This window comes from Ruegeria sp. BF7, from assembly GCF_056538605.1.
The window spans coordinates 57,315-113,905 of record NZ_JBQFTM010000001.1 but is presented as its reverse complement, the minus strand read 5'-3'; the positions used below and the strand labels follow the sequence as shown (position 1 = coordinate 113,905).

Annotated in this window: 51 protein-coding genes, 5 pseudogenes and 1 riboswitch (2 of these 57 cut by a window edge); of the genes and pseudogenes, 33 read left to right on the top strand and 23 right to left on the bottom strand. The window is 58.1% G+C overall.

All coding sequences use genetic code 11. The annotated features are described in order from the left end of the window. Positions 1-324: the 5' portion of a sarcosine oxidase subunit delta gene (locus ACR0IK_RS00545; protein ID WP_480597076.1), read on the bottom strand. 6 nt of this gene lie to the left of the window's left edge; the window shows 324 of its 330 coding nt (coding positions 1-324); the start codon lies at positions 322-324; its stop codon lies off the left edge, out of view. 77 nt (positions 325-401) lie between these two features. Continuing rightward, positions 402-1,646 (bottom strand): sarcosine oxidase subunit beta family protein, encoded by a 1,245-nt coding sequence (locus ACR0IK_RS00540; protein ID WP_480597073.1) that lies wholly within the window; start codon positions 1,644-1,646, stop codon positions 402-404. Between the two features lie 195 nt (positions 1,647-1,841). Here ACR0IK_RS00540 and ccmI point away from each other — a divergent pair, with 195 nt between their 5' ends. The 3 genes from ccmI to ACR0IK_RS00525 are packed head-to-tail and all read left to right on the top strand — an operon-like array spanning position 1,842 to position 3,779. Further along, the gene (ccmI, locus tag ACR0IK_RS00535; protein ID WP_480640042.1) at positions 1,842-3,068 is read left to right on the top strand and encodes a c-type cytochrome biogenesis protein CcmI; all 1,227 of its coding nucleotides are present in this window, start codon (positions 1,842-1,844) and stop codon (positions 3,066-3,068) included. Further along, positions 3,065-3,529, top strand: a complete 465-nt coding sequence (gene ruvX, locus ACR0IK_RS00530) for a Holliday junction resolvase RuvX (protein ID WP_480597069.1) — start codon at positions 3,065-3,067, stop codon at positions 3,527-3,529. Before ccmI ends, ruvX begins: the two co-directional genes overlap by 4 nt. 16 nt (positions 3,530-3,545) lie before the next feature. Then, positions 3,546-3,779: a DUF1289 domain-containing protein gene (locus ACR0IK_RS00525; protein ID WP_480597066.1), complete on the top strand. Its 234-nt coding sequence runs from the start codon at positions 3,546-3,548 to the stop codon at positions 3,777-3,779. Between the two features lie 239 nt (positions 3,780-4,018). Here ACR0IK_RS00525 and ACR0IK_RS00520 read toward each other — a convergent pair whose 3' ends face one another. The 7 genes and pseudogenes from ACR0IK_RS00520 to ACR0IK_RS00490 form a co-directional block, all read right to left on the bottom strand. Beyond that, entirely contained in the window at positions 4,019-4,747 is a 729-nt protein-coding gene (locus tag ACR0IK_RS00520) for a SpoIIAA family protein (protein WP_480640040.1), read from the bottom strand. A 36-nt stretch (positions 4,748-4,783) separates the two neighbouring features. Beyond that, positions 4,784-5,566, bottom strand: coding sequence for a hypothetical protein (locus ACR0IK_RS00515; RefSeq protein ID WP_480640038.1), 783 nt, complete (start codon positions 5,564-5,566; stop codon positions 4,784-4,786). Beyond that, on the bottom strand, positions 5,563-6,387 hold the full coding sequence (locus tag ACR0IK_RS00510; protein ID WP_480597059.1) for a sulfite exporter TauE/SafE family protein: 825 nt from the start codon (positions 6,385-6,387) through the stop codon (positions 5,563-5,565). The genes ACR0IK_RS00515 and ACR0IK_RS00510 overlap by 4 nt, the downstream gene beginning before the upstream one ends. A gap of 27 nt (positions 6,388-6,414) precedes the next feature. Next, positions 6,415-7,410, bottom strand: coding sequence for a tRNA dihydrouridine(20/20a) synthase DusA (dusA, locus tag ACR0IK_RS00505; RefSeq protein WP_480640036.1), 996 nt, complete (start codon positions 7,408-7,410; stop codon positions 6,415-6,417). A gap of 530 nt (positions 7,411-7,940) precedes the next feature. Then, positions 7,941-9,824 (bottom strand): SLC13 family permease, encoded by a 1,884-nt coding sequence (locus ACR0IK_RS00500; protein ID WP_480596308.1) that lies wholly within the window; start codon positions 9,822-9,824, stop codon positions 7,941-7,943. 370 nt (positions 9,825-10,194) lie between these two features. Beyond that, positions 10,195-10,696 (bottom strand): annotated as a pseudogene (locus tag ACR0IK_RS00495) (DDE-type integrase/transposase/recombinase); the annotation flags it as partial. Positions 10,697-10,873: 177 nt separating this feature from the next. Then, the gene (locus ACR0IK_RS00490; protein WP_480596374.1) at positions 10,874-11,341 is read right to left on the bottom strand and encodes an Lrp/AsnC family transcriptional regulator; all 468 of its coding nucleotides are present in this window, start codon (positions 11,339-11,341) and stop codon (positions 10,874-10,876) included. Positions 11,342-11,491: 150 nt separating this feature from the next. On the opposite strand from ACR0IK_RS00490, the gene ACR0IK_RS00485 reads away from it, so the two are divergent. Genes ACR0IK_RS00485 through lpdA form a run of 5 tightly spaced genes read left to right on the top strand, consistent with a single transcriptional unit; the run spans position 11,492 to position 17,436 of the window. After that, positions 11,492-12,565 carry a Leu/Phe/Val dehydrogenase gene (locus ACR0IK_RS00485; protein WP_480640034.1) on the top strand — a complete coding sequence of 358 codons (1,074 nt, stop codon included), beginning with the start codon at positions 11,492-11,494 and terminating at the stop codon, positions 12,563-12,565. Further along, the gene (locus ACR0IK_RS00480; RefSeq protein WP_480640033.1) at positions 12,562-13,797 is read left to right on the top strand and encodes a thiamine pyrophosphate-dependent enzyme; all 1,236 of its coding nucleotides are present in this window, start codon (positions 12,562-12,564) and stop codon (positions 13,795-13,797) included. Before ACR0IK_RS00485 ends, ACR0IK_RS00480 begins: the two co-directional genes overlap by 4 nt. A gap of 3 nt (positions 13,798-13,800) precedes the next feature. Further along, positions 13,801-14,814 (top strand): alpha-ketoacid dehydrogenase subunit beta, encoded by a 1,014-nt coding sequence (locus ACR0IK_RS00475; RefSeq protein ID WP_480640031.1) that lies wholly within the window; start codon positions 13,801-13,803, stop codon positions 14,812-14,814. Positions 14,815-14,817: 3 nt separating this feature from the next. Then, positions 14,818-16,074: a dihydrolipoamide acetyltransferase family protein gene (locus ACR0IK_RS00470; RefSeq protein WP_480640029.1), complete on the top strand. Its 1,257-nt coding sequence runs from the start codon at positions 14,818-14,820 to the stop codon at positions 16,072-16,074. Continuing rightward, the gene (gene lpdA, locus ACR0IK_RS00465) at positions 16,075-17,436 is read left to right on the top strand and encodes a dihydrolipoyl dehydrogenase (RefSeq protein ID WP_480640027.1); all 1,362 of its coding nucleotides are present in this window, start codon (positions 16,075-16,077) and stop codon (positions 17,434-17,436) included. A 112-nt stretch (positions 17,437-17,548) separates the two neighbouring features. Here lpdA and ACR0IK_RS00460 read toward each other — a convergent pair. The 7 genes and pseudogenes from ACR0IK_RS00460 to ACR0IK_RS00430 form a co-directional block, all read right to left on the bottom strand. Beyond that, positions 17,549-18,009 (bottom strand): annotated as a pseudogene (locus ACR0IK_RS00460) (DDE-type integrase/transposase/recombinase); the annotation flags it as partial. A 15-nt stretch (positions 18,010-18,024) separates the two neighbouring features. Beyond that, positions 18,025-18,936, bottom strand: coding sequence for a hypothetical protein (locus tag ACR0IK_RS00455; RefSeq protein WP_480640766.1), 912 nt, complete (start codon positions 18,934-18,936; stop codon positions 18,025-18,027). A 15-nt stretch (positions 18,937-18,951) separates the two neighbouring features. Next, a complete protein-coding gene (locus tag ACR0IK_RS00450; RefSeq protein ID WP_480596322.1) occupies positions 18,952-20,265 on the bottom strand; it encodes a TRAP transporter large permease in 1,314 nt (437 codons plus the stop codon). Positions 20,266-20,269: 4 nt separating this feature from the next. After that, entirely contained in the window at positions 20,270-20,803 is a 534-nt protein-coding gene (locus tag ACR0IK_RS00445; RefSeq protein ID WP_480596324.1) for a TRAP transporter small permease, read from the bottom strand. Positions 20,804-20,868: 65 nt separating this feature from the next. Continuing rightward, a complete protein-coding gene (locus ACR0IK_RS00440; RefSeq protein ID WP_480640024.1) occupies positions 20,869-21,846 on the bottom strand; it encodes a TRAP transporter substrate-binding protein in 978 nt (325 codons plus the stop codon). Positions 21,847-21,896: 50 nt separating this feature from the next. Then, a complete protein-coding gene (locus ACR0IK_RS00435; RefSeq protein WP_480640022.1) occupies positions 21,897-23,147 on the bottom strand; it encodes an NAD(P)/FAD-dependent oxidoreductase in 1,251 nt (416 codons plus the stop codon). After that, complete coding sequence (locus ACR0IK_RS00430) at positions 23,144-24,277, bottom strand: enolase C-terminal domain-like protein (RefSeq protein ID WP_480640020.1); 1,134 nt, start codon at positions 24,275-24,277, stop codon at positions 23,144-23,146. The genes ACR0IK_RS00435 and ACR0IK_RS00430 overlap by 4 nt, the downstream gene beginning before the upstream one ends. Before the next feature lie 96 nt (positions 24,278-24,373). Here ACR0IK_RS00430 and ACR0IK_RS00425 point away from each other — a divergent pair, with 96 nt between their 5' ends. After that, complete coding sequence (locus tag ACR0IK_RS00425) at positions 24,374-25,294, top strand: LysR family transcriptional regulator (RefSeq protein ID WP_480596333.1); 921 nt, start codon at positions 24,374-24,376, stop codon at positions 25,292-25,294. Here ACR0IK_RS00425 and ACR0IK_RS00420 read toward each other — a convergent pair. Beyond that, on the bottom strand, positions 25,255-26,949 hold the full coding sequence (locus ACR0IK_RS00420) for a thiamine pyrophosphate-binding protein (RefSeq protein WP_480640018.1): 1,695 nt from the start codon (positions 26,947-26,949) through the stop codon (positions 25,255-25,257). The genes ACR0IK_RS00425 and ACR0IK_RS00420 overlap by 40 nt on opposite strands. A gap of 112 nt (positions 26,950-27,061) precedes the next feature. Here ACR0IK_RS00420 and ACR0IK_RS00415 point away from each other — a divergent pair, with 112 nt between their 5' ends. Beyond that, positions 27,062-27,766 (top strand): GntR family transcriptional regulator, encoded by a 705-nt coding sequence (locus tag ACR0IK_RS00415; protein ID WP_480596337.1) that lies wholly within the window; start codon positions 27,062-27,064, stop codon positions 27,764-27,766. After that, positions 27,763-28,473, top strand: coding sequence for an aspartate/glutamate racemase family protein (locus tag ACR0IK_RS00410; RefSeq protein WP_480640016.1), 711 nt, complete (start codon positions 27,763-27,765; stop codon positions 28,471-28,473). The genes ACR0IK_RS00415 and ACR0IK_RS00410 overlap by 4 nt, the downstream gene beginning before the upstream one ends. A gap of 127 nt (positions 28,474-28,600) precedes the next feature. On the opposite strand, the pseudogene ACR0IK_RS00405 reads toward ACR0IK_RS00410, so the two are convergent. Then, positions 28,601-29,201: pseudogene (locus tag ACR0IK_RS00405) on the bottom strand (IS6 family transposase); the annotation flags it as partial. A gap of 173 nt (positions 29,202-29,374) precedes the next feature. Between ACR0IK_RS00405 and ACR0IK_RS00400 the strand changes: the two are divergent. The 7 genes from ACR0IK_RS00400 to ACR0IK_RS00370 all read left to right on the top strand — a co-directional run bounded on the left by ACR0IK_RS00400 (position 29,375) and on the right by ACR0IK_RS00370 (position 36,916). Next, entirely contained in the window at positions 29,375-30,400 is a 1,026-nt protein-coding gene (locus ACR0IK_RS00400; protein ID WP_480596341.1) for a LacI family DNA-binding transcriptional regulator, read from the top strand. Positions 30,401-30,495: 95 nt separating this feature from the next. Beyond that, on the top strand, positions 30,496-31,800 hold the full coding sequence (locus ACR0IK_RS00395; protein WP_480596343.1) for an ABC transporter substrate-binding protein: 1,305 nt from the start codon (positions 30,496-30,498) through the stop codon (positions 31,798-31,800). A 108-nt stretch (positions 31,801-31,908) separates the two neighbouring features. After that, positions 31,909-32,775, top strand: a complete 867-nt coding sequence (locus ACR0IK_RS00390; protein WP_480596345.1) for a carbohydrate ABC transporter permease — start codon at positions 31,909-31,911, stop codon at positions 32,773-32,775. 12 nt (positions 32,776-32,787) lie between these two features. After that, positions 32,788-33,618 carry a carbohydrate ABC transporter permease gene (locus ACR0IK_RS00385; protein ID WP_480596347.1) on the top strand — a complete coding sequence of 277 codons (831 nt, stop codon included), beginning with the start codon at positions 32,788-32,790 and terminating at the stop codon, positions 33,616-33,618. 12 nt (positions 33,619-33,630) lie between these two features. Then, on the top strand, positions 33,631-34,635 hold the full coding sequence (locus ACR0IK_RS00380) for an ABC transporter ATP-binding protein (RefSeq protein ID WP_480596349.1): 1,005 nt from the start codon (positions 33,631-33,633) through the stop codon (positions 34,633-34,635). Further along, on the top strand, positions 34,632-35,405 hold the full coding sequence (locus tag ACR0IK_RS00375) for an L-iditol 2-dehydrogenase (RefSeq protein ID WP_480640012.1): 774 nt from the start codon (positions 34,632-34,634) through the stop codon (positions 35,403-35,405). The genes ACR0IK_RS00380 and ACR0IK_RS00375 overlap by 4 nt, the downstream gene beginning before the upstream one ends. After that, the gene (locus ACR0IK_RS00370) at positions 35,405-36,916 is read left to right on the top strand and encodes a mannitol dehydrogenase family protein (protein ID WP_480640010.1); all 1,512 of its coding nucleotides are present in this window, start codon (positions 35,405-35,407) and stop codon (positions 36,914-36,916) included. Before ACR0IK_RS00375 ends, ACR0IK_RS00370 begins: the two co-directional genes overlap by 1 nt. 284 nt (positions 36,917-37,200) lie before the next feature. On the opposite strand, the pseudogene ACR0IK_RS00365 reads toward ACR0IK_RS00370, so the two are convergent. The 3 genes and pseudogenes from ACR0IK_RS00365 to ACR0IK_RS00355 form a co-directional block, all read right to left on the bottom strand. Next, positions 37,201-37,452 (bottom strand): annotated as a pseudogene (locus tag ACR0IK_RS00365) (IS3 family transposase); the annotation flags it as partial. A gap of 112 nt (positions 37,453-37,564) precedes the next feature. Further along, positions 37,565-37,786, bottom strand: a complete 222-nt coding sequence (locus tag ACR0IK_RS00360) for a hypothetical protein (protein ID WP_480640008.1) — start codon at positions 37,784-37,786, stop codon at positions 37,565-37,567. Positions 37,787-37,870: 84 nt separating this feature from the next. After that, positions 37,871-38,563 (bottom strand): glutathione S-transferase family protein, encoded by a 693-nt coding sequence (locus ACR0IK_RS00355; RefSeq protein ID WP_480640006.1) that lies wholly within the window; start codon positions 38,561-38,563, stop codon positions 37,871-37,873. Positions 38,564-38,592: 29 nt separating this feature from the next. On the opposite strand from ACR0IK_RS00355, the gene ACR0IK_RS00350 reads away from it, so the two are divergent. The 4 genes and pseudogenes from ACR0IK_RS00350 to ACR0IK_RS00335 form a co-directional block, all read left to right on the top strand. Continuing rightward, entirely contained in the window at positions 38,593-39,096 is a 504-nt protein-coding gene (locus ACR0IK_RS00350; RefSeq protein WP_480640004.1) for a hypothetical protein, read from the top strand. Positions 39,097-39,125: 29 nt separating this feature from the next. Further along, positions 39,126-40,058 (top strand): DMT family transporter, encoded by a 933-nt coding sequence (locus ACR0IK_RS00345; RefSeq protein WP_480640002.1) that lies wholly within the window; start codon positions 39,126-39,128, stop codon positions 40,056-40,058. 836 nt (positions 40,059-40,894) lie between these two features. Beyond that, on the top strand, positions 40,895-41,506 hold the full coding sequence (locus tag ACR0IK_RS00340; protein WP_480596367.1) for a hypothetical protein: 612 nt from the start codon (positions 40,895-40,897) through the stop codon (positions 41,504-41,506). Positions 41,507-42,578: 1,072 nt separating this feature from the next. Further along, positions 42,579-43,200: pseudogene (locus tag ACR0IK_RS00335) on the top strand (transposase family protein); the annotation flags it as partial. A gap of 193 nt (positions 43,201-43,393) precedes the next feature. On the opposite strand, the gene ACR0IK_RS00330 reads toward ACR0IK_RS00335, so the two are convergent. After that, positions 43,394-44,350, bottom strand: a complete 957-nt coding sequence (locus tag ACR0IK_RS00330; protein ID WP_480640000.1) for an NAD(P)-dependent oxidoreductase — start codon at positions 44,348-44,350, stop codon at positions 43,394-43,396. A 103-nt stretch (positions 44,351-44,453) separates the two neighbouring features. Here ACR0IK_RS00330 and ACR0IK_RS00325 point away from each other — a divergent pair, with 103 nt between their 5' ends. From ACR0IK_RS00325 to cobJ, 8 genes are all read left to right on the top strand, one after another. Beyond that, entirely contained in the window at positions 44,454-45,338 is an 885-nt protein-coding gene (locus tag ACR0IK_RS00325; protein WP_480639998.1) for a LysR substrate-binding domain-containing protein, read from the top strand. A 72-nt stretch (positions 45,339-45,410) separates the two neighbouring features. After that, a riboswitch (cobalamin riboswitch) is annotated at positions 45,411-45,619 on the top strand. Between the two features lie 94 nt (positions 45,620-45,713). Continuing rightward, positions 45,714-46,094 carry a DUF1636 family protein gene (locus tag ACR0IK_RS00320; protein ID WP_480639996.1) on the top strand — a complete coding sequence of 127 codons (381 nt, stop codon included), beginning with the start codon at positions 45,714-45,716 and terminating at the stop codon, positions 46,092-46,094. Beyond that, positions 46,091-47,146, top strand: a complete 1,056-nt coding sequence (gene cobW / locus ACR0IK_RS00315; RefSeq protein WP_480639994.1) for a cobalamin biosynthesis protein CobW — start codon at positions 46,091-46,093, stop codon at positions 47,144-47,146. Before ACR0IK_RS00320 ends, cobW begins: the two co-directional genes overlap by 4 nt. A 3-nt stretch (positions 47,147-47,149) precedes the next feature. Then, a complete protein-coding gene (cobN, locus tag ACR0IK_RS00310; RefSeq protein WP_480639992.1) occupies positions 47,150-50,443 on the top strand; it encodes a cobaltochelatase subunit CobN in 3,294 nt (1,097 codons plus the stop codon). Then, on the top strand, positions 50,440-51,567 hold the full coding sequence (gene cobG / locus ACR0IK_RS00305) for a precorrin-3B synthase (protein ID WP_480639991.1): 1,128 nt from the start codon (positions 50,440-50,442) through the stop codon (positions 51,565-51,567). The genes cobN and cobG overlap by 4 nt, the downstream gene beginning before the upstream one ends. Then, the gene (locus tag ACR0IK_RS00300) at positions 51,567-52,196 is read left to right on the top strand and encodes a precorrin-8X methylmutase (RefSeq protein WP_480595362.1); all 630 of its coding nucleotides are present in this window, start codon (positions 51,567-51,569) and stop codon (positions 52,194-52,196) included. Before cobG ends, ACR0IK_RS00300 begins: the two co-directional genes overlap by 1 nt. Further along, positions 52,193-52,921: a precorrin-2 C(20)-methyltransferase gene (locus ACR0IK_RS00295; protein ID WP_480639989.1), complete on the top strand. Its 729-nt coding sequence runs from the start codon at positions 52,193-52,195 to the stop codon at positions 52,919-52,921. Before ACR0IK_RS00300 ends, ACR0IK_RS00295 begins: the two co-directional genes overlap by 4 nt. Next, the gene (cobJ, locus tag ACR0IK_RS00290) at positions 52,918-53,670 is read left to right on the top strand and encodes a precorrin-3B C(17)-methyltransferase (RefSeq protein WP_480639988.1); all 753 of its coding nucleotides are present in this window, start codon (positions 52,918-52,920) and stop codon (positions 53,668-53,670) included. Before ACR0IK_RS00295 ends, cobJ begins: the two co-directional genes overlap by 4 nt. Here the strand turns inward: cobJ and ACR0IK_RS00285 are convergent. Continuing rightward, a complete protein-coding gene (locus tag ACR0IK_RS00285; RefSeq protein ID WP_480639987.1) occupies positions 53,643-54,392 on the bottom strand; it encodes a cobalt-precorrin-6A reductase in 750 nt (249 codons plus the stop codon). The two genes, cobJ and ACR0IK_RS00285, sit on opposite strands and share 28 nt — an antisense overlap. On the opposite strand from ACR0IK_RS00285, the gene cbiE reads away from it, so the two are divergent. The 3 genes in view from cbiE to cobM are tightly spaced (each overlapping or abutting the next) and all read left to right on the top strand, a layout consistent with a single transcriptional unit that may run on beyond the window. Then, complete coding sequence (gene cbiE / locus ACR0IK_RS00280) at positions 54,391-55,590, top strand: precorrin-6y C5,15-methyltransferase (decarboxylating) subunit CbiE (RefSeq protein WP_480639985.1); 1,200 nt, start codon at positions 54,391-54,393, stop codon at positions 55,588-55,590. The two genes, ACR0IK_RS00285 and cbiE, sit on opposite strands and share 2 nt — an antisense overlap. Beyond that, positions 55,587-55,955: a cobalamin biosynthesis protein gene (locus tag ACR0IK_RS00275; RefSeq protein WP_480639983.1), complete on the top strand. Its 369-nt coding sequence runs from the start codon at positions 55,587-55,589 to the stop codon at positions 55,953-55,955. Before cbiE ends, ACR0IK_RS00275 begins: the two co-directional genes overlap by 4 nt. Then, a protein-coding gene (gene cobM / locus ACR0IK_RS00270; protein WP_480595368.1) for a precorrin-4 C(11)-methyltransferase crosses the window boundary here: on the top strand, positions 55,952-56,591 show its 5' portion. Its footprint extends 155 nt past the window's final position; 640 of the gene's 795 nt are visible here — the first part of the coding sequence; the start codon lies at positions 55,952-55,954; its stop codon lies off the right edge, out of view. Before ACR0IK_RS00275 ends, cobM begins: the two co-directional genes overlap by 4 nt.

Genomic DNA, 56,591 nt, shown 5'->3' with positions numbered 1-56,591 from the left:
AAACTCTCTCCATGTCCATCCCGGACGTTTGGCGGTGATGGCGTCCTTGATCTCTTGCGGCGGCTCAGTGGTTTGGGCCGAGTACGTGCCGAACACTTCCAGAGTGTTCGTGCAGCGGGCGGCGTGGAACCACTTGCCGCAGCCATTCGCATGGCGCCAGCGTTCAAAGTGAACACCTTTGGGGTTTTCACGCATGAACAGGTAATCGTGGAAATCGTCATCCGACGAGCCTGGACCGAAGCGCTTCAGATGCGCCTCACCACCAGCGGCCAGTTCGGTTTCTTCGGCATCAACGCCGCAATACGGGCAATTCAGGATCAGCATATGGTCATCCTTTTTGGCGGTCGGTCGGCACATGGGCCGACCTGAATTTTGTTAGCTGGCCACCTTGGGCAGAGCCCTTAGTGTGCCACCCCGGCGGCAACGCTCTCGTCGATGAAGCGGCCTTCTTTGAAGCGGTCCATCGAAAAGGCCTCGGTCAGCGGTGAATGGCCGGTGGCCATCAGCTGTGCCATGCCCCAACCGGACCCCGGGATTGCCTTGAAGCCACCGGTACCCCAGCCGCCGTTGATAAAGCAGCCCTGCAGCGGTGTTTTCGACAGGATGGGCGAGCGGTCGCCGGTCATGTCCACGATCCCGCCCCACTGGCGCAGCATCTTCAGGCGCGAGATCATCGGGAAGGTCTCGACCAGTGCGCGGACGGTTTCCTCGATGTGGTGGAAGCTGCCGCGCTGGGTGAAGTTGTTGAACCCGTCGGTGCCGCCGCCGATCACCATCTCGCCCTTGTCGGACTGAGACATGTATCCGTGCACGGTGTTGGCCATCACGACCACGTCCATGCAAGGTTTGATCGGCTCGGACACCAGCGCCTGCAGCGCGATCGCCTCCAGCGGCAGACGGAAGCCCGCCATCTCGGCCAACTGACCGGAATGGCCCGCGACCACGATGCCCAGCTTGTCGCAGTCGATGGCACCTTTGGTGGTGTCAACGCCGACAACCCGGCCGTTATCCGAACGGATGCCTTTGACTTCGCACTGCTGGATGATGTCCATCCCCATGGCCGAACACGCACGTGCATATCCCCAGGCCACGGCGTCGTGACGGGCGGTGCCACCGCGTTCCTGCCACAGCGCGCCCAGAACCGGATAGCGCGGGCCGTCGATGTTGATAATCGGCACCAACTGCTTCACGCGCTCGGGGCCGATCCACTCGGTCTTGACGCCTTGCAGAGCGTTGGCGTGCGCCGTGCGCTGGTAGCCGCGGATTTCGTGCTGGGTCTGGGCCAGCATCATGACACCGCGCGGGCTGAACATGACGTTATAGTTCAGATCTTGGCTCAAATCTTCATATAGGCCGCGCGCTTTTTCGTAGATCGCCGCCGACGGATCCTGCAGGTAGTTCGACCGGATGATGGTCGTGTTCCGGCCGGTGTTACCGCCGCCCAGCCAGCCTTTTTCGATGACGGCAACGTTCTGGATGCCGTAATTCTTGCCAAGGTAATAGGCGGTCGCCAGACCATGCCCCCCAGCGCCAACGATGATGACGTCATAGCGTTTCTTGGGTTCGGGCGAGCGCCACGCGCGCTCCCACCCGGTGTGATAGCGCAGGGCCTCCCGCGCCACAGCAAAGGCTGAGTAGTGTTTCATGAGCGAATCCATCCGGTTCGGTGATTGGCGCAGGTATGCCGCGTGCGGACAGTTTAGCCCTGCCACACAACGCCACAATATCGAACTATTGCGACATCCGCCCGATTATTGCGACATGACGTCCTCGCGCGGCCATTTGCCCCTTTTTTCGCCCCGCCGAGAGGTCTAAGTCAGGGCAGCCATATCGGAGTAGCTATGTCGTTCCTGGTCGTCACAATTTTAACCGCGCTGCTGACGGCGCTGATCTTGGGCCTGTCTTTGCTGCGTGGTCGCAAAACACGCGAACCCGCAGCGGCATATGACCTGCGCGTTTATCGTGAACAGTTGGCTGGCGTTGACAAGGATTTGGCGCGCGGTGTGATCGGCGAGGCCGATGCCGAACGGGTCCGCACTGAAATCTCGCGTCGCATTCTGGCCGCAGACGCACAGATGCAGGCCGGAACCAAACAGGCCGGGGCACCGGTATGGGCCACCATTGCCGCCTTTGTTGTCATAGCTATGATCGTAGTGGGCGGCGGTGCTGAAATGTACCGCCAGATGGGTGCCGCCGGTCTTCCGGATCAGCCTCTGTCCCTGCGCAAAGAGCAGGCGGAAGCCCTGCGTGCCGACCGCCCCAGCCAGGCCGAGGCCGAAGCCGCAGCGCAACCCGCCGAGTTGCCGCAGCTGGACGATAGTTATGCCAATCTTTTGGGGCAATTGCGTGACACTGTTGCAGAACGCCCGGACGACCTGCAGGGCCATATCCTGCTGGCGCAGCACGAGGCGAATGCAGGCAATTTTCCGGCCGCTTACAAAGCTCAGAAACGTGTGATTGAACTGTCCGGCGATGAGGTTCCGGCCGATGCATATTCGCATTTGGCCGAGATGCTGATCCTGTCCGCGGGCGGCTATGTGTCGCCCGAGGCGGAAGAGGCGCTGAAGCAGGCACTGCAGCGCGACCCGCGTCATGGTCCGGCCCAGTATTATTTGGGGCAGATGATGGTTCAGATCGGGCGCCCCGACGTTGGATACCGAGTCTGGGTCGATGCCCTGCGCGATGCTCCTGCCGGCGCACCATGGGCGGAGGCCATCCGCGCGCAACTGGACGAGCTGGCCTTCCGCGCGGGTGTATTCAACGCGCCGGACATCCCCGCCCCCGCTGCCACCGGTCCCAGTCAGGATGATGTTGATGCCGCCGCCGCGCTGACTCCGGAAGAGCGGCAAGAGATGATCAGGGGCATGGTCGACCAACTGTCTGAACGCCTTGCCAGCGAAGGTGGCTCGCCCGAGGAATGGGCCCGTCTGATCGCAGCCCTTGGCGTTTTGGGCGAGGGTCAACGCGCCATCGATATCAAAAACGAGGCGATGGAAGTCTTTGCAGGTAACGCCGATGCTCTTGAACTGATCGACGCCGCCGCATTACAGGCCGGGATCGCACAATGATCCACGACGCGTTCGAGGAATTCGCAACCGCGCTGCCGCCGACGACCGCGCTTATGGGGCTGGATCTGGGGGAAAAAACCATTGGCGTGGCGGTGTCGGACCGAATGCGCGGCGTGGCCAGCCCTCTGGAAACCGTGCGGCGCAAGAAATTCACGCTGGATTCCGCCCGCCTGCTTGAAATCATCGCCGACCGCGAGATCGGTGGCGTCATCCTCGGCCTGCCGAAAAACATGGACGGAACCGAAGGCCCCCGCTGCCAATCGACCCGCGCCTTTGCCCGCAACCTGTCGCGCCTGACCGAAGTTTCGATCGGTTTCTGGGACGAGCGACTCAGCACCGTTGCGGCCGAAAAAGCGCTTTTAGAGGCGGATACGACACGAAAACGTCGCGGAGAGGTTATCGATCACGTCGCCGCAGGCTATATTCTGCAAGGAGCGCTGGATCGGCTGCGCTTTCTGTAACGGACGGAGTACGCCAATGACCGACATGGTTTGGAAAAGGAACGAGGTTGAAAGCCCGTGCGTCCAAATCTGTGTCGTACACCCGACCGAACGCATCTGCACCGGCTGCTTTCGCACGATTGATGAGATTTCGCGCTGGTCCAAAATGGACAGCACCGAACGTGCAGAAATCATGGATCAACTGCCCTCGCGCAAACCCCGTCTGGCCAAGCGCCGCGGTGGTCGTTCCGCGCGTGTGAATAACACTTAACTATTTCTGGAAATCCGTCTGGACTGAACCTGCGCCGCTGCAGGCTGGTAAGAACTTCGAGGGGGACAAGTTCGAACACTTGTGGTGAGTGAGTGGCAGTCCACAGCGGCGCGCTTCAGAATTTGCGTCCTTCCGAAGTGGTACGGCGGAAGAACACGCTCTGTGTAGTCATTTTTTGACCAACCAGTCAAGAATAAGGCGGCTTACCCTAACGTCAGTTTAAGCCTCCCTTTACCGCCTCATCCGGCGGCAAGCCAGGATTTGGCGTTTTCGATCTCTTCCGAGGGAAAGAACTGGGTGCGCGTCCCCAGAATATGGCTGGCCGCTTTCTGCGCGATATGCTGCCAGGTTTTGTCCCCCACGATGGCGGCGCGGTTCAACAACCCGGCGTGTTTGCGCACCAATTGGAAGTGTGACGCCAGCGCCGTAAGTCCCTGCCAGCCATCGAATTCGCGCAGATCAATCAGCAACCGAAAACCGTTTTTGCCGACCAGCAGATTGTCCAGATCCAGCTCGGCGCGCGCATATTCCTCGGGGTCCAGCTTTCCCAGCAGGCTGACCTGAACACAGGGGCTGCCCAGGTCGATTACATGGATGGCTCCCAATGACTCGCGCATCCAGCGGCGTGCGGCCTCCAGTTCCGACAGTTCGAAGACCTGAACCGGGCATGGCAGGATCGGAGAAGCCAGACGGATACCGGTCTGCACCCAGCCCTGATCCGCAGCTACGGCAATCCGGTCGAACCCACGCCAATGGCTGAGACCCAGCTTGGTGTCCGCCCAAGCAGCGCCCAGGTCGTAGCCTTTGAACTCGGGCTGAACCACGGCTAGCAGGCGCACCGTGTCATTGTCGGCCAGCGCGGACTCAATCGCGGGAACCAGAACTTCACTGTAATCTTTGCTGGTCACTTCGCCGGACAGCTCAACCTCGAGCAGCGCGCCGTCGGAATTTCTGTGGACCGTAATCATCTGGCAAAGCCTCCAAACCGTAATAATGGCAGGACGTTAGGCGGATTCGATCCATTCGGCTACTCCCCCAGCGCATTCTGGGCGGAAATAGGCGATCATCCGTCCATCCGGCCCGGCCGATGCATGCGCACCCCACGGTGCCACCCCATGCAAGCAATGACGATGCAGCAGATAGGCCTCGCCAGGTTTGGCGGGCAGTTCGATGCGCGCGCAGGTATCAAACACCTCGCGCCTGGCCGCCTGATAAATGTCGGTGATATCGACCTGATGCAGGCTGTCGTCGGGATGACTGTCCAATGCACGGGCAAACGCGGCGCGCAGGACTTGGTGGCTGCCCTCCCACAACACCAGCGGTGCAGCATCCACGCTGGCGTCCGTAAGGGGAATGCCCAGTATCCAGGCATGAGGCTCATCCACTCGCCGACGACGGTCCGGCCCCATCGGGCGCAACCCATCCACATGCGCCGCGTCCCGTTTCAGGCGATACCGCGCTGCGCTTTCGCTTTCACCCCGCCGAGGCTGCGGATAGCCGGGATAGATCACCGAGACCTGCCCCTTGTGCAACGGCAGCTCTCCGTACTGTTGAGTGATGTAGTCCATGGCCTGCCCGGACAGAGCGCCTGACTGCCCGACCCGACCTTGAATGTCGTTGTCCAATGCGTCCACACCGATGAACCACGTCCCTTCACAATCCATCCATTGTGCATGAGTCGGGTCAGTGACAGAGGCGCGGGCCGCCAGCAAAGCGTGCCCCACCCAATCCGCCAGCACGGGGTCGTAGGGAAACTTGATCCAGCCCTTTTCGTGAAAATCGCTCATAATCCCAGCGCCTTTCGTAACATGTTCAGGGCGACCAGCGTCAGGAACACTGCAAAGACGCGCTTGAGCGGTTTGGGGTCCATGGCGTGGGCCAGCTTCACCCCCCAGGGCGCGGTGATCATGGTCATGGCGACGACAATAGCAAAGGCAACCAGATTGACCGCACCGATGGTCAACGGTGGGCGGTGTTCCGGTGCGATATCCAGGAACAGAAAGCCCAGAACAGAAGGAACCGCGATAATCACGCCGAACCCAGCTGCCGTGGCCACAGCGCGGTGGATCGGCGTGTTGAACAGGCTCATCAGCGGCACACCGAAACTGCCACCTCCGATCCCCATCAGCACCGACAGAAAGCCCACTGATGGGGACAGCACCGCGCGGCGGATGCCCTTGGGCATTGCATCACCCAGCCGCCACTCGGATTTTCCCAACCCAAGATAGGCCCCGATGACCATCCCAAGAATACCGAACAGCGCCTGCAGCGCCTCGGTCCGCAGCGCCGTGGCCACAAGCACGCCAATAATTGCGCCCACGGCAATGCCCGGCCCCCAGCCGCGCAGAATATCCCAGTCCACCGCGCCTTTCTTGTTATGCGCCAGCACAGAACGGATCGAGGTTACAATGATCGTCGCCAAAGACGTCGCCAGACACAGCTGCATCAGCTGTGGGCCGCCATATCCAAGCGTCTGGAACGCATAGAAAAACGCGGGTACCAGCACGATTCCACCGCCAACGCCCAGCAATCCGGCCAGCACTCCGGCCAGCGCCCCGATCACAAGCAATAGGCCCAGCATCTGGGCCAGCAACATCGTCTCGGGCATCTTTCCCCCTTACCGATCTTCGTTCCTTCAAACCTCTGCCAAAGGCGCCACGTGCTCCAGCGCCCGCAGCATCACTTCGGGGCCAGCGCCCTCATGCACTGCGCCTTCGGACAAGGCTCGCCGCCACGCCCGCGCGCCGGGACGCCCGGCGAACAGGCCCAGCATATGACGGGTGATCTGATGCAACCGCCCCCCTTCGGCAAGGTGGCTTTCGACATAGGGCACCATATTTTGAACAACATCAGTCGGGTCAGTCACTTGCCCTGTTCCGAAGATCACAGTGTCAGCCTCGGCAAGAATATCGGTCGGCTGGTGATAGGCGGCTCGCCCGATCATGACGCCATCCAGCCCCGCATCGAGATGCGTTCGCGCCTCATCCAGCGAAACAACGCCACCGTTGATCGAGATATGCATATCAGGAAACGCCGCCTTCATCCGGTGCACCAGATCATAGTCCAGGGGCGGAATATCCCGGTTCTCTTTCGGGCTGAGCCCCTGCAGCCATGCCTTGCGCGCGTGGATTGTCACCCGCTGGCACCCCGCGGCACGGAGCTGTTCCAGAAACGCGGGCAAAACTTCTTCGGGGTTCTGTTCATCCACGCCGATGCGACATTTCACGGTTACGTCGACATCCACCGCTTCCCGCATTGCGGAGACACATTCCGCCACCCGCCCCGGCATTTTCATCAGTACCGCCCCAAACGTGCCGGATTGCACCCGATCCGAGGGGCAACCGCAATTCAGGTTGATCTCGTCATAGCCCGCATCCGCCCCAAACCGCGCCGCCTGTGCCAGTTCCTGCGCGTCGGAACCACCCAGTTGCAGCGCAACCGGGTGCTCTTGTGGGTTGTAGTCCAACAGGTGCATCGCGCCACCCCGCACCAGCGCCGGAGCCGTTACCATTTCGGTATAGAGTAAGGTTTGTCCACTCAGTAGCCTGTGCACGTAGCGGCAGTGGCGGTCGGTCCAATCCATCATGGGTGCCACGCTTAAACGCGCCGCTTTTTGTGCGTTATCTTTCAAAGCGTTAACTCCATGCACTTCTAAATGTCGTGTAGCACGATTTCCTCGGATTTCACGGCGTTTCCGGGGGTTTTCGATTCGAGCGTGCTACGGTGTAGCACATCCGGAGAGCACAAACAGCGGCTCGATTGCTGCTGGTTCCTGAGCCTGGCACCCCCTTTCCCTTCCTTCCGTTGCCCCCCGGAAATCGGCTATAAAACCCCGAATATTTTTGGGTATTCGAACCGGCTTCCCCATCACCGAAACCAAGATGGGACGTATTCCATGACCAAACTCAACGACAGCACGCAGCGCCTTCTCGCGGCCATTTCTGCTCAGAATGCCCGCCAACCCGCAACGGCTCAGAATGCTCTCGAAAGCCGGGAGTCCACCTTCGGAAGGCTGCCAACGAGAGGCCTTGCACCGATATAATCGCTTAAGCTCGGGGTTGGTTATTAAGTGTTTGAATGGTGATCGTTTAGTCATGCGCAGAGGCTTCGGAGGCACTCTGCCCGGCTCAAGAGGCCTTCTGACAAGACCGATCAGGATGTTCAGTAAATCACGTTGAGCATCAGCAGGGAAACCACCAGGAACAGAACGGTCATAACGCCTCCGGATCGCACAAAGTCCATTACCTTATAACCCGCCGGCCCCATAATCAGTGCGTTTACCTGATGGGTGGGTATGATGAAGCTGTTCGAGGTCGAAATCGCAACAGTTAGCGCAAAGACGGCTGGGTTACCGCCAGCGGCTACCGCAATCGAAACGGCAAGAGGCACAAGCAGGACAGTGGCTCCGACATTTGACATAACCAGTGAAAACGTCGTGGCCAGTATCGCGACGCCAGCTTGAAGCGCCCAAATGGGCCAACCGTTCAAAATGATCATGATTTGCTGGGCGATCCACGCCGCAGTACCAGTATTTTGCACCGCTTGTCCCAGCGGTATAAGGCATGCCAGCAGAAAAACCGTGTTCCATCCCACCGCTCGATACGCCTCATCGACACTGAGTACACGCGTGAGCATCATTCCGGCTGCACCTGTCAGAAGGCAAAGGGATAAACGAACGTCGGTAAACAGTATCAGTGACAGCGAAATCGCAAAAAAGGCCAAAGCCCAACCGACCTTCTGTGGTCGCAATTCATCTTGCGGAAAATCCGTTGTCACGACCACAAAGTCAGGGTCCCGTTTAATCCGCATCAGGTTGTCCCACCTTGTATGTGCAACAAGCATGTCACCAGCGTGAAATTCTTCTAGCCCGATCTGAGTGGACTCATGCGTTTCAGTCTCTACATGGCTGAGCGTTTCTTCTCCTCGGTGAATAGCGAGCAGTGACATGCCATATGTCTTGCGAAACAAAAGCTCGCGGGGGCATTTCCCGATCAGCTTGCTGTCAGGTGTCACAACGACTTCGGCTATTCCAGCATTTGTTGGTGCAAATTCTTCGACGAAGATATCCAGTTCAGGTAGAACAGTCAGATCGAATTTTTCTGCGAACTGCTCGACAACCAGGCGATTTCCTATGATGGCAAGCCTGCACGGGGCAGCGATCTCGGCCGTCAGGACCTGGACCATAGAAGTTTTGCCGCGATAAAATGTGGATATTATGTAGAGATGGTTTTCATGGTTTATGTCAGCCAGTATCTGCCCAACCAGCGGGCTCTTTTCCGGCACGATTACCTCGAAAACATCCGCCTGCAACCCGTAAACCCGTTGCAGGTATTCCTGCGTACCTTGCCCTGTGCCTGTATTTTCAGATCCGGCATCTCCGGGCAGTACCCAGCGTCCCAACAGCAGAAAATACCCGATCCCGGTCAGGATTAAGACCGCACCGATTGGCGTCACCGAGAACAGTCCGAAAGGTTGAATTTTCTGGCCTTCGGGCAGGCCCTCATTTGCAGTTTGGACCAGGTCGTTCAACAGGATCAGCGGAGATGAGCCAACCATTGTCATCGTGCCGCCAAGGATTGCGCAAAACCCCATGGGCATCAGCAGGCGGGATAGGGGTATTCCTGACCTCGAGGAAATGCGGCTGACGACTGGCAGAAACAACGCAGCCGCCCCGACATTCTGCATGAATGAAGAAATAACCCCGACCGTACCTGAAACGATCGGCAATACCCGGTTTTCAGCTGTGCCACCATATTTGAGAATGACCGCAGCGACCTTGTTCATGATACCGGTTTTGTCCAAACCAGCACCGACAATCATGACCGCGATTATAGAAATCACAGCGTTCGAAGCGAATCCATCGAACAGGTGCGTAACATCCGCAAGATTCTCAAGCCCCGGTGCGTAGCTGAGAAGACCGACGAGAACCAGAACCAGTATGGCTGAGAGGTCAATTCTGACAATTTCTGAAACGAACAGGAAGACGGTGAAGGCTAACAACACGCAAACCACACCCATTTCAAACGTAAAGGCAACTTGTTCCACGGATTTCACCGAGACTTTTGTTTTTTGGTTATTGTGAACACCTAAACTATCGCGCTTGCGCTGTCATGATGTTTCGTTTTTCGCAATAAAAACGAAACAAAGTTTCGATACTTGACCGCCGACTTTGGTGAACTGCCAACCAAATACAAGATGCGATCTGATTTAGTAGTTTCTGAAGCTGCTTCAGTCTGGATCGGTGTGGTAATCGCCACCCAGTTTAAGCAAAGCAAACGAAGGAACCGAACTCAACGCAATCTGCCTTTTGCGGACAATACCCAAGCGCCGGGATGCTGCTTCGCAACTGATCCAAAGCAGACGGTGCTGTCAGGCAAATTTGAACCAGTCTCAGCCAGGCCAGTAGAGCTGTCCTTTAGCCCGCGCCAAGTTGACGCCACTCGGCCAGAACGGCGGCGCGGTTCAGCTTGAAAGTGTCTCGGCTGGTGAAAGATCTTTCCTGGTTGAAATGGTTGAAGACGGAGGAGTGTACTGCGGCAGATTTCTGCAAACTTCGCATGTGCCTGAAATGCTGCATTGCGCATTCATTTCGTCGGAACGGCAAGTGTGAGTTCTCAACTCGATTATTGAGCCGCCTGCTCGTTTACTGTTTTTCCCTGACACCAAGCTCTCTGAGCGCGCGCGATATGACGCGAAACGATCTGAAACGATTTCACCAGCAGTATCGTGTCGCCTCATCAATTGTATGAAGAATTTCAATGCCGCCCGCTTGTTTCGATGTTTTGGGGCCACGGATTCGAGAACCTCGCCCCATGATCAACGGCGTGACACAGGTAGCGCCGTTCGCCATTGATCTTCACAAACACTTTGTCGAAGTACCACTTCCACTTTGAGTATACCCGCAATTGCTGCACTGCAGCTTCCACGAACCGGGTCTTAAAGAAGGGTTTGTGGAGCGCGAAGTTCATCAATGTCCCTATGAGTTGCTTAAGTTAAGTCGAACCTCGCGCATTCGGAAACTAACCCGTCAATTTGATCAGTGACGCAAAGGTGTCTTGTTCCTTTGAGCAGCCGCGTCTTACCGATCCCGACCTTCAATACGGGATGCGCGCCCGGCTGATGAATTGACGCAGCGCGAACCGTGAACGCACCACGCGTAAGCCCGGCAACCGCATTAGTTTTGTCTGTAGGAACGTTTCAAACTCTTCCAGGCTTTCAACTGCAACTTCCAACAGGAAATCCTGCGCGCCGGTCATCAACGTTCCGGTCACCACCTCGTCAAACAGCGCGACCTGGCGCTGAAAGTCTGCCACTTTCTCTGCGTCCTGCCTCTCGAGTTCGACCGAGACGAAAGCCGTGATCGGAAAGCCCGCTGTTTTACGGTCGATGCGGGCGCTGTAACCCGAGATAAGCCCGGATTCCTCAAGACGCGCCAACCGGCGTTTGCAAGGTGTGGCGGACAGGCCAATGCGTTCCGAAAGTTGGACCAATGACATGCGCCCGTCCTCTTGCAGTGCACGAAGAATCTCTCGATCCACTTGATCTGTAGTGTAAGGCACTATGAAACCTAATTTTTGTAGTGTAATCCACCAAGTTTGCTTCAGAATACCCTGGATAAGCGGTTTTTCAACCCAGCGCAGGATAATAGGCTGGAAGACATGATCCTGACGGATCGAAGTGATTACGCCCCGCCCTTCTAAAAAAGAGAAACCATGCCCCTGATCATCACGGAAGAAACCCCGCCACCCGGATATGAGCGCCTGATCTTTGCTGAGGATGCCGGTAGCGGGTTACAGGCCTATATCTGTTTGCACTCGACAGTTTGCGGCCCGGCGGCGGGAGGCTGCCGAATGTGGGCTTACGAGAGCCGGGAAGCTGCTCGTGAAGACGTGTTGCGGCTGGCACGCGGCATGACCGCCAAGAATGTTATGGCCGGACTCGGGCTGGGCGGTGGCAAATCGGTGATCATTGGCAATGCCCGTAAAGACAAAACCCCGGCAATGCTGCGCGCCTTTGGTCGCGCGGTCGACGCGCTGGAGGGGCAGTACTATACCGCTGAAGATGTGGGTTTCTCACCCGAAGACATTCGGATTGTGGCCGAGGAGACGGATTTCGCAGTTGGCCTCGAAGGTGGGGAGCATGGCAGCGGTGACCCGTCCCCCTTTACCGCCGAAGGGGTTTTTCAGTGCCTGAATGTCGGCGCAAAAGACGTATTCGGGAGCGACGATCTGACCGGGCGTCGCGTGCTGGTTCAGGGATTGGGCCATGTGGGGATGAGCCTGGCGGAAAAACTGCATGCCGCAGGTGCCTCGCTGATCGTGTCGGACATCAATCAATCCGCGCTTGACCAAGCCCGCGACCGGCTGCGTGCGGATATCTGCCCTGTGGATCAAGTATTTGACGCACAGATGGACATTTTTGCGCCCTGTGCTCTGGGTGGCATTCTGACCCATGACAGCGCGCAGAAACTGACGGCGCGTCTGGTCTGCGGCGCGGCCAACAACCAATTGGCTGAAGACGCCGTTGCCGAAACCCTTGGCGCGCGCGGAATTCGCTATCTGCCCGATTATGTGGTCAATGCGGGTGGCATCATCAGTGTGGCAGGTGAAATCCACAAGGCAGGTGAGGCATATCGCCAGGCCAGGCTCAAGGAGGTCGCGACGCGAATTGCCGAGATTCTCGCGACCTCGAAACGTACCGGCCAATCGACCACAAGGGTCGCCGCCCAGATTGTCGATGACATTCTGAACAGCGCCCGTGACCACCGACAGGAGGGAGCGGCATGAGCGAAAAAACCCAACCGCTGTCGCTGAACGTACCGGAACCGGGCTGCCGACCGGGCGATACGCCGGATTTCTCGGATTTTGAAATCCCCCGCGCGGGTGAGGTCCTCAGGCCGCCGGTTGACGTGGCGGCCGATGACATTCGTGACATGGCTTTTTCGATTGTTCGGGTTCTGAACAAAGAGGGACAGGCCGTCGGTGAATGGGCAGGGGCAATGACGCCTGATGAACTGCGTACCGGCTTGCGCCATATGCTGACCCTACGCGCTTTTGACAAGCGCATGCTGATGGCGCAACGCCAGGGCAAGACAAGTTTCTATATGCAGCACCTGGGCGAAGAGGCGATCAGCTGTGCCTTTGCTCGTGCGTTGCAGCCCGGTGACATGAATTTCCCGACATATCGTCAGGCCGGACTACTGGTTGCAGTAGACTATCCGATGCTGACGATGATGAACCAAATCTATTCCAATGCCGATGACCCGCTGCACGGTCGTCAGTTGCCAATCATGTACACTTCGAAAGAACACGGGTTCTTTTCGATCTCAGGCAATCTGGGCACGCAATTTGTGCAATCGGTGGGTTGGGCCATGGCCTCAGCCATTTCTGGGGATACCAAGATCGCCGCCGGTTGGATTGGCGACGGCTCAACCGCGGAAAGCGATTTTCATGCGGCGATGGTGTTTGCTTCCACATACAAAGCGCCGGTGGTTCTGAACATCGTCAACAACCAATGGGCTATCTCGACCTTCCAGGGCATCGCGCGGGGTGGTGTCGGCACATTTGCCGCGCGCGGCCACGGGTTTGGTATCCCCTCGCTTCGTGTCGATGGCAACGACTATCTGGCCGTTCACGCAGTCGCCAAATGGGCCGCCGAACGCGCGCGCCGCGGGCTTGGTCCAACTTTGATTGAGTATGTGACTTATCGCGCGGGCGGGCATTCTTCGTCAGACGATCCGTCGGCCTATCGCTCGGGTGAGGAAGCCAGCGCCTGGCCGCTGGGCGATCCGATTGAGCGGCTGAAACAGCATCTGATCACGATCGGCGAATGGTCCGACGAGCGCCATACACAGGCTGAGGCCGAAATCATGGATGAGGCCATTACGACGCAGAAACAGGCCGAGAGCGTCGGTACCCTGGGCGACGGTAAGGCTCCATCGCCGCGCGACATGTTCGAAGGTGTCTATGAAAAGATGCCGCCGCACCTGATCCGGCAGCGCCAGCAAGCGGGGTATTGAGAGATGGCCCAAATGACAATGATCGAAGCCATTCGCAACGCTCATGACGTAGCTATGGCAGCCGACGACCGGGTGGTGGTGTTTGGTGAGGATGTGGGGTTTTTCGGCGGCGTCTTCCGCTGCACCGCCGGCCTACAGGAAAAATACGGCAAGAGCCGCTGCTTCGACGCGCCAATCAATGAAAGCGGGATCGTCGGCACCGCTATCGGTATGGCCGCCTACGGTCTGAAACCGGTGATCGAGATTCAGTTCGCTGATTATGTCTATCCCGCCTATGATCAGATCGTGAGTGAGGCCGCACGTTTGCGCCACCGCTCAAACGCCGATTTCACCTGCCCACTTGTCATCCGCATGCCAACGGGAGGCGGTATTTTCGGTGGCCAGACACACAGCCAGAGCCCGGAGGCGCTGTTTACCCATGTGTCGGGCCTCAAGGTGGTGATGCCGTCAAATCCGGTGGATGCCAAGGGCCTGTTGCTTGCGTCGATTGCCGACCCGGATCCTGTGATCTTTCTGGAGCCCAAACGGCTTTATAACGGGCCGTTTGACGGGCATCACGATAAACCGCTGACAACCTGGAAAAAGCACGCCCAGGGCGACGTGCCCGAAGGCGATGAGATTGTGCCTCTGGGCAAGGCCAAGGTCACCCGCGAGGGGGCGGATGTGACCGTCTTGGCCTACGGAACCATGGTTTATGTGGCCGAGGCCGCCGCAAAGGAAACGGGTATTGACGCTGAGGTGATCGACCTGCGGACACTCATGCCATTGGATCTGGACACGATCACTGCCTCGGTGAAGAAAACCGGCCGTTGCGTGATCGTGCATGAAGCCACGCGCACCTGTGGCTTTGGTGCCGAGTTGCTGAGCCTTGTGCAGGAGGAGTGTTTCTATCACCTCGAAGCACCAATTATCCGGGTCACCGGTTGGGACACACCTTATCCGCATGCCCAGGAATGGCAGTATTTCCCGGGCCCAATGCGGGTGGGTGAAGCCCTCAAAACCGTCATGGAGGACTGAACCATGGGCGTACATATCATCCGTCTTCCGGACATCGGCGAGGGTATCGCCGAAGCCGAATTGACCGAATGGCAGGTCAAGCCTGGCGATATAGTCAGGGAAGACGATATTCTGGCTGTGGTGATGACCGACAAGGCCGCAGTCGAAGTGCCTTCATCCGTCGCTGGCAAGGTTTTGGAATTGGGTGGGGAGATCGGCGAGTTGATGGCCGTTGGCGCCACTCTGATCCGCATTGAAGTCGACGGAGAGGGCAACGAAGGCGATGCGCCTGCCGTGGCCGAGGCGACCGACGTTGAGCCGGAACCTGAACCAGATCCGAAGGTCGAGCCCAAGCCTGAACCCGCAAAAGAACCCGAACGGGCCGCACCTGCGGTGGCGCGCGCCCAAGGCACCAAGCCACTGGCCTCGCCCTCGGTACGCGCTCGTGCCCGTGAAGAAGGCATCGACTTGCGCCAGGTGCCGGGGTCCGGTCCGGCCTCGCGGATCAGCCACAACGATCTGGATCAGTGGATTGCTTCGGGCGGCATTCAGCAGGGTCAGATCACCCGTGGCGCCAATACCGGCATTGAAGAGGTGCGCGTCATCGGCATGCGCCGCAAGATTGCCGAAAAAATGCAGCTTTCGAAACGCCAGATCCCGCATATCACCATCGTTGAAGAGGTCGAAATCGAGTCTCTCGACGCCCTGCGGGTGGCGCTGAATGACAAATACAAGGGCCACAGGCCAAAGCTGACAATGCTGCCGTTCCTGATGCGCGCGATTGTTGAAGCGGTGCGCGAACAGCCCGGATTGAACGCCCGTTTCGATGATGAGGCCGGCGTCATCCATCGCCATGGTGGCGTGCATGTGGGCATTGCCACCCAGACGCCAAACGGGCTGAACGTGCCGGTAATCCGCCACGCCGAAGCGGGTAGCCTTTGGGACAATGCCGCCGAGTTGACCCGCCTGGCCGAGGCTGCCCGCGAGGGCACGATCAAGCGCGAGGAATTGCAGGGCGGCACCATCACCATCACCTCGCTCGGCCCCTTGGGCGCGCTGGCCACCACGCCGATCATCAACCACCCCGAGGTGGCTATTGTCGGCGTCAACAAAATGCAGATCCGCCCGGTTTGGGACGGTCAGCAGTTCCAGCCGCGCAAGATGATGAACATCTCGTGCAGCTTCGATCACCGGGTGGTCGACGGCTGGGATGCGGCGGTCTTCGTGCAGAAACTGAAATCCCTGCTGGAAACCCCGGCCATGTTGTTTGTGGAGGGCTGAATGTCGGACCTGAAATGTAAGTTGCTGATCATCGGCGCTGGTCCCGGCGGCTATGTTTGCGCCATTCGTGCGGGGCAGTTGGGCATCGACACGATCGTAGTGGACGAGGCCAAGCCCGGCGGTACCTGTCTGAATGTGGGCTGTATCCCCTCCAAGGCGCTGATCCACGCAGCCGACGAGTTTCACCGGATCACTTCGGTGAATGACGGCCCGCTGGGCATCACCGCCCCGGCCCCGAAAATTGACCTCGCCAAAACTGTTGCCTGGAAAGACGGTATCGTCAAACGGCTGAATACCGGTGTCTCGGGTCTGATGAAAAAGGCAGGCGTCAGGTTCGTGTCGGGCTGCGCGCGGTTTCTGGATGGAAAAACCGTGTTGGTCAGCGATGCTGATGGCGAGAGCCGTGAAATCACAGCTGAATACATCGTCATCGCGTCGGGATCGGCCCCGGTCGAGCTGCCCTTCCTGCCATTTGGCGGCGATATCCTGTCTTCGACCGAAGCTCTGGCACTGGGTGACGTGCCCGAAAGCCTTGCCGTTGTCGGCGGCGGTTATATTGGGCTGGAACTGGGCACGGCCTTTGCCAAACTGGGTACCAAAGTCACGGTGGTCGAGGCCGAGGCCCGTATACTGCCCACCTATGACAAACCGCTGACCGAACCGGTAGCGAAACGTCTGTCGGCACTGGGTGTCACGGTCATGACCGACACCAGGGCGCAAGGCTTTTCCGATGGTGTTTTGGCCACGGATCAGGGCAATGTTGCCGCCGACAAGGTGCTGGTGACCGTTGGTCGCCGCCCACGCACCCATGGTATCGGGGTTGAGGAACTGTCGCTTACAATGGACGGTCCGTTCATTCGGATCGACGAGACCTGTCAGAGTTCGATGCGGGGCATCTATGCAATCGGGGACGTCACAGGCGAACCCATGCTCGCCCATCGCGCCATGGCGCAGGGCGAAATGGTCGCCGAACATATCGCGGGCCACACCGTCGCGTGGGACAAACGCGCGATTCCGGCAGTCTGCTTCACCGACCCCGAGATCGTTACCTGTGGCGCTCTGCCCGGCGAGATTGACGGCACAAACGCAACCGATTTCCCGATGGCGGCCAATGGCAGAGCCATGACATGCGAACGTGAAGACGGATTTGTCCGCGTGGTCTGGCGCGAAACCGACCATGCTGTTGTGGGCATTCAGGCTGTCGGCGCGCAGATGTCGGAGCTGTCGGCTGCGTTCTCGATTGCCATCGAAATGGGTGCCTGCCTTGAGGACATCGGCGCAACCATCCACGCCCACCCGACCCAGTCCGAAGGCCTGCAAGAAGCATGTCTGAAGGCTCTGGGTCAAGCCCTGCATATCTGAAGTTCAGGCGGAAACTCTGCCAGCTCGCCTTCGGTCGGGCTGACCTCTTCTGGCTGTGTTCTGTCAGACAAATTCGAACCAGCCTCAGCTCGGCCTGTAGAGCTGCCCTGTAGGCCGCGCCAAGTTCACGCCACTCCGCAAAAGCTGCGGACCGCTTCAGCTTGAAAATGTCTCGGCTGGCAAGAGATCTTTCCTGGTTGAAGAAGGAGGAATGTACTGCGGCAAATATCTGCCAACTTCGCAAATGCCTGAAACGCTGCATTGCGTATTCGCTTCGCCGGAACGGCAAGTGTAAATTCTCAACTCGATTGTTGAACCGCCTGCCCGTCATTTGTTTTTCCTGGGCACCAAGCTCTCTGAGCGCGGTGCGATATGGCGCAAAACGACTTGAACCGACTTCACCGGCAGCACCGTGGCGCCTCATCAGTTTTTCCTCTTTCCACCCACTTGTTTCGGCGTTTTAGTGATCACGGCTTCCAGCACCTCGCCCGCATGATCGACGGCACGCCACAGGTAGTGCCGTTCGCCATTAATCTTCACAAACACATCGTCGACATGCGGTCTCGATTTTGATTACGTTCTATATGATCACGTACAATACATCCGGCGCATGACTAAAGGCGTCAGGTACATCGGGATCTGATAGGCCCCGATAAACACCATGATCGGCGCCGTGACCTCGGGTGGCAGAGCCACGAAGAACAATGCGATGTTGCGATTTCCGGCGATCAGAGACACTGCGGTCGCTTGAGCCGGACGCAAGCGATTGCGTGCAAGTCGTAAGGTGGCGATCTGAGCGCCAAAATTCAAGAAACAGGCGAAGGCGATCCAGAACCCGGCAAGCCACGGATCATTCAACGCCGTTGTGCTAACCGACGGCATCAGGCCAATGACGAAAACTGCCAACGTGATCGCAGCCAACCCTTCAAGTTTCAACAGCGTTGTTCGCGAAGGATTGCTTAGAACAGTCAGGCGAAGCCCGACGGCAACAAGCGTCACGATAGAAATCGTCAGAAACAGCTTTAACGCAGCCTTCAGGACCGCCGATAAATCTCCAAGCTCAGGCATAAGCCAGAAAACCGGCAGAGCCGTCAGAGGCAACGCGGCTGTCCCGACCACAACCAGACGCATCGCGTGCTCAGCGGGATACCCCATCATCATACAAAGGTTCGGACTGCCTGAGATCGAGGGCGCGGCGGTCATGATCAGAAATGACAAAATGACCGCCGTTCCCGTCCATCCCCCGGCAAACGCTATTGCGAGAACGGCAAGTGGCATTAGAACCTGAAACCCGACAACTGTTGTTGTGACCTGACGCAGGTCCGCCAAAGATCCCAGAATGGCCGCTGGCTCCATCCGTAGAATGGTCACGAACAACAGAAGAGCAACTAGAGGCGGGAGCAAAGGCCGCATTGGCTCGGCCAGTCCCGGCAGCAACAACCCCACGACCAGTCCAGAGACCAGAACGTAAGGGCCATTTTGCGCCGCCCAGAGCAGCATTTTCACTGCGCCACCTTACCCGCCCGGTGTCCCGCGCAGGTTTTCGGGCAACCACGTTGCGAGGTCAGGGAACCAGATCAGGATAAAAACCATCAGCACCATGATCAGGAACATCGGGATCGCGGCGCGGGCGATATAGCTCATCTCATGGTTTGTCATTCCCTGCATCACGAACAGATTGAACCCAATCGGCGGCGTAATCTGTGCCATTTCGACAACGACGACGATGAAGATACCGAACCAGATCAGGTCTATCCCGGCATCGCGGATCATCGGTTCAACCACCGCCATGGTCAGCACAACCGAGGAAATGCCGTCGAGGAAACAACCCAGAACGATGTAGAACACCAGCAGGACCATCAGTAGCTCGAACCGGGTCAGTTCCCACCCGGCGATCAGGTCGGCCAACCCACGTGGAAGGCCGGTAAAGCCCATCGAAAGCGACAGGAACGCTGCACCTGCAAGGATCAGCGCAATCATCGCACTGGTCCGAGTAGCGCCCATCAGACTTTCAGTGAAGGTCTTCCATGTCAGCGACCCCTGCCCTGCGGCCAACAGCAATCCTCCGATCACGCCAAAGGCAGCAGCCTCGGTCGCGGTGGCATAGCCGAGATACATCGAACCGATCACAACCACGATCAACAAGATAACAGGCAACAGAAAACGAGAGTTCTTGAGCTTTTCGGAAAAGGTCAGCTTACCTTCCTGGTTCGGATTCCAGTCCTTGCCAAACTTGGAATAGATCGCGACATATCCCATGAACATCGCGGCCAGCACGAGGCCCGGCAGGATACCTGCAAAAAACAGCTTGGTGATCGATTCATTGATCGTAACGCCATAGACGATCAACGTCAGAGATGGCGGGATCATTAGGCCGAGCGTGGCCGCCCCCGTAAGAGTGCCAATGATCATACGCTCGGGGTACTTTCGCTTACGCAGCTCGGGGATCGACATCTTGCCGACCGTGGTCAGGGTGGCAGCGGAAGAGCCCGAGACGGCAGCGAATACCGTGCAGCCTACAATATTAGTATGCACCAGTCCGCCGGGCAGCGGAGCCATCCAAGGGGAAAGACCCTTGAACATATCCTCGGATAATCGCGTTCGATAAAGGATCTCGCCCATCCAGATGAACATGGGCAGCGCTGTCAGGGTCCAGGACGAGGACGCTGACCAGATGGTCGTGATCATAACGTCGCCCACGGGGCGGGTCGTGAACAACTCCATCCCGACCCAGGCAACGCCCATCAGGGCAAGACCGACCCAAACACCAGTTCCGAGGAGGGTAAAGAGAACAAAGAGGAAGAGTATGATGACAGACAGGTTTTCCATGCTCTTATTCCCCGTGGCTCTGATCAGCCAAATCGCGGACGATGCGGTGATCGCCCTTGAAGATGACGTGGATGAGGTGATCGGTCAGAGCGATTGCAAGGATCACGGCGCCGATCAGCATGGTGGATTGTGGAATCCAAAGCGCGGTTTTGTCCTGCCCCTGGCTGATATCGTTGAACTTCCAGCTCCAGTAGACGAAGCGATAGGCGTACCAGCAGAAGTACCACATAACCGCGGAGCCGATGGCAAAACACCAGATTTCAAGGATGCGCCGCGCGCCTTCTGGAACTGCGTTCAGCAAGATCGAAACACGGATATGGCTGCCGCGGTTCAACGCATTGGCAAAGGCAAGAAACGAGGCAGCTGCCATCGCATACCCGGCATAATCAGGTGCACCGGGAAAGACTTCTCCGGTCCAGCGCGCCAGCATCTGCACCACGATCAGCAACAGAATGGCAATCAGGCTGAGTGCCGCCAGAACTCCTGCTGCCAAATAGATGAAATCCAGTACGGACCGAAGCCCTCGCAATACCGCCATACCGTCCCCGTTAAGTTATGATTGGATGGGTTAAGGGCGGCGAAAAAAACGCCGCCCGCGTGCAGTTACTGCGACGAATTGAATGCATCGACGATGGCCTTGCCTTCGTCGCCTGCGGCTTCCAGCCATTCATTGGTCATGGTGACGCCGATTTCCTTCAGTTCCTGAACCATCTGATCGGACGCAGGACCAACGGTCATTCCACCATCGCGCAGACCTTGTAGCGTAAAGCCGGTGTATTCCTTGGCCCGCCAGTTGCCAGCGTATTCCGCCAGATCCGCGCACGCTTTGATGACGTTCTTATTGGCGTCGGACACGCCAGACCAAATGTCGGAGTTCACCATCACGTAATTGCGCGGCAACCAGGCGTCGACCTCATAGAAATAGTTCAGGCTTTCCCATACCTTGCGGTCATAGCCGGTCGAACCTGAGGACACCATCGAGTCTGCAACTCCGGTGGCGAATGCCTGACTGATTTCAGCTGCTTCAATGGTCACCGGCAGCATCCCCGTCAGCTCGGCCAGACGCGAGGTCGCGTTGTTATACGACCGGAATTTGATACCTTCCATATCGGCGACCGAGTTCACCTCATTCTTGAAGTACAGCCCCTGCGGCGGCCACGGCACAGCGTAGAGCAGGGTCAGGTTCTGTTCTGCCAGCAGCTTTTCAAGCGAGGGTTTGGCGGCTTGCCACAACTTTTCGCTGTCATCGAAGGACGTGGCCAGGAACGGGATCGAGTCAAACCCGAACAACGCGTTTTCATTCTGGTGGCCGGACAGCAGGCGCTCACCGATCGGAGCCTGTCCGGTCTGAATCGCGCGTTTGATGTCGGCGCCTTTGAACAACGAGCCCGAGGGATGCGTGACGATTTCGATTTCACCACCGGTGCCGGTGGTCACGCATTTGGCGAATTCCGCGCCCGTGGCCGAGTGGAAGTTTGACGCGGCATAGGCCATCGGCATGTCCCACTTCTCGGCTAGCGCAGGTGCGGCTGAGGCGGCCGTAAGGGCCGTCGCCGTCAGAAGGTTTGTTAGTTTTTTCATCACATTCTCCCTATTGAATATTGAGCTGCCATTTTGTCATCAGCCTATTATTATGTTGCGAAACGTGAGGGTGCGTAGACGCTCATATCGGCGTTCGGGGTTCTGCCCGCGATCATATGTGCCAGAAGACGCCCAGTTTTTGGCCCGCCCGTCAGGCCGATATGATGGTGACCAAACCCCATGAACGCGCCGTCAATCCCCGGAACATCGCCGATGATCGGGATCGAGTCTGCCGGCGCCGGCCTGTGCCCCATCCATTCCACTTCCTCCTTCCATGTCACACCCGGAAGAGCCGCCCGCGCATTCTTGCGCATCAACTCGAACGGTGCGCGCGAGGGCGGAGCTTCCAACCCTCCGAACTCTACAATTCCCGCCAAGCGTATCCGCCCGTCCATAGGCGTGGCAACAAACTTGCCCGATGCGACCATAACCGGGCTGCGCGGCATTGCAGAAGGGGCCACTAATTCAAGATGATAGCCTCGTTCGCTTTCAAGCGGGACAGAAATACCCAACCGTTTTGCCAAAGGCCCAGACCAAACTCCTGCCGTAATGATGGCTGTCTCGCATGGGATGGTTTCGCCATTCGCACGCACACCCGTGACGCAGCCCTTTTCACGCACGACATCTTCGACACAGGCGCGGATCACCCGGCCTCCGTTCGCCTCGACATGTGTGGCCAAGTCCTTCACATAGCGCCCAGGATCCGTGATATGTCCATGCTCAGACAGTTTGGCGGCGAAACCGATGTCCGGGCTGAAGACCGGGTCGTAGTCATGGAAAGCCTTGCCTTCCAATTCATCCCACTCAAACCCGTGCTTGCGCCGAATGCTCCAGCCGAAGGCATCTTCTTCGAATTGGGTGCGGTCATTGTAAAGGAACAGGTAATCTGACGGTACGATCCACTGTTCCGCAGCTGTGCCAGAAGCCAGAGCCTTGTGATCGTTCAAGCTGTCTCCAACTATCGGCGCAAGGGCCGCTGCAATCCGCGCGACATCATCGGCGTTTGCATGGCTTAAGTATTTTTTCAGCCACGGGATCAGCTTGGGCAGGTATCCCCATTTCAGGAACAGAGGCTGAGACGGGCTGAACAACATCTTTGGTGCCTTGCCCAAAAGGCCGGGAACTGTCACCGGCACGATGGAACAGGAGGCCAGAACCCCGCCATTACCGTGCGAGGCTCCTTCACCCGGCCCGGCCTTGTCGATCAGGATCACATCGTGACCGTCACGCTGCAGCCAGACCGCTGCAGAGACGCCTACGATACCGGCGCCGATAATGGCTATGGTCCTTTTTTCGCTCATGCCGCCACGGCCTTGGCTGTGGCATAACGATTCAGCTTTGCTACATCGGGCCTGCCGCCCAACCCGGGCCCTGTAGGGACGACAACTTGGCCGTTTTTGATCCGAAATGGCTCTTCCAGAATATCCTCCTGCAGGAAATACGAGGCTTGATAGAACTCGCATCCAAGCGTGATTTCAGGGGTCGCCGCGATCATGTGGGTACCCGCCAGATGCGCAAGACCAGCCTCGAACATGTCGCCCCCATAGGCCATCAGACCATGCGCCGCTGCTATACGGGCGACCGTTTGGCCGCGTGTTAATCCGCCCGATTTCATGATCTTCACCGACACACCGTCGCAAATCCTTTCACGCGCGGCGCGCTCCATATCTTCGGGGCCAAAGACGCTTTCATCAGCCAACAGGGGCACGTCGACCATCTGCCGCAACCTTGCCATCATACCGTAATGATGCGCGCGCACCGGCTGTTCGATAAAGTCCGGATTAAACTGGGCCGCGTCTCGTATCTGTGCCGGAGCTTCTTCGATATCGAGCCCTTGGTTATAGTCCACCCGTACCGAGAATTCCGGATAATTCTGCGCAATGTGCTCCAGTCGCATGATGTCGAACGCATGATCCTTGAACCCGGTCTTGAGCTTTATGACCCGAACGCCATCCTCCTTCAGCCGAGACATGAGATCGATATCCTGTGCAAACTCAGGGTTCGCAATGGAACAGCTGAGTGGAATCGCGTCGCGGCAGCGACCACCCAGCAGAGACCAGACCGGAACACCAGAAACACGGCCAGCGAGATCCAGAAGAGCGGTTTCCAACGCTGCTTTGGCTTCGGTGCAATGCGCCACAGCGTACGCCGCACATGCCATGATTGCTGCGCGATCACCAATTTTTGCCCCCACAACAAGCGGTCGCAGATAGCGATCCAGCGCTGCATAGCTGGCTTCGGGCGTGCCGGTGAACACTGACCACGGTGATGCCTCTCCGAACCCTTCTGATCCGTCCTCTGTCGTTAACCGCAGGACGACAACCTCGCAGGTGCCTTCCACAGAGCCAATTCCGTGGTCCCGCCGCGACGTAACCGGCAGCTTCAGGTGCCACAGATCAAACCCAATGATTTTCTGGTTCAGATCGCTCATTTCATCCCCTGTTGATGAAAAGAAGCCTGCCTTGACCAGCATATCATTTCAAATACTATATATTTGAGTATTCATCAGAAAAAGTGATGCTATCTGATGCCCCTGAGGTTTCGCCAACTACAAGCGTTCCACGCCATTATGGAGACCGGAACCGTGACCGGTGCGGCCTCGGTTCTGGGCATCTCGCAACCGGGGATCAGCAACCTTCTGGCACAGCTTGAACGTGAGGCACGGTTGCCGCTGTTTGAACGAAACAGAGGCCGCCTACTGCCGACGCCTGAGGCCGAGTTGCTCTATCACGAAGTCGACACAGTGGTGCGCGGGTTGGATCATGTGGCGCAGGCTGTGACGGACCTGCAGAACAAGCACCCGGGTCAGTTACAGGTCGCTGCTCCTCATTTGCTCTCCTTCGGATTCATGCCCCGAGAAATCGCGCGATTTGCCAAGAGTCGCCCAAATCTGGCGGTCAGCTTTCAGTCGCAATACTCGTCGAAGATTCAGGAATGGGTGATCTCGGGCCTTTTTGAGATCGGTATTGTCGAGATGCCGATCCTGCACGACACGCTGAACTATCAGGTATTTCAATTCGAAACGCTGGCGACATTTCCCGAAGACAGCCCACTTGCAAAACACGACGTGCTTACGCCGGAGGTTCTGGAAAACGAGCCCTTCATCGTCATGGGCCCCGAGCACCAGACCCATCGCAGAACCCGTGACATTTTTCATAGCGCCGGGCGCAAATGGCGAACTCAGATTCACACGCATCTTTCTGAGAACCTGCTGAGTTTCGTCAAACAGGGCATGGGCGTCGCAATGATAGATCCGTTTACGGTCAACTTTGACGGAGAGAGCGGATATCAAACCCGCCCCTTCCGGCCCGCAGTCATGCTGGACCTCGCTATCATCACGGCCAAGGGCCGACCCCTTTCGACCATCGCGAAGGAGTTTTTGGCTCAGCTGACTCCGTCAATCGCTTCTTACGCAACCCATTCCGAAACGGGTGCTGCTGCCTCCTGAAGTTGTTGCGAGTGGATATCGACCAGCGTGGGACCGTCATGTTCGACGGCTTGTTTCAATACTTTAGGCAGGTCGTCGGGGTCTTTGACTGTCCATGATTTGACCCCAAAGGCAGACGCAACCGCTGCGTGGTCAGTGCGGTTGAAATCGACGTTATAGTACCGCTGGCCGAACCCGGATTCTTGGCCAGCCTTGATCCAGCCAAAGACTGAATTCGAGAACACGATCGAGGTGATCGGCATCTTGTGCCGCACCATGGTTTCGAACTCGCCGCAGGTAAACCCGAACGACCCATCACCCATGACAGACAGTGTCTTGACGGACGGGCGGCCCACATGCGCGCCCATCGCCGCGCCCAGCGAATACCCCAACGCCCCATGCGCCCGGTTGGTGATGAAGTGCCGGCCAGATTTGCGCCAACGGTAATGCGCACTGAAATATGGGCAAGGTGTACCAGGATCGGCGACGACAATCGCATCATCATCGAGGATGCCCATCAGTGAGGCCATGACGGCCTCAGGCCGGATCGGGGTCTCACGGCTTGCGGCTAGCGGGGCGAACGCGGCCATCTTGGCCTCCCACGCTGCGTGAGCCTTAACTTCGCCGCCGAAGCTTGGCAGGTCCTGCCGTGCTTCCAAGGCTTTTGCCAGTGCCTCCAGCGCCAGACGAGCATCGGCGCAGATGGCCACTTCGGTCTGATAGTTCGCACCGATCACCATCGGGTCACTGTCTATGTGGATGATGGTGGTATTACGAGCCGGGCTCCTCCATCGTTCTGTAGTTACCGACCCGGCACGGCATCCGATGAACAGAACCACGTCTGCCTGATCGATCACGGCGCGGGTCGCGGGAACACCCCCATTCGACCCGACAACCCCCAGGGCCAGCGGGTCGGTCTCGGCGATGGAACCCTGCCCCGAAACCGTTGTGGCCACTGGCATATCCAGCAACCCCGCGACGCGATGCAATGCGCTTTCGGCCCCGGACAAGACCGGGCCGCCGCCACAGACGACCACGGCGGATTTGGATTTGACCAGTATCTCTGCCGCAGCTTCAATAGCATCCAGATCGGGTCCGGCCCGCTCTGCCGGATAACTGCGGTGTCGTGCGTCGGCCCAGATCTCGACCTCATCCACCTGCGCCTTCTGAGTATCAAACGGCAGCGCCAGATGGGTCGCACCGGGTGTGCCGGTTGTCATTGCCCGGAACGCTGATCGCACCATTGCCGGCAGCCGTGCCGCGTCGTCCAGCGAGGCATTCCACTTGGCAAGAGGCCGGAACAACCCAGGTTGGTCCAGCTCGGTCAAAGGATATTTGCCCCGGCTGGTCGTCGCCACATCCGTGGTGATCGCAAGAATCGGTACTGAGCTTTCGTTGGCCTCGACCACCCCCGGCAGGATATAGGTCGCACCGCCACCAGAAGGCCCTTCGCAAACGCCCGGTTTGCCGGTTACGCGCGCATAACCATCTGCCATATAGGCCGCGTGCCGTTCATCACGGGTCAGAATGTGCTGAATACCATGATCCAACCGCGCCATCGCATCGTAGAAGGGCAGCGTGGTATCTCCGCACAAGCCGAACATATGCTTCACGCCATGCGCCTCGAGCATACGCACCATTGCCTCAGCCCCGGTCAGATAGTTCGTCCCTGTCATGGTTAGCGATTCCTTCGATTCACACCTGCATTCAGAACTGTATACAGTTTTGTATATTGATTTCAAGAACAGCTTGTGGCACCTGTGGAGCACCGGAAAAAGGGCAGAGTTCATGGCAGGTCCACGCGTTGACGACATCTATGATCAGGTGAAAGCGATGGCTGTTTCGTTCCGTCTGCGGCCCGGCGACCGCCTGAATGAGGTGGCCCTGTCCAAAGACCTCGGCGTCAGCCGTACACCGCTGCGGGAAGCGCTGAACCGGCTGGTTGCCGAACGGCTTTTCGATTTTCGCCCGGGTCAGGGCTTTTTCTGCCGTCCGCTGGATGCCCAGACCGTGTTCGACCTGTTCGAGATGCGCAAGATCATCGAGGTGGCTGCTGTCGGGGCGGCCTGCACAAAGGCAACCGACGAGGAGCTGCAGGCGCTGCGCGACGCGCTTTTCGCAACCGGCATCGACGTCACCGGCCTGACTGTCGAGGAAGCCGTTAGTCGAGACGAAGCGTTCCATCTGGGCATAGCAAAACTGTCCGGCAACGCGGAACTGCTGCAAACCCTGACCCGCATCAACGAACGCATCCGCTATATCCGCTGGATATCGATGAGCATGGATCGACTTCATCGTTCAAAAGACGAGCACAAACAGATCATGCAGGCCCTTCTGGACCGTAACGCAGACGAGGCGGCGCGTGTATTGGGCGTTCACATCGCCAAGCGGATGGATCAGGTGCAGGACGCCGTGCGTCGCGGCATCTCCAGCATTTACATGGAAGGGTCCGAAGTCATTTCGACCCGCCTAATCGAAGAGGCACAGGCATGATCGCACAGGGTGGAAAATCAATTTACGGCGCATCGGTCGGCATCCTTATGCTGGACGCAAGATTTCCCCGTATCGCCGGCGATATGGGCAATGCGCAGACATGGCCATTCCCAGTACTGTATCGCATTGTCCGTGATGCCTCACCCGAACGGGTCGTTCGTCATAAGGCCGAAGGCATGCTGGATGCGTTCATCGAAGCGGCCCAGGATTTGGTCAAGGATGGGGTGGACGGAGTCACCACCAATTGCGGGTTTCTTTCCCTGTTCCAAAAAGAACTGTCCGAGGCTGTACCGGTACCTGTCGTCACATCCTCGCTCATGCAAGTCGAAATGGTGAACCGCACACTTCCAGCGGGCAAGCGTGCCGGGGTCTTGACCATCTCGGCATCCACGCTTACCCAGGATCACTTGCAGGCTGCGCACGTACCGCAAAACACCCCGATCGGCACCACCGAAGGTGGCCGCGAGTTTACTCGAGCCATTCTTGAAAACGAGGTGTCGCTCGATGTGGACAATGCCCGCTTAGACAATGTCGAGGCCGCTCTCGCGCTGCAATCAAACCACCCCGAGCTGGGTGCAATTGTTCTGGAATGCACAAATATGTGCCCCTACGCGGTGGATATTCAGAAGGCGACGGGCCTGCCGGTCTATTCCATGGTGACACTTGTCAGTTGGTTCCAGGCGGGGCTGACACCACCCGCGTATTAATAGTTGGCCAATCGGCTGGAGATGCACCAATTTCGAAGGTCTTTGTCACCTTCACTTCGGTGGGCTCTGTCAGACAAATTCGAACCAGTCTCAGCTCGGCCTGTAGAACTGCCCTATAGGCCGCATCAAGCTCACGCCACTCGGCAAAAACTGTGGAACTCCTTCGCTTGAAAGCGGTCGGTTGGTGAAGGATCGTTCCTGGTTGAAGTGGCTGTACAAAGAAGAGTGCATTTCGGCGAATTTCTCCAAGCTGCGATTGTGCCTGAAACGCGGCATCGCGCCCTCGTCGTCGGAATGGCCGGTGCGAGTTCTCAGCCTGATTGTTAAATCACTTGCCCGTTTGCTGTTTTCCGCAGGCGCAAACTTGTCTGAGCCAGACCCGATATGATGCGAAGCGATCAGGGAAACCTTAATCTATGTTACCTTTTCGGCTCATCAATTCTTTGAGTAATTTCAATGCCACCTACTTGTTTCGGCGTTTTAGTGACCACGACTCCAACACCTCGCCCTCATGATCGACGGCACGCCACAGGTAGTGCCGTTTTCCATTGATCTTCACAAACACTTCGTCGACAAGCGTTCTCGATTTTGAGTACGCGCTATATGATCACGTACAATACATCCGGTGCGAACACCGGGCTGAAATAGTTCCACCAGTAGCGCACTGTCTCTTGGCTCACTTTAATGCCACGCTCATGCGGAAGGCCTTCGACGTTTGGAAGGACCAAAATGGCAATCGTATATTCATGATCTGAAGCTACGAAGGCCCCTTCCCGTCTCAAGACAGGTTCTTCTGACAATACCCACGGAACTTGTATGGCCATTGATTTTCTTGTCGCGCGCAAAGAATATGTAAAAGTATGATAAGATCAAGGCGGCTAAGATCGGCAGGCAGACTGGTATGACTAAGATAAAGAACATGGAAGAGTTCGCAGCCCTCAGCGGCATCTCGCGACCCACGGTGTCTAAATACTTCCACGATCCCGACAGCGTTCGCCCAACGACACGGGCCCGCATCGAAGAGGCGCTTGAGCGATTTGACTATCGCCCGAATATCTATGCTGTGAACCAGAACAGGAAGCTGACCAAAAACATCGGCATTGTCGTGCCCTATCTGGCTGATCCGTTCTTTGCCGAAATCGCGCGCTATCTGGAGCAGAGCTGCATCGCGGCTGGGTATCGCCCTTCCCTGTTCAGCTCTCACGGAGAACAAAAGCTGGAAAACGATATTTTGGACGGCTTGCAATCTATGAAGCCTGCCGGGGTTTTGTTGGCACCACTAGGACGAATTTCAGACCGCTCAGCGATCGAGAAGTTTTGTGCCAGTGTTCCGACTGTCCTGTTTGACAGCAATCTTGATGGACTGGGGGCCGCGTTCATCGGGTCAGACAATTTCAGCTTTGTGTCGCAGACCGTGGAATACATGACCCGGACGGGCGAACCCCCGTCTTTCTTTGAAATGCGCACTCCTGCAAACCCGAACGCCAACAAACGAAGAAAGGCCTATGTTGAAGTGATGGAGCGTCTAGGGTTCGAGCCTCATATTATCAAAGTCGACGGCAAAGGATGGGCGTTTGAAGAGATCGGGCACAAAGGCGCGCTCAAAGTTCTGGAAGAGCGTCAACTACGGACTGACTCGGTATTGTGCAGCAATGACCGGCTGGCCATTGGCTTTCTTGCAGCCTGCTTCGAACAGGGGATTCGGGTCGGTCGAACAGAAGACTGCACGCTGCGGGTCGCCTCAAATGACGATCACCCATTCGCAAAATTTACCTGCCCGTCGCTGACAACGGCTGCGCATGACTACGACAATGTAGCCGGACGAAGTGTCGAAACATTGTTCGAACTCATTGAAAATGGTGGGAAATTCAGCTCTCGAACTGAAATACTTTTCCCGGCAAGGCTCGTATTAAGGGACTCTGCGTGACCAGCTATTTTTAACGCGCGTAAAGTTTTTATTGACGGCGCGACAACTTACGCATTACGCTCCCTGCATGACATCCAAGCTCAGGGAGGACAGGGATGTATCTGAAGCACGCACTTCACGCGGCGACTGCATTGACATTCGTCGCCACGGCCGCGGCCCACGCACAATCCATCACAATCGCCACAGTTAACAATGGCGACATGATCCGGATGCAGGGTTATACTGACAAATTCACCGAAGCGACCGGCATTGATGTCGAGTGGGTGACGCTGGAAGAAAACGTGCTGCGTCAGCGCGTCACCACCGACATCACGACCAAAGGCGGTCAGTTCGACATCATGACCATCGGCATGTACGAAACGCCCATCTGGGGCGCAAATGGTTGGTTGGTGCCTCTGGAAGGATTATCCGATGAATACGATGTGGATGACATCCTGCCTGCGATGCGCAACGGACTAAGCAATGACGGTACACTGTACGCGGCTCCGTTCTACGGCGAAAGCTCGATGATAATGTATCGCACAGACCTGATGGAAAAAGCAGGCCTGGAAATGCCGCAAGCGCCAACCTGGCAGTTCATCCGCGAGGCGGCAGCGGCGATGACGGACCGCGACAATGACATCAACGGTATCTGCTTACGCGGCAAGGCCGGTTGGGGTGAAGGCGGTGCTTTCATCACCGTGACCGGAAACTCGTTCGGCGCACGTTGGTTTGATGAAGACTGGAAGCCCCAGTTTGACCAGCCTGAGTGGAACGAAGCACTGACTTTCTTCGTGGACATGATGGCCGAATCCGGACCAGCGGGTTATGCCACCAATGGATTCAATGAAAACCTGTCGCTGTTCCAGCAGGGTAAATGCGGCATGTGGATCGACGCTACCGTTGCAGCGTCCTTCGTGACCAATCCTGACGACTCAACCGTGGCGGACAAGGTCGGTTTTGCGTTGGCCCCGAATGCAGAAGGTGTCGACAAGCGCTCCAACTGGCTCTGGGCATGGGCGCTGGCCATTCCTGCAGGCACGCAGCAAGAGGATGCCGCCAAGCAGTTCATCGAATGGGCAACATCGAAAGAATACATCGAACTAGTGGCCGAAAACGAAGGCTGGGCCAACGTGCCACCGGGAGCACGCACCTCTTTGTATGAAAACCCCGAGTATCTGAAGGTGCCTTTCGCCCAGATGACGCTGGATTCGATCCTGTCGGCGGACCCGAACAATCCAACGGTAAAGCCGGTGCCATATGTTGGCATCCAGTTTGCAGCAATCCCGGAGTTTGCAGGTATCGCCACACAGGTGAGCCAAGAGTTCTCGGCAGTCTATGCCGGACAACAATCTGTGGAAGAAGCGCTGGAGAAAGCGCAGGCCTTCACTGCCGAAGAAATGGAAGCCGCAGGGTACTGAGGCATTCTCCCCGCGGGCGGGCAGAAGTCTGCCCCCCGCCTCCAACCCTTCCACAATTCGCGTTTTTCTCGCAGGCTGGGTAACGCCTGAACAGAGAGGGTTTGCGTTATGGCAACTCAACACTCCCGATCCGTCGCGCGCCTGATGATGGCACCTGCAGTGGTCCTGCTACTTGGCTGGATGCTCGTGCCGCTGACGATGACGCTGTACTTTTCCTTCAAGAAATACCTGCCCCTGCGTGGTGGTGACCTGGGCTGGGTCGGATTCGACAACTACGTCCGGTTCGTGTCCTCAAGCTCTTTCTGGCCCGCGGTGCAAGCGACGCTGGTGATCGTCGGCGGCGTCCTGGTGATCACAGTAATTCTGGGCATCCTGCTGGCCATGCTGCTGGATCAACCTATGTGGGGTCAGGGCGTTGTCCGCATCCTCGTGATTGCTCCGTTCTTTGTTATGCCCACCGTGTCTGCGTTGGTCTGGAAGAACATGTTCATGGACCCCGTAAATGGCTTGCTTGCCCACCTCTGGCGCCTTTTTGGAGCCGAACCGATATCTTGGCTTTCTGAGGCATCGATGACCTCGATCATCATGATCGTGTCGTGGCAGTGGCTGCCCTTTGCGACGCTAATCCTGCTCACCGCGATCCAATCGCTGGACAGTGAGCAGCTGGAAGCGGCCGAAATGGATGGTGCCCCGGTACTGAAGCGATTTTACCACATCGTCCTGCCGCATCTCAGCCGCGCGATAACCATCGTGATTCTGATCCAGACGATCTTTCTGTTGTCGATCTTCGCCGAGATATTCGTGACCACCGGCGGCGCCTTCGGCACCCGCACACTCACCTACCTGATCTTCCAGCGCGTGCTGGAAAGCCAGAATGTCGGCCTTGGTTCAGCCGGAGGTGTCTACGCAATCATCCTTGCCAACATCGTTGCCATCTTCCTGATGCGCATCGTCGGCAAAAACCTGGACGCGTGAGGAGGAACGACCATGGCCCGCGCCGTCACGACACAACGCAAATCACTGAACACGGCTATCGCCTGGGCAATAGGTCTGCTGATCTTTTTCCCGATCCTGTGGACCATCCTGACCAGCTTCAAAACCGAGGCGCAGGCCATTGCCAGCCCTCCCCTGTTCTTGAACTTCGACTGGACGCTTGAGAATTATGCCATCGTGCAGGAGCGATCCGACTACATGCGGTTTCTGTGGAATTCAGTAATCATCGCGGGCGGATCAACCATTCTTGGCGTAATCATCGCAGTGCCTGCAGCGTGGGCAATGGCCTTCGTGCCATCCAAGCGTACCAAGGACATCCTGCTGTGGATGCTGTCGACCAAGATGTTGCCTGCAGTGGGCGTGCTTTATCCGATCTACCTGCTGTTCATCCGCCTGGGGCTGCTGGACACACGCGGCGGTCTGGTTGTGGTGCTGATGCTGATCAACCTGCCGATCATCGTCTGGATGCTCTACACCTACTTCCGTGAAATCCCCGGTGAAATTCTTGAAGCCGCGCGGATGGACGGTGCGACGCTGAAAGAGGAAATCCTCTATGTTCTGACGCCCATGGCCGTGCCAGGCATCGCTTCGACAGTTCTTCTGAACTTCATCCTGGCCTGGAACGAGGCATTCTGGACGCTGAACCTAACGGCTGTCGATGCCGCCCCGCTGACCGCTTTCATCGCCAGCTATTCCAGCCCCGAGGGCCTGTTCTTTGCCAAGCTCAGTGCAGCCTCGACCATGGCGATCGCGCCAATCCTCATCCTTGGCTGGTTCAGCCAGAAACAACTTGTCCGCGGCCTGACCTTCGGCGCTGTGAAATAAGGAGCACTCCTCATGGGACGTATTCAACTCAAGTCCGTGACCAAAAGCTTCGGCGACGTTGAGGTCATTCCACCGCTTGACCTGACAATCGAGGACGGCGAATTCACAGTCTTCGTCGGACCTTCGGGTTGCGGTAAATCCACACTTCTGCGCCTGATCGCGGGGTTGGAGGATATCACCTCGGGCTCCATCGACATTGACGGATCTGATGCCACCGACGTGCCGCCTGCCAAGCGCGGTCTGGCCATGGTGTTCCAGTCTTACGCTTTGTACCCGCACATGACGGTGCGCAAGAACATCGCCTTTCCGCTTCGCATGGCGAAACTGGATCAAGCTGAAATCGACAAACGCGTCGAGGGAGCGGCAAGTGTCCTGAACCTCACCGATTATCTGGACCGCCGCCCCGGTCAACTTTCCGGCGGGCAGCGTCAGCGCGTTGCAATTGGTCGCGCGATTGTCCGCGAACCGGCGGCGTTCCTGTTCGACGAACCGCTGTCCAACCTCGACGCTGCGCTGCGCGTCGGAATGCGGCTGGAGATCAGCGAATTACACGAACGCCTCGCTACGACGATGATCTACGTCACCCATGACCAGGTCGAAGCGATGACAATGGCCGACAAGATCGTCGTTCTCCAGGCCGGTGTGATCGAGCAGGTCGGCTCACCGCTAGAACTCTACCGCACACCGCGCAACCTGTTCGTAGCGGGGTTCATCGGCTCACCCAAGATGAACTTCATCGAAGGTCCAGAAGCCGCAAAACACGGCGCCCAAACCATCGGCATCCGCCCGGAACACATCGCAGTTTCAGAAACCGAAGGTGAATGGTCTGGGGTCGTCAGCGTCTCTGAACACCTAGGCTCGGACACATTCTTCCATGTTCACGAAACTGGTTTGGCTGAAACAATCACCGTCCGCGCAGATGGCGAAGTTGGTTTCCGCCATGGGGATCGCATCCACCTGACCCCACGCGCCGATGTCATCCACCGGTTTGACGCAAAAGGTTTGCGGATCGAATGACCCGACTGACTGGTAAAACTGCCCTTATCACTGGGGCCGCGCGCGGGATAGGATTGGCCTTTGCCCAGGCCTATGTGGCAGAGGGCGCGCGTGTCGCGATTGCCGACATTGACAGCCGGCGGGCACAAGTTGCAGCGGCTGAAATCGGCGAGGCCGCCTTGGCTGTCGAAATGGATGTGACCGATCAGCAAAGCATCGACGAAGCTGTCGCATGTACAGCGGCGCATTTCGGTCCCATCGACATCCTGATCAACAACGCAGCAATTTTCACCGCTGCTCCTATTGTCGAAATTGAGCGCTCCGACTACGCCCGCGTCTTTGACATCAATGTCGCAGGTGCTCTGTTCACCATGCAAGCCGTGGCACGCCATATGATCGAGCACGGCACCAAAGGCCGGATCATCAACATGGCCTCGCAAGCCGGACGGCGCGGAGAACCTTTGGTCGCGGTCTACTGCGCCAGCAAAGCCGCGATCATTTCTCTGACTCAATCAGCGGGGCTGAACCTGATCCGGCAAGGGATCAACGTGAACGCCATCGCACCGGGCGTTGTGGACGGAGAACATTGGGACGGGGTCGACGCGTTTTTTGCCAAACACGAAGGCAAAGCACCCGGACAGAAAAAGCGCGAGGTCGCGGCCGAGGTTCCCTATGGCCGCATGGCCCGGGCCGATGACCTGACCGGGATGGCGGTTTTTCTCGCCTCGGACGAGGCAAAATACATCGTCGCGCAAACCTACAATGTCGACGGCGGAAACTGGATGAGCTGATGGACCCTCTGGCGCACGCAATACCTACAACACGGCTGAAACTTGGTAGCCTTTCAGAGCTACCCGCGACTGTCAGGTACCCTACATATGAGCGATCCGGCCTCACGCCGGGTATTGTCCATATCGGACTCGGCAATTTTCATCGGGCGCATCAGGCCTGGTACATTCATCAGCTGATGCAGCAGGGGCAGGCCCTTGACTGGGCGATCATCGGGGCTGGTGTGCGAGACTACGACGCCGAGATGCGAGAGAAGCTACTTGAGCAGGACTGTCTAACAACACTGATCGAGCTGGATCCGAAAGGTGTATCCGCCGAGGTAATTGGTCCGATGATTGACTACTTGCCGATTGAGGCAGGCAATGCCGCTCTAATCCGGAAAATGGCCGACCCATCCATCCGTATCGTTTCACTAACAATTACCGAAGGCGGGTATTATCTGGACTCCAACACCGGTGCGTTCAACACTGACCACAATGATATTCGTTACGATGCGGCAAACCCCAACCAGCCGCGCACGGCCTTCGGCTCTATTGTCTCAGCGCTAAAGCAGCGTCGTGCAAATGGCGTCAAACCTTTTACTGCATTGAGCTGTGACAACCTTCAGGGCAATGGGACCATCCTGCGGAACTGCGTCGTTGGCTTGGCGCGCATGTCCGACCCTGAACTGGCCGACTGGATCGACCAGAACGGCGCGTTCCCCAATTCTATGGTGGACTGCATCGTGCCCGCGACAACTGACCAAGTTGTATCGCAGTGCCACGCGCTTGGCGTAGATGATCGCGCACCCGTCTCGCACGAGAATTTTCGCCAGTGGGTGATCGAAGATGACTTCTGCGCCGGGCGGCCGCCGCTTGAACAAGTTCGGGTAACGTTGACCCACGACGTTCATAGTTATGAGATAATGAAACTGCGCATTTTGAACGGAGGCCACCAACTGCTCGCAAATGTCGGGGAAATTTTGAATGTCCCGACGATTTCAGACTGCATGCAGGACCCGGACATCTTGGCGTTCTTCAGAAAAGCTCAAGCTGAAGAAATTCTGCCTCATGTCGAAGCCGTCCCGGGAACGACTGCGAAAGAGTACCTTGGATTGGTTGAGAGGCGATTTGCAAACACAGCAATTCACGATACGACGCGCCGGGTCGCGTTCGACGGATCGGCACGACATCCAGGGTTTCTGCTGCCTTCGCTGCGCGACGCACTTGCGTCCGGCTCTTCTGTAAACGGGCTCGCGCTGGCCGAAGCATTCTGGTGCCGGATGTGTGCAGGAGTTCGTGAAGATGGCTCCGAAATCACTCCAAATGACCCCCTTTGGGAAAACCTATTTGAAACCGCGTTGGCGGCCAGAACCGATCCAGGACTATGGCTTGAGCAAAGCCTGTACTGTGGTGATTTTGGCCGCGGCACACAGTTTTCAGAATCCTTTACCGGGTGGCTGACCCAGATCTGGCAAGGTGGCAGCCGGGCAGCTATAGCTGAATATGTCGCTAACAATTCAATGCCACACTAACTTCGCGTTACTCGGATCAATCAGTAGCAGACACAAATTGCTTTTTTTGAAATTTTGACCGCTGTGTTCACTTCAGGTACTCGGCCCGCGAGATCAAAGCGTTGCCTGAAGTCGGCCATGCGAAACGAAGCCATCCTTCGTGGCGTCGGCACCAAATTCTGGTTCAGAACGCCTCTGCGGCTTCTGTAGTGACACCAGGAATCGAAAAGCTAGCCGACTAATCCAAAGACCCAACCCGCTGCCATTTATCCGGTTGCCGCAAAAAAGAGGTAGAGCAAGAACAGCTTGACCTTCACATGCCAACCGGCATCTCTCAGCAGAGCCGCGATCCTACGATAGGCGTATTGGCCAAATTGCCGGGTCAGCTCGATCATGTCGGCCACCAACCGTTCTTCATCAAGTCGACCAAGCGGTACCTTACGCTGTGTGGATCGACGTTGCCTCAGAACGCGACATGCACGGCGTTCCGAGACATTCGGCTCCGCACGAAAACGATCAATACAAGCACGGCGACGAGCGGGGCTCAGAAGTTTCCCTTCGCGACTTCCGCAGAGGTAATGACCTTGCCAAACTGGTGATAGGCCGACGTTTGCATCAACACAGTATCGCGTTCATCGGTCGCCTCACGAATGATCAGCGAAATTGCGGTCAACACACCGGGAAAAGCGACGAAGTTTCAGGATCCAGCGACAGGTCATTGCGGCGTTCGTGCCAATCTGAGATCGCCTTGAAAATACCTTCATAGTTGAACTCGTATGCAAACTGATCGCAACCCGCGACATACTGCAAAGCCTCTGTGATTGGTGTGGCTAACGGCAGATTGATGCCTGCCACCCATAGGGACACAACATCATCGGTGCCGAAGAACATGTTCGGTTGTTTGGGATTGTGACGCACAAGGTGGTCGCCGGTTTTGTTGGGTGCCTGATCAAATTTGCTCGTGAGAGTTGTCCTTTACGCAGCCACTTCCGCGGCAGTGCGGTCAAGATGGGTTTGGTCAGACAGGTAGAATGCCTTGAAAGCTTCCCCGAACCCGTGGGCAACGGACTTTTCTGCCAAGCCGGGCTCCATCAGTTTTTGTTGCCAGGCTTTCAGTTTCGGGCGGTTGCCAATGAAGTCGAAGCCACTGTATTTCTCGATGACGGCCGCGCGTTGCAGCAAAACCAGCCAGGATACATCCACGGTACTGATCGAATCTCCGGAAAAGAACAGCGTGTCGCCCAGCTGTTTTTCGATGCGATCAAAGGCCTGATCCAGTTTGATACGCCGTTCCGTCAACACATCTTTGTCGGCGCTGCGCTTCGACGCGCACTGCACCAGATAGTTCTTTTTCGCCAGATAGCCCCAGGCACGGTTATGGGCTTTCTGTTCCAGCGAAAGTCCAGGCTGGAGAGCGGGATACGTCTCTTCAAGATACTCGAAAATCGCGTCGCTCTCGAAAAGCGCGTCTCCACGTTCTTTTATCAATACAGGCACTTGCCCATTGGGCGATACATCCAAAAACCACTGCGGTTTGCCGCTCAAGCTGATGAATTCCAGCTCATAGGGAATGTTCTTGGCTTCCATCAGGGCTGTAACGCGGTGAACAAATGGACAGATTCTGAAGCTTAAAATATCCGTAACTTTGCCTTTCGATGCATCGAGCATCAAAGCTTCAAGTTGGAATTTTCCCTACTTTGCAGCCATCAGGAACAGTCCTGCAAGCAACGGTTGATTTTCATCCACTCTGCCAATGCGGCCTGAAAGGCCTTCCGGCCCTTTTCAGTGACAGCGTAAATCTTCCGCTCACGACCAGATACAACCTCTGGTTCGAGTGTCGCGTAACCGTCATCTATGAATTGCTTAAGCACCGGATATATCGTGCCTTCTTTTGGCGTACAGCAACCTTTGGTGCGGCGTTCGACCTCTTTGGCGATTTCATTGCCGTGCAGTTCTTTATCCTGCAAAACGCACAGGATGAAAAACTTGGACAAGCTCATCTTGATCGTATTGCTCCAATACTCGGTTCTGGTCAGGTCAGGAGTCTCGGTTTTTTCTTCATGGGGCCCCTTAATACATCGACCATCGATGCGTCAGAGAAGATGCAAACCTTGGGATTGCGTGGTGCGCTTTGTCCTGCACAGGGCCTTTTCCGCAAGAAACGGGTCGCGGTATCAGGTTTGCCCAAGCTAGTCCGTTAGCTGGAACGCTAGTGACGGAAGAGTTAGATATGACAACGCAAACCCTGCCAACGATGGATTTGAGAGCCAGCGTCATGCTGCTTCTGCTCGCGGCTGTTTGGGGCGGGTCGTTCTTCTTTGGCGCGGTTGCACTGTCCGAGGTGCCACCACTTACAATTACGTTGCACAGGGTTGTTTGGGCAGTTCCTATCCTTGCGCTGATCGTCATGTTCAAAGGACTGAGTGTCCCACGCACCTCTCGCGTATGGGGCGCTTACCTCGTAATGGGAGCACTCAACAACGCAATCCCTTTTTCGTTGATCTTCTGGGGACAAACGCAAATCGACAGCGGGCTGGCCTCAATCCTGAATGCCACGACAGCAATGTTCGCAGCAGTCGTGGCGGGTTTGCTTCTTAAGGACGAGCCGCTGACTCCGAAGAAAGTAGCAGGTGCTGCCCTAGGTATTTTAGGGGTGGCGTTCATTATGGGGCCAAGTGCATTAACTGAGTTCAATCCGAGCAATCTGGCACAGCTGGCTATCCTTGGGGCGACGCTCTCTTATGCTTTTGCCGGTGTCTGGGGCAAAACTGCTCTTTCAGGCCAACCACCACTTGTGAATGCACTTGGTATGCTGATCGGCAGCACAGTGCTTATGATCCCTATTGTTCTCGTGATGGATGGCCCGCCAAACTTGGCTCTGTCAACAGGTGTATGGGCGGCGCTCATTGGGATGGCCGCATTATCAACAGCATTGGCCTATGTGCTCTATTTCGCAATCCTTGCGCGAGCCGGTGCCGCTAACCTTCTTTTGGTTACATTGCTGATCCCTCCATTTGCTATTGGCTTGGGTGTTGCATTCCTGGGCGAAAAGATGGAGCCGAATGCGTGGATTGGATTTGCCATCATTGCTTTGGGCTTTGCAGTAACCGATGGTCGACTTTTTTCACGCTTCCCTAAACGCAAGCCCCAACAAGCTGAGTGAGGCACATTTAGGAATACCCTGACGACCACGCTACAGGGTGGCGATCCCCGTCGTCACCAACTGACCCGGCGAAGCGTCGGATCATATTTGGAGTTGCGGACATTCAGCAAGGGCAACCGAAAGGCGGAAAAAGTCCGCTTATCGGCCATCCGACACCGGGCTTTGAACGTCCGGAATGTGCGGTCTGCGACCTGCCGCAAGAGCGAAAGATTGAAGTGGGATCAACGACGGCTCAGGGCATATGGCAAATCTCAAAGGCCGCACAGCATCCTGTTATTTTGTCCCTCGCCAGCGCCGGGTTGTCTTTGTAGGGGGGCTTTGCGGTTCGGAGGATTAGTAATGGGAACACCAGACTTAACCGAACCAGCCATTTGATCCGCCCGCGAGATCGACGCTTTACCCAAAGTTGGCAGTGCGGACCTTTTGCCCTTTTTTACGCCGCGACCAAAATGGGCTTCCAACGCAAAGCGGACCAACCACCATTGGTTCGAAGCTACGATAGCTGCCGTACAATGCACGGCTTCAGAACCAATAAACGGCGAGACTTCAAAGTCCTTTGCAGGAATGGAAGCAAGTTGGACGAATCTTTACCGAATTGTTTCCCATTGGGCGTAAATCTCCCTCAAGCTAAAACTTTGTTTATTTGATAGCCCAAATTCAACGCAAAATCAGACGAAACTGTGAACAAATGTTGGGTTTAAGGCAGAAATATGTCTTTGTAGCCTCTGACTGTTCCTCCCGAAAAAGTTGTTCCGGGGAGCATTTGTGGCACTTGGCACCGTAGCAAGTGAGTTTCGCCTAGCGGCAAATAAAAGCGTAACGATTAAGAGGGTGTAATGAAATTGAAGATTCTGGCAGCTTCAGCCATAGCGATTTCTGGTGTTGCCGCAGGAACTTCGGCTTCGGCCGTAACGGTTCAACCAGACTTTCTGATCATTGAAAGCAATAAAAACCGGGGTAACGGCAATGCTGTAGGCGACGTCAACGGCACTCAAGCTCTTGGCCTCATTACCGGGACTATCGGTATAGCCGGTAGGATCGTCGATGGAGTAGACGCTTTTTCATTTACATCTCTAAAGAATTTCAATTTGGATTTCGTGAACCTATTAGGTTTGGACGGGCTAGATATCGATGATTGTGAAGGCTTCGACGGCAGCGACTGTAGTCAGGGTTCCGAGAACAATGAAGCCGACCGTGAGGCACGGTTCTCGCTTTACGATGGCACTACGACAACATCGGTGAATTTCACGAGCAACATCGTGGCAGGAACGTCCATTTTTTCCAACATAGCGGCGGGCTCCTACACGTTTTCGATCAAAGGTTTATCCGGCTCCGCTGGCTCCACATACGATGTGGCTATTTCGCCTGTTCCAGTCCCTGCCGGGCTTCCTTTGCTCCTAACTGCAATTGCTTTGACAGGGTTTGTTGCGCGCAGGAAGCAAAGATGATGTAAGGCGCTAAGCTTATGGAGAGAGGCCCATGGGTCTCTTTTCTTTTGGGGGCTTAGGCTTCTTGCTCCACTCAGAATAACGTCGAAATTCTGTTGATGTGAGATAGCTCAGGAATCAATCTGTTACGTCCAACTTGGTCGGCGACTTTCGTGGCATTATCGCGGGTTTGCAAGGCACGTCACCTGATGAATAGCAGCCATTGGTACAAAGAACAGCATCGATCAAAGTTGGTTCTGAGCTATCATTCGAGAGTCATCAAATGAAAGGCTCATGGCCGCTTTCTGGCCCATAGCTGCCGTTGAGCACAACACTCGGTCGCCGCGCTGCAGCCAGTCGAAGCTGCCGTTCGCTGCGCCTGCGAGTTTCGCTGCAGAGCGTATTCTCTGCAACGCGCGACAAACCTGTCGCTCGCATTCACGAAATGATCAGTAGCAACTTTCACATTCTTGCTGCTTGAAAGGGCCTTCAGCATAGCGATGTGAAGCTCCCAAAATCAACCACTCGTGCTCAGCGCAACATTTTTGATTCGAGCAGGGCTTTGCCACCAGAAATTTGAACGCTGATTTAGGTAATCCTCTTAACAAGTTTCGTCAGTATCTACTTGGTGTTTCAAGAACTGAGTTTCGCGTTTTGCTGTCGGTATAGAAGATCCTGTCCACGACAAATTGGGACGGAAAGTCAGGCCACGTTTTTTTGCAGTTCTTCGATAAGCTGCTCTGCCTCTTCCCAATTGCCCAGCTGATCGCGCGAGACCGTTTGGAATGAAAGTGATGGGGCACTGATGGGCGCACCTACAGCTGGTGCGCCCTGATAGGCTTCCACAGCATTTTCGTAATTCCCAAGCCTAAGTTGGGAGACCCCCAGATATTTCTCGCGCCAAGGCAGCCAGATCCCGCTCTGAGTCTCTTAGGGTTGCTGACATCAGCGGCGAGTTCAGGCGCATTGGCAACAATGGCCGCAGCTCCAACGAGGTCCAAAGCATAATCATCCTAGGTGCAAGTTCCGCAGAAAGTTGAGCCTCCCCAACTGAACTGGTCCACCGTTATGTTTGGAGAACGGAGGACCAAGGATGGCCAACAAGCGACCGAAGCCCGAAGAGATTGCCTCGAAGTTATGGCAGGTGGAAGTTCTGATGGGGCAAGGCATGTCCCGTTTCGATGTGGTCAGGCAGTTTGGCGTTGTCGAACAAACCTGTTTTTGCGGGCGAAAGAAATACGGCGGAATGGGCGTGGACCAGTTGAAAAAACTGACGCGGCTTCAAAAGGAGAACGAGAGACCGCGACGTGCGGTTTCAGATCTGACGTCAGACAAACTGATCCTGACGGAAACTACACAGGATGAAGGCCGAAAAGAAAATCATCCAGAGGTTGATTTTCCGGCCTGAACGTGCGGCCCTACTTGACCCCGCTCGTCGTCGTGTTTGCAATAACCATGTACGCAACAAGCTGAACGTTTCCGAGAGACGCGCCTGCCGCGTGCTGGGACAAAACCGATCCACGCAACGGAACGTCCCACAAGGTCGCGCAGGCGAAGACCGACCGGTGGCCGCCCTGATCGAGCTGGCCCGTCAATACGGTCGATATGGCTGTCGAAGGATCGCTGCGCTGCCGCGAGGGGCTGAAAGTGCAATGAAACAACCGAGGAAAGGTCGGCGTTCGCAGGCTCACCTAAATGACGGATCGTGTATCCGCAGCAGCAAGCGAAAACCTGGGTCGCTAAGTGAGCTGTCCAAAACCCCGCAACGTTCCTTGGCTCCAAAGACAGAAAAACCCGTTTAGGTGCTTGTTTTTTATCTATTTTTTCTCTGTAAGGTTCGATTTCAAAACAGGTACTCGCCTCAACTGCTCTACGTTGACAACTGGCCGTATTGCGCCGTGTAGTGCGTCATTCCGCCCTTCGGCCCTGCGGGATGACTTCGTAGCCCGGTTCTTCCGGTTCGTCATCTAGCATCTCGGGCGGAAAGCCGGGTGCTGTGATGTCCAGGCCAGTGGCCTCCTCTAACCGCCTGATAATGTTCGGAGACAGTTCTCGTTCGCCAAAACGGGCGATGCCATCGTCGAAGATGCGGATCATCACCGGGTTGATTTCCAGCGGCACTCCGGCCCGATCGGCCACGTCCTGGAACAACCCGATATCCTTTTTGACAAGGTCCATCGTGAATGAGATATCGCGCGATCCGTTCAGGATGACCTGGCTTTCGGTTTCATGCACGAAGGATGTACCGGAGGAAATCTTGATCGCCTCATAGGTGGTGTTGAGGTCCATCCCGGCAGCCTTGGCGGTCACCAGCGCCTCGGCACAGGTGATCAGGTTGGCGGTGGCCAGATAATTCGTCAGCACCTTCAGGACCGAGGCCGAACCTAATTCCCCGGTGTGCAGAACTCGCCGTCCCATCGTGGTTAGAAACGGCAAAATCCGCTCGAATGTTTCGCGGTCGCACCCTGCGAAGATCGAAATGTTGCCGGTCGCCGCCCGGTGGCACCCGCCGGACACCGGGCAATCGACCGCGGCGCCTCCGCGTTCGACCACCATCGCGCCGAGTCGCATAACCTCAGTCTCATCGGTGGTCGACATCTCCATCCAGATTTTGCCCGGAGCGACCTCGGGCAGCATCTCTTTCATCACGGTGTCCGAGGCGGCCGGGGACGGCAGACAAGTAATGACTGCATCACAATCCCGCATCATCTGCGCCGGGCTTTCGGCAGCTTTGGCGCCTTTGGCCACGTATTCGGCCACCAGATCGGGGGTGAGGTCATGGACCGTCAAGTCAATTCCGTTGCGCAGCAGTGAGCCGGACAGCTTGCCGCCGACATTACCCAAACCGATGAATCCGACTTTCATTTCACCCTCCCGAAGGTCGCCGTTTGTGCCGAGTATCCCTATTGCCTGTCGGAAACGAAAATGAATAATAATACGCGATATAGGTAAAAATTTTTGGTGGTAAATGGATCGCCTTCCAAATCCCGTTTGGCTGCGCAGCTTCGAATCCGCTACGCGCCATCTGAATTTCACCACAACCGCGCGTGAACTTGGCCTGACGCAAACAGCCGTTTCACTGCACATTCGGTCCCTTGAGGCCGAGTTGGGTCAAAAGCTGTTCACACGAAATGCACGGCGTCTGGAACTGACCGAGCTGGGGCAGTCTTATTCGCTGACGGTTCGGCGCGCTTTGGCCGACATTGCGCTGTCGACCAACAGTCTGTTTGGCCCGGCCTCGCGCCAGACCCTGACGATCCGGGCGGCAATTTCGACCGCGACCTATTGGTTGGCTGCCGAGCTGCCTGACTTCTCCGCGCAGCATCCGGGTATTCCGGTCCGACTTGTCTCTCACATCTGGAACGATAGTGGGACGCCCGGCGATGTGGATGTGGAAATCCGGCTGGGTTATGGCGACTGGCCGGGGGTGCGATCCCAAAAACTCACCGACGAAAAGCTAGTCCCGGTCTGTCGGGCTGGGGACGACTCAGCGAAACTGATCACCCTGCCAAACGGGCCACTGATTCACATCCTTGGATACGAGGACAACTGGGCGCGGTATCTTCAGGCCAACGGCATAGCGCCGCCCGACCAGCCGCCTCGGCATTCTGTGGACACCACGGTGGCAGCGCTGCAACTAGTGATGGCCGGTGCAGGATATGCCACGATCCTTGAACGGTTCGCAAAAAACGCAATTCGGCAAGGCGCACCGATTGCGATTGCGGGTCCGGCGATTCCCTTTGCCCAGTCGCATTATCTGGTCAGCGCTCAACGGGCCGCGCAATCCACGGCAGCGGCGGGTTTGTTTTGCGCGTGGTTGCAGGACCGGCTGGTGGCGGATGCCGCGGATTGACACAAGCTGGTCGCTTTTCTGTTCTATGGGGTTTCTACCCCTGTCTCGCGCTTGACAAGGCCCCTGCCCGTGCCGCATGTCGCTTGCGTTGGTGTCCATCCCAGGATGGATGAAAAGGGAATGCGTCAACGGCCATCCGTCAAACGCAGCCGCCCCCGCGACCGTGACCGGAGAGGGTGCCCATAGCCACTGGCCAAATTGGCCGGGAAGGCGGGACATCCGACAGAGGCCCGCCTCTGACATCCGCAAGCCGGGAGACCTGCCAGCACGCGAAGATGAAACCGGGCGGGGTGTTCCGGTGTCGGGTCCATGTTGCGACACGTGGCCCGCATGAAACCCCGTCCCCCGCAAGGAGGATTTGGGGGGATGAGAGACATGACCGAGACCGCACCTGTTGAGCTGCTGGTCTGTACCACGTGCCGCCGTGGCCTGCCTGCCGAGGACGACGCGCAACGGCCCGGCACCTTGCTTCATAAAGCGCTGGAACAAGCGGAACTGCCCGAGGGCATCACGCTGAAAGCCGTGGAATGCCTGTCGAACTGTGATGAAGGTTGTTCCATCGTGCTGCGCGGCGGGCTGGAACGTTGGACCTTTGTCTATGAACACCTCAACGAAAACGACCATGTCGAAACCATTGTCGAAGGTGCCACCAAGTACCTCGCGACCGAGGACGGCCTGGTCAAATGGCGCGAACGCCCCGAACATTTCCGCAAAAACTGTGCGGCCCGCATTCCCCCGATTGGAGCCCTGAAATGAGCAATCTCGAAAAACTCCCCGTCACTGTGATCACCGGCTTTCTGGGCTCGGGCAAGACTACGCTGGTCAAACACCTGATGCAGAACCCGCAGGGCAAGCGTCTTGCCGTTGTGGTCAACGAGTTTGGCGATGTGGGCGTAGATGGCGATATACTGAAATCCTGCGCCATCCCGGATTGCCCAGCGGAAAACATCATGGAACTGGCCAACGGCTGCATCTGCTGCACCGTAGCCGATGATTTCATTCCCACTATCGAGGCGCTGATGGCGCTGGAGCCGCGCCCCGATCACATCCTGATCGAAACGTCCGGTCTTGCTCTGCCCAAGCCGCTGCTGAAGGCCTTTGACTGGCCCGACATCCGCTCCAAAATCACCGTGGATGGCGTGATCGCTCTGGCAGATGCCGAGGCCGTCGCCGCCGGTCGTTTTGCCCCTAGTGTCGAGGCCGTTGATGCCCAGCGCCTGGCCGATGACTCGATCGATCACGAAACGCCCCTGTCCGAAGTGTTCGAGGACCAGATTTCGTGTGCCGATATCATCTTGCTGACCAAGCCTGATCTGGCGGGTCCCGAAGGTGTGGCTAAGGCCAAAGAGATCATCGCCGCCGAGGCGCCGCGCCCCCTGCCCGTCGTCGAAGTGGCCGAAGGTGTAGTGGATGTCCGCGTTGTGCTGGGTTTGGAAGCAGCAGCCGAGGACGACATGGACGCCCGCCCATCGCATCACGACGGCCATCACGACCACGAGCATGACGACTTCGAAAGTATCATCGTCGAACTGCCGGAACAAACCGATCCCGCCGATCTGGTCGCCAAGATCGAACGTATGGCCACCGAACTGAACATCCTGCGCGTCAAAGGCTACGCCGCTGTTCAGGGCAAACCGATGCGCTTGCTGGTGCAGGCCGTTGGCGCCCGCGTCCGTCACCAGTACGACCGCCCCTGGGAACCCGGCGAGGATCGTCGCTCGCGTCTGGTGGTCATTGCCGAGCATGACGACATCAAAGAAACCGCAATCCGCGATATCCTCGTGGGTGTGACCGAGGCCGCCGAGTAAGCCATGCACGTCGTCTTCCGCGAAAGCCACGGGTTAGAAGAAACCGAGCCCCCGACCGATCTGGGCCAAAGCCCGGCGGATCTGGTTGTGCTGTCCTTTTCCGACAGCGACCTTGGTGCTTTCGCGGCGGGCTGGCATCGTGGTGGCGGTCCCGAGGGGCGGATGCCGACGATGCGGCTGGCCAACCTGACGGCGCTGAAACACCCTCTGTCTGTCGACACATATGTTGAACAAACTCTGGAGGGTGCAAAGGGCATCCTGATCCGCCTGATCGGCGGTGTTCCTTATTGGTCTTACGGCTTGCAGCAGGTTCTGGCGCTGGCGCAGGCCAAAGGCATCGCGCTGGCCGTTCTGCCTGCGGATGGGCGTGAGGACACGCGACTGGATGATTACTCCACCCTACCGGTCTCGACCCTGCGCCGCTTGGCGCATCTGTGTGACACTGGCGGCGAGGTTGCAGCACAGGCTGCGCTGGCGCAAATGGCGCTGGCAGCGGGTCTTTATGCCGGCCCGGTGATGGGCGCAAAGACCTTACCCGACTGCGGCGTCTGGTGCCCGGACCGCGGCGTGATCCCGGTGGATATAGCGTTCACAAGCAATGCGAGACGTATCCTCGTCACCTTCTACCGCGCCTATCTGACATCGGCCGACACTGCTCCGGTCGCCGCCCTGATCCGCAGCCTACGGGACCGGGGACTGGATGCGATTGGCCTGTTCGCTCCTTCGTTGAAAGCGCCAACCGCCGCTGAATGGCTGCGTGAACAGGTCGTTGTATCGGAGCCCTCAGCGATCATCAACGCCACCTCTTTCTCGGGCAAAGGCGCATCGGGCACTTCGCCCTTGGACGCGGCAAACGTGCCGGTGTTTCAGGTCGCCCTCGCCACCTCGCGCCGCAAAGCGTGGGCCGAAGCGGAACGGGGCCTGTCGCCTGCCGACCTTGCCATGCATGTGGTACTGCCCGAGGTGGACGGCCGGATTTCGGCCGGCATTGCCTCGTTCAAGGAACCCGGCAAGCGCGATCCGCATCTGGAATATTCCCGTTTCGCCCATCGTGCCGAGCCTGAGCGGATCGAAGCCATTGTCGACCGCGTCACCGGCTGGTTGAACCTGCACGACAAGCCCAAAGCGGATCAGGTTCCCGCACTGGTGCTGTCCACCTACCCCGGCAAGAACTGGCAGATGGCCCATGCGGTTGGCCTCGACGCGCTGGCTTCAGCCGAAGCAATGCTGTCTGATCTTCAGGGCGAAGGTTATGACACCGCGCCCGCGGAACCGATTGCCCAAACCCTGCTGGACGCCCGCATTTCTTGGTCACTGGAAGACTATCGCGCCGCGTTGACCGACCTGCCGGAACAACTGCGTGCGGACCTGCAAACAGTGTGGGCCGCCCCTGAGGGCGACCCGGCCTTCGCCAATGGTGCGTTCCACTTTACCGCTCTGCAGCGCGGCAAGGCGCTGGTCGCGCTGCAACCGGAGCGCGGCACGCCCGAGTTGCGCGATGACGACTATCATGACCTCTCACGCACTCCACGCCACGGCTATGTGGCCTTCTATCTCTGGCTCCGCAAAGGATTGGGTGCGGATGCTCTGATCCATATCGGTGCGCATGGGACACTGGAATGGCTTCCGGGCAAATCGGTCGCCTTGTCCGCCGATTGCTGGCCCGAGGCGCTGATCCGCGATCTGCCGGTGATTTACCCCTTCATTGTCAACGACCCCGGCGAGGCCGCGCAGGCCAAGCGCCGGATCGGCGCGGTCACACTGGGTCACATCCCGCCTCCGATGAAGGAAAGCGGCACGCCGGACCGGATGGTGCGACTGGAATCGCTGCTGGATGAGTTTTCGAACGCCGACGGTCTGGACCCCAAGCGCCGCGACCGGCTGCAGGAAGACATCCGCGACGAGGCGCAAGCTATCGGACTGGAAAGCGACCTTGGCCTCGATCAGGCCACCTGCACCGCCGAGGCAATCACCCGCATCGACCGCTTTGTCTGCGATATCAAGGAAAGCCAGTTCGGTGACGGTCTGCACATCTTTGGCCGTGTGCCCGAGGTGACCGGCAATTTCGACCCCGCGCCCTCGGCCCACGCAGAGCGCAACGCTCTGATTGACGCGCTGGCCGGCAAACGGATCGAGGCCGGGCCGTCGGGCTCTCCCTATCGGGGGCGGTCGGACGTGCTGCCCACCGGGCGGAACCTCTATACCACCGACCCGCGCTCGGTGCCGACCCGCGCCGCCTATGCCCAAGGCGTGAAACTGGCCGAAGAACTGGTCCGGCGACACCTGCAGGAGGAAGGCGATTACCCCAAGGGCCTGATCGTCGATCTATGGGGCTCGGCCACCATGCGCACGGCGGGTGAGGAATTCGCCATGGCGCTGCACCTGCTGGGCGTGAAACCGGTCTGGGACAAGGGGTCCGAGCGGGTCTCGGGCATCGAGGTGCTGCCGATCACCGACCTGAGCCGCCCGCGTCTAGACGTGACCTTGCGCGTCTCGGGTTTGTTCCGCGATGTGTTCCCGACGCTCTCGGCACTGTTCGGTCAGGCGGTAAGGGCGCTGTCAGAACGCGATGAAGCGTCGGACTGGAACCCCTATACCGGTCAGGAACCCGCCGCTCGCGTCTATGGCCCGGCCCCCGGCAGCTATGGCCTGAACATGACGCACCTGTCCGAGACCTATACGGATGAGGCCCGAATACAGGCGGGCGAAGCGTGGCTGGAGGCCAGTTCCTTCGCGCTGGAAGGTGAGCATATAGCGCCGGACAAAGACGGCATTACAAAACGTGTCGCCAGCGCCGACAGTTTCGTGCACCTGCAGGACCTGACGGAAACCGACCTGCTATTGGCCAATGACTATGCCACGCATGAGGCCGGGTTTGCCGCCGCCAAGAAAATCACCGGCGGCACTGCGCAGCTCTACCATCTGGACAATACCAACCCGGAAAACCCACGCGCGCGGACCCTGCCCGAAGAAATCAGCCGCGTCGTCCACGCCCGTGCCGCCAATCCCGGCTGGATTTCGGGAATGCAACGTCACGGGTTCCGGGGCGCGGCCGAGATCGCGGCAACGCTGGATCACATGGCATCGTTCGCGCATCTGTCCAACACAGTCGCGCCGCATCTGTTCGAACTCTACCACGATTCCACGCTGGGCAATGCCGAGGTCGATGCCTTCCTGCAAGAGGCCAACCCGCAGGCACATCAGGCCATGAAAGACAGGTTCCTTGCGCTGCTGGAGGCAGGGCTTTGGAACACGCGCCGGAATTCTATCCGGGCCAACCTGGAGGGCCTGGAATGAGCGCGCCAATCGTCCAAGGCTGGTGTCCCGGCGCCCATCGCCCGATGATGTCCGGTGACGGGCTGGTTGTACGGGTACGACCCCGGCTGGCCCGGTTGAGCGCCGCGCAGGCGCTTGGGCTATGCGAACTGGCGGAACGGTTCGGCAATGGCACCATTGACCTGACCAACCGCGCCAATCTGCAGCTGCGAGGGGTGAAAGAGCCCGACCATCAGCCGCTGCTTGCGGAGCTTGCAGCGCTGGACCTGCTGGATTCCGAACCTGGCATCGAAGTACGTCGCAATATCCTCGTGTCACCCTTGTATGACATAAGTGATCTGACCGCGCGACTGACCCAAGAACTGATCAACCGGCTGGCGGAACTGCCTGCCCTGCCCGCGAAATTCGGCTTTGCCATCGACACTGGCCCCGAGCGTCTGCTGGCTGGGGATTCGGCGGATATCCGAATTGAAACCGGTGCCGAGGGCCTGATCCTGCGCGCCGACGGCTGTGAAACCGGGTACCGCGTGGCGGAATCTGAAGCCATCGACCAGTTGATCGCTCTGGCCGATTGGTTCGCTAAGAGTTTCACGCCCGAAACACGCCGCATGGCGCGGGTGGTTGCGGCGCTGGGCTTGCCGCAGGACTGGCAGGGTAGCGCACCAGCTGCCATCGGCGCGCCATTGCGACCCGGTGCCTGCGAACTCGGTGCACTTTATGGTGCGGCCTTCGGGCAACTGCCAGCACGGCGTCTGTTCGACCTGATCGAAGACACCGGCGCGTCGGCTCTGCGGGTCACCCCGTGGCGGCTGATCCTGCTTGAAGGCGGGGCGGCGATACCCGCTTCCGCCTTTGTCACCGATGGTACCGACCCGCTGATGACCACCGACGCCTGCCCCGGCGCGCCGTTCTGCCCGCAGGCGCAAGCGGAAACACGCGACATTGCTCGCGCGCTCGCTCCGCGCGTCTCGGGCAGCCTGCACGTCTCGGGCTGCGCCAAGGGCTGCGCTCGGATGGGAACCGCAGATATCACTTTAGTCGGTGACAATGGACGATTTGATCTTGTCAAACAGGGCCGCGCGGGGGATGAGCCCAGCCAGCGCGGGCTGAGCCCCGAAACACTCAAGACCATGGACTTCACCTGATGCCATATGAATACGAAACCAACGGCGCGGCGATCTATAAGGAAAGCTTCGCCACCATCCGGTCCGAGGCCGACTTGGCCCGTTTCGACGCCGACGAAGAGCAGGTCGCCGTTCGCATGATCCACGCCGCCGGGATGGTCGGGCTGGAAGAGTTCGTACATTTCTCGCCGGGTTTTGTCTCGACCGCTCGCATCGCATTGGAAAACGGCGCGCCTATACTGTGTGACGCGCGCATGGTCAGCGAAGGGGTGACCCGCTTTCGCCTGCCCGCCGATAACGAGGTGATCTGCACGCTGCATGACGAGCGTGTACGCCCATTGGCCGCCGAGATGAGCAACACCCGCTCCGCCGCCGCTCTGGAGTTGTGGCGCCCGCATCTGGAGGGTGCTCTGGTCGCCATTGGTAACGCGCCCACCGCACTTTTCCATTTGCTGAACATGCTGGAAGACCCCGAATGCCCACGCCCCGCCGCCATCATCGGCTGCCCTGTGGGCTTTGTCGGCGCGGTTGAGTCCAAAGACGCCTTGTGGGAAGCGCAACCCGTGCCGTCCTGCATCGTCAAAGGCCGACTGGGCGGCAGCGCCATCACCGTGGCCGCCGTCAACGCCATCGCGAGCCGCGCCGAATGAGCGCGGGTAAGATATACGGTGTGGGCCTTGGCCCCGGTGACCCGGATTTGATGAGTGTCCGGGCCGACCGCCTGCTGCGCAATGCCCGCCACGTCGCCTTTTTTCGCAAACCGGGCCGCAGCGGTCAGGCGCGCAAGATCGTCAACGGCATGATTCCCGAAGGTGCGGTAGAATTCCCGATGGAATACCCGGTCACCACGGAAATCCCCGTGACCGACCCACGCTATAACGAACTGCTTTCGGCCTTTTACAAAAACTGCGCCGCGCATCTGAAATCCCTGTCAGATCAGGGTGAGGAAGTCGTGGTTCTTTGCGAGGGTGATCCGTTCTTCTACGGCTCTTTCATGCATCTTTACAGCCGCTTGCGAGACGAGGCTGATGTCGAAGTCGTGCCTGCTATCACCGGCATGTCCGGCGCATGGACAGCGACCGGCGACCCGATCACCTGGGGCGACGACGTACTGACCATACTGGTCGGCACCCTGCCCGAGGAAGATCTGGCGCAGCGCATGGCGCAGACAGACGCTCTGGTCGTGATGAAGATCGGGCGCAATATCGACAAAGTGACACGAGCGCTGAAGACGGCTGGTCTATATGATCGCGCGTGGATCGTGGAATTTGCCCAGATGCCGAACCAGACGGTGACGAAACTGTCTGAGGCCTGTGACAAGGTCACCCCCTATTTCTCGATCATCATCGTGCATGGTCAGGGGCGGCGGCCATGAGCGGATGGGTCAAGATCGCGGGCCTTGGGCCGGGTAACGAAGATTTGGTGACACCCGAAGTGTCAGCCGCGCTGGCCGAGTCCACAGATATCGTTGGCTATATCCCCTACGTCGCACGCGTGGCCGAGCGGCCCGGCCTGACGCTGCACGCCAGCGACAATCGGGTCGAGATTGACCGCTCGCAGCACGCGCTGCAGATGGCTGCCGAGGGAAAACGCGTGGTCGTCGTCTCCTCGGGCGATCCCGGCGTGTTTGCGATGGCGGCCGCGGTGTTCGAAGCGTTGGAGAACGGTCCCGCCGAATGGCGCGACATCCCCATCGACGTTCTGCCCGGGATCACCGCGATGCTGGCGGCCTCCGCCCGTGCTGGCGCGCCGTTAGGGCATGATTTCTGCACTATTAACCTTAGCGACAACCTGAAACCGTGGTCCCTGATCGAGAAGCGCCTGCGCCTTGCCGCGCAAGGGGATTTTGCGATGGCGTTCTACAATCCGCGCTCGAAATCCCGCCCCGAAGGCTTTGTGAAGACGCTCGAAATTCTACGCGAGGAATGCGAGCCCGAGCGTCTTATCCTGTTCGCCCGCGCCGTATCCCGCACCGACGAAACCATCCGGGTTTCGACCCTTGCCGAGGCGACGCCGGATATGGCCGACATGCAGACGGTGGTCATTGTCGGCTCCTCGCTGACGCGTGTGATAGAACGGAACGGCCCCCCGATCGTCTATACCCCGAGGTTCACACCGGAATGAACCAGCCAGTCCAGAACCTGAGCGACATTCGACAATTCGGTCCGCAGCGGCAAGGCCGGACGATCGATCATCAGCACCGGCACGCCCAGCGCCCGCGCGGCGTCCAGTTTGGCACGCGCGCCGGTGCCGCCCGCGTTCTTGGACACTACCAACTCTATGCCATGCTGCTGCATCAGCGCCCGATCATCCTCAACTGTGAACGGCCCGCGCGCGACAACTACGTTGCAGTTCGGCAGAGGCCGCTCGTCCGGTTCATCAACCAACCGCAGCAGATAGTGGTGGTGGGGCTGGGCGGCGAAATCCTCAAGATGCATCCGACCGACGGCCAGAAAAATGTGCTGCGGCTTGCCGGACAGCGCTGCGACCGCGTCGTTGATATCCGCGACGTGGTGCCACCGGTCGCCTTCCTGCGCTTCCCATGCCGGGCGGGTCAGCGCGGCCAGAGGCACTCCGGTCTCATGACACGCCGCGACAGCGTTGGCGCTCATCTGTGCGGCAAAGGGATGCGTGGCGTCGATCACATGGGTGACCGTGTTGTTCCGCAGATAGCTTGCCAGACCGTCGGAGCCGCCAAATCCGCCTACACGCACCGGCAAAGGTTGCGGGCGCGGTTTTTCAACGCGCCCAGCGTAGGAATAGGTGGCCGGAAGCCCCTGTTCAGCCACAGACTTGGCAAGTGTGTTGGCCTCGGTCGTGCCACCAAGAATCAGGAGATGTGTCATGCATGAAACTCCGTGGCTGACCGTTCTGGGCTTGGGCGAAGATGGACTGGATGGCCTGCCGCCCGCAAGTCGTCAAGTGCTGGAACGCGCCGAAATCATCATGGGCCCGCCACGCCATCTGTCGCTGGTTCCCGAAACCTCGGCGCAACGGATCGAATGGCCTGTACCGTTCGCAGATGGTCTGCCGATCCTGACCAAATTCCGGGGGCGGCCAACCGTTGTTCTGGCCTCTGGAGATCCGTTCTGGTTCGGCGCAGGCTCGGTCATCGCGCGTAATTTCGAGGCCGGGGAATGGGCAGCTCTACCCGGCCAATCAACCTTTTCTCTGGCAGCTGCACGACTGGGCTGGCCGTTGGAAAGCACGCTGACCTTTGGCCTGCACGCGGCCCCGCTGACCCGGCTTCGGCCGCATCTGTCCTCCGGCCTGCGCGCCATCCTGTTGCTACGCAACGGCGCCGCAGTTGCGGAGCTGGCAACCTATCTGACCGAGACCGGATTTGCAGACAGCGCCCTGCACGTGATGGAGGCTCTCGGCGGTCCCCGCGAACGCGCGCGGACCGTGTCGCTGACCGAGGCTCTGCTCGGTAGCTTTGACCACCCTGTCTGCGTCGGGCTAGAGGTCGCGGGCGCAGGGCGCGCTTTCCCGAAGGCCTCGGGCAAACCCGATGAGATTTTCGAAACAGATGGCCAGATCACCAAACGCCCGGTCCGCGCGCTGACGCTGTCGGCACTGGCACCGCAGCGGGACGAGCATCTGTGGGATATCGGCGGCGGCACCGGTTCGATCAGCATTGAATGGCTGATGTGCGACCCGACTCTGACAGCCACCACGATCGAACCCCGCGCAGATCGCGCAGAACGTATCCGGCGCAATGCCGATGCACTGGGACAGGATCGCCTGAATGTGGTGCACGGTACCGCACCGGATGCCTTGATCAAGCTTACCCTGCCCGATGTCGTCTTCATCGGCGGCGGGTTGAGCGCCGAATTGTTGCAGTGGATACATGATGCCCTCCCCGCGGGTACCCGGCTGGTCGCCAATGCGGTGACACTGGAAAGCGAGGCGTTGCTGGCGCAATGGCACGAGAAACTGGGCGGTGAACTGTTGCGGGTCGAGATGGCGCAGGCCTCGGCCCTTGGCCCCCGGCGCGGCTGGAAATCCGCTTACCCGGTGGTGCAGTGGAGCGTCACCCTATGATTGTAGCGGGTTTGGGGTTTTCTTCGGCGGCCACTTTGGACAGCCTGCGCGCAGCCTTCGACCGGGCCAGCGTCGATTGGCAGGTCGAAGCACTCGCCACAGTCATCGACAAAGAAAGTCACGCCGCGCTGACGGAATTCGCGGCATCCACAGGCCTGCCGCTGTATTTCATCGCGCCCGCCGATCTGGCCGGACAGCGCACCTTCACCTGCTCGAACCGCAGCCGCGCCAGCTATGGCACTGGCAGCGTGGCCGAAGCATCCGCCCTTGCTGCCGCCGGCCCCGGTGCGCGGCTAACCTCACCCAGACACATTTCGGACGACCGGCTTGCCACCTGCGCCGTCGCCATCGGAGGACAAACATGACCGTTCATTTCATCGGCGCGGGACCGGGCGCTGCCGACCTGCTGACACTGCGTGGGCGCGATATCATCGCCTCGTGCCCAGTGTGCCTTTATGCCGGATCGCTGGTGCCCGAGGAAATCCTGGACCACTGCCCCGAGGGGGCAAAGATAATCAACACCGCGCCGATGGACCTGGATCAGATCATGGCCGAGATCGAGGCGGCCCATAAAGCCGGACAGGATGTGGCGCGACTGCATTCCGGCGACCTGTCGGTTTGGTCGGCAATGGGAGAACAAATCCGCCGCCTCAAAGAGATGGGCATCCCGGTCAGCGTAACGCCGGGCGTGCCGTCATTCGCGGCTGCCGCGGCCTCGCTGGGAACCGAGTTGACCCTGCCCGGGCTGGCGCAATCGGTGGTTCTGACCCGGACGCCCGGACGAGCGTCTTCAATGCCCGAGGGCGAGACGCTGGAAAACTTCGCCCGTACCGGGGCGACGCTGGCCATTCACCTGTCGATCGGCAATCTGGACAAGGTGATCGCCGACCTGACCCCGGCCTATGGCGCGGATTGCCCGGTCGCTGTCGTGTACCGCGCCAGCTGGCCGGATGAGCGGATCATCCGTGCTACTCTGGCCACTTTGAAAGGTTCGCTGGACG

Bases quoted from the DNA above. Each gene is read 5' to 3' on its own strand.
- ACR0IK_RS00540 (WP_480597073.1), bottom strand. From the start codon at position 1,646: ATGAAACACTACTCAGCCTTTGCTGTGGCGCGGGAGGCCCTGCGCTAT.
- ccmI (WP_480640042.1), top strand. From the start codon at position 1,842: ATGTCGTTCCTGGTCGTCACAATTTTAACCGCGCTGCTGACGGCGCTG.
- ruvX (WP_480597069.1), top strand. From the start codon at position 3,065: ATGATCCACGACGCGTTCGAGGAATTCGCAACCGCGCTGCCGCCGACG.
- ACR0IK_RS00525 (WP_480597066.1), top strand. From the start codon at position 3,546: ATGACCGACATGGTTTGGAAAAGGAACGAGGTTGAAAGCCCGTGCGTC.
- ACR0IK_RS00520 (WP_480640040.1), bottom strand. From the start codon at position 4,747: ATGATTACGGTCCACAGAAATTCCGACGGCGCGCTGCTCGAGGTTGAG.
- ACR0IK_RS00515 (WP_480640038.1), bottom strand. From the start codon at position 5,566: ATGAGCGATTTTCACGAAAAGGGCTGGATCAAGTTTCCCTACGACCCC.
- ACR0IK_RS00510 (WP_480597059.1), bottom strand. From the start codon at position 6,387: ATGCCCGAGACGATGTTGCTGGCCCAGATGCTGGGCCTATTGCTTGTG.
- ACR0IK_RS00485 (WP_480640034.1), top strand. From the start codon at position 11,492: ATGCCCCTGATCATCACGGAAGAAACCCCGCCACCCGGATATGAGCGC.
- ACR0IK_RS00480 (WP_480640033.1), top strand. From the start codon at position 12,562: ATGAGCGAAAAAACCCAACCGCTGTCGCTGAACGTACCGGAACCGGGC.
- ACR0IK_RS00475 (WP_480640031.1), top strand. From the start codon at position 13,801: ATGGCCCAAATGACAATGATCGAAGCCATTCGCAACGCTCATGACGTA.
- ACR0IK_RS00470 (WP_480640029.1), top strand. From the start codon at position 14,818: ATGGGCGTACATATCATCCGTCTTCCGGACATCGGCGAGGGTATCGCC.
- lpdA (WP_480640027.1), top strand. From the start codon at position 16,075: ATGTCGGACCTGAAATGTAAGTTGCTGATCATCGGCGCTGGTCCCGGC.
- ACR0IK_RS00455 (WP_480640766.1), bottom strand. From the start codon at position 18,936: ATGCTGCTCTGGGCGGCGCAAAATGGCCCTTACGTTCTGGTCTCTGGA.
- ACR0IK_RS00450 (WP_480596322.1), bottom strand. From the start codon at position 20,265: ATGGAAAACCTGTCTGTCATCATACTCTTCCTCTTTGTTCTCTTTACC.
- ACR0IK_RS00445 (WP_480596324.1), bottom strand. From the start codon at position 20,803: ATGGCGGTATTGCGAGGGCTTCGGTCCGTACTGGATTTCATCTATTTG.
- ACR0IK_RS00440 (WP_480640024.1), bottom strand. From the start codon at position 21,846: ATGAAAAAACTAACAAACCTTCTGACGGCGACGGCCCTTACGGCCGCC.
- ACR0IK_RS00435 (WP_480640022.1), bottom strand. From the start codon at position 23,147: ATGAGCGAAAAAAGGACCATAGCCATTATCGGCGCCGGTATCGTAGGC.
- ACR0IK_RS00430 (WP_480640020.1), bottom strand. From the start codon at position 24,277: ATGAGCGATCTGAACCAGAAAATCATTGGGTTTGATCTGTGGCACCTG.
- ACR0IK_RS00425 (WP_480596333.1), top strand. From the start codon at position 24,374: ATGCCCCTGAGGTTTCGCCAACTACAAGCGTTCCACGCCATTATGGAG.
- ACR0IK_RS00420 (WP_480640018.1), bottom strand. From the start codon at position 26,949: ATGACAGGGACGAACTATCTGACCGGGGCTGAGGCAATGGTGCGTATG.
- ACR0IK_RS00415 (WP_480596337.1), top strand. From the start codon at position 27,062: ATGGCAGGTCCACGCGTTGACGACATCTATGATCAGGTGAAAGCGATG.
- ACR0IK_RS00410 (WP_480640016.1), top strand. From the start codon at position 27,763: ATGATCGCACAGGGTGGAAAATCAATTTACGGCGCATCGGTCGGCATC.
- ACR0IK_RS00400 (WP_480596341.1), top strand. From the start codon at position 29,375: ATGACTAAGATAAAGAACATGGAAGAGTTCGCAGCCCTCAGCGGCATC.
- ACR0IK_RS00395 (WP_480596343.1), top strand. From the start codon at position 30,496: ATGTATCTGAAGCACGCACTTCACGCGGCGACTGCATTGACATTCGTC.
- ACR0IK_RS00390 (WP_480596345.1), top strand. From the start codon at position 31,909: ATGGCAACTCAACACTCCCGATCCGTCGCGCGCCTGATGATGGCACCT.
- ACR0IK_RS00385 (WP_480596347.1), top strand. From the start codon at position 32,788: ATGGCCCGCGCCGTCACGACACAACGCAAATCACTGAACACGGCTATC.
- ACR0IK_RS00380 (WP_480596349.1), top strand. From the start codon at position 33,631: ATGGGACGTATTCAACTCAAGTCCGTGACCAAAAGCTTCGGCGACGTT.
- ACR0IK_RS00375 (WP_480640012.1), top strand. From the start codon at position 34,632: ATGACCCGACTGACTGGTAAAACTGCCCTTATCACTGGGGCCGCGCGC.
- ACR0IK_RS00370 (WP_480640010.1), top strand. From the start codon at position 35,405: ATGGACCCTCTGGCGCACGCAATACCTACAACACGGCTGAAACTTGGT.
- ACR0IK_RS00360 (WP_480640008.1), bottom strand. From the start codon at position 37,786: ATGTTCTTCGGCACCGATGATGTTGTGTCCCTATGGGTGGCAGGCATC.
- ACR0IK_RS00355 (WP_480640006.1), bottom strand. From the start codon at position 38,563: ATGCTCGATGCATCGAAAGGCAAAGTTACGGATATTTTAAGCTTCAGA.
- ACR0IK_RS00345 (WP_480640002.1), top strand. From the start codon at position 39,126: ATGACAACGCAAACCCTGCCAACGATGGATTTGAGAGCCAGCGTCATG.
- ACR0IK_RS00340 (WP_480596367.1), top strand. From the start codon at position 40,895: ATGAAATTGAAGATTCTGGCAGCTTCAGCCATAGCGATTTCTGGTGTT.
- ACR0IK_RS00330 (WP_480640000.1), bottom strand. From the start codon at position 44,350: ATGAAAGTCGGATTCATCGGTTTGGGTAATGTCGGCGGCAAGCTGTCC.
- ACR0IK_RS00325 (WP_480639998.1), top strand. From the start codon at position 44,454: ATGGATCGCCTTCCAAATCCCGTTTGGCTGCGCAGCTTCGAATCCGCT.
- ACR0IK_RS00320 (WP_480639996.1), top strand. From the start codon at position 45,714: ATGACCGAGACCGCACCTGTTGAGCTGCTGGTCTGTACCACGTGCCGC.
- cobW (WP_480639994.1), top strand. From the start codon at position 46,091: ATGAGCAATCTCGAAAAACTCCCCGTCACTGTGATCACCGGCTTTCTG.
- cobN (WP_480639992.1), top strand. From the start codon at position 47,150: ATGCACGTCGTCTTCCGCGAAAGCCACGGGTTAGAAGAAACCGAGCCC.
- cobG (WP_480639991.1), top strand. From the start codon at position 50,440: ATGAGCGCGCCAATCGTCCAAGGCTGGTGTCCCGGCGCCCATCGCCCG.
- ACR0IK_RS00300 (WP_480595362.1), top strand. From the start codon at position 51,567: ATGCCATATGAATACGAAACCAACGGCGCGGCGATCTATAAGGAAAGC.
- ACR0IK_RS00295 (WP_480639989.1), top strand. From the start codon at position 52,193: ATGAGCGCGGGTAAGATATACGGTGTGGGCCTTGGCCCCGGTGACCCG.
- cobJ (WP_480639988.1), top strand. From the start codon at position 52,918: ATGAGCGGATGGGTCAAGATCGCGGGCCTTGGGCCGGGTAACGAAGAT.
- cbiE (WP_480639985.1), top strand. From the start codon at position 54,391: ATGCATGAAACTCCGTGGCTGACCGTTCTGGGCTTGGGCGAAGATGGA.
- ACR0IK_RS00285 (WP_480639987.1), bottom strand. From the start codon at position 54,392: ATGACACATCTCCTGATTCTTGGTGGCACGACCGAGGCCAACACACTT.
- ACR0IK_RS00275 (WP_480639983.1), top strand. From the start codon at position 55,587: ATGATTGTAGCGGGTTTGGGGTTTTCTTCGGCGGCCACTTTGGACAGC.